General features: G+C 72.1%; 47 protein-coding genes and 1 pseudogene. 29 read left to right on the top strand and 19 right to left on the bottom strand.

Annotation, left to right across the window (positions count from 1 at the left end):
- From sucB to UW392_RS14810, 5 genes are all read left to right on the top strand, one after another.
- Nucleotides 1-1,089 (top strand): 2-oxoglutarate dehydrogenase, E2 component, dihydrolipoamide succinyltransferase (sucB, locus tag UW392_RS14830; RefSeq protein ID WP_320775445.1); only part of this gene is annotated, 1,089 nt, incomplete at its 5' end.
- Between the two features lie 207 nt (nucleotides 1,090-1,296).
- On the top strand, nucleotides 1,297-1,920 hold the full coding sequence (locus UW392_RS14825; protein ID WP_320775444.1) for a GntR family transcriptional regulator: 624 nt from the start codon (nucleotides 1,297-1,299) through the stop codon (nucleotides 1,918-1,920).
- 386 nt (nucleotides 1,921-2,306) lie between these two features.
- The gene (gene aceE / locus UW392_RS14820; protein WP_320775443.1) at nucleotides 2,307-5,009 is read left to right on the top strand and encodes a pyruvate dehydrogenase (acetyl-transferring), homodimeric type; all 2,703 of its coding nucleotides are present in this window, start codon (nucleotides 2,307-2,309) and stop codon (nucleotides 5,007-5,009) included.
- A 95-nt stretch (nucleotides 5,010-5,104) separates the two neighbouring features.
- Complete coding sequence (locus UW392_RS14815) at nucleotides 5,105-6,148, top strand: helix-turn-helix transcriptional regulator (RefSeq protein WP_320775442.1); 1,044 nt, start codon at nucleotides 5,105-5,107, stop codon at nucleotides 6,146-6,148.
- Between the two features lie 55 nt (nucleotides 6,149-6,203).
- Nucleotides 6,204-6,725 (top strand): DUF4240 domain-containing protein, encoded by a 522-nt coding sequence (locus tag UW392_RS14810; RefSeq protein ID WP_320775447.1) that lies wholly within the window; start codon nucleotides 6,204-6,206, stop codon nucleotides 6,723-6,725.
- Between the two features lie 12 nt (nucleotides 6,726-6,737).
- Here the strand turns inward: UW392_RS14810 and UW392_RS14805 are convergent, their stop codons facing one another.
- Together UW392_RS14805 and UW392_RS14800 are read right to left on the bottom strand one after the other, a co-directional pair.
- Nucleotides 6,738-6,998: a hypothetical protein gene (locus UW392_RS14805; protein ID WP_320775441.1), complete on the bottom strand. Its 261-nt coding sequence runs from the start codon at nucleotides 6,996-6,998 to the stop codon at nucleotides 6,738-6,740.
- Nucleotides 6,995-7,951: a peptidoglycan recognition protein gene (locus UW392_RS14800; protein ID WP_320775440.1), complete on the bottom strand. Its 957-nt coding sequence runs from the start codon at nucleotides 7,949-7,951 to the stop codon at nucleotides 6,995-6,997. The genes UW392_RS14805 and UW392_RS14800 overlap by 4 nt, the downstream gene beginning before the upstream one ends.
- Nucleotides 7,952-8,149: 198 nt before the next feature.
- Here UW392_RS14800 and UW392_RS14795 point away from each other — a divergent pair, with 198 nt between their 5' ends.
- Nucleotides 8,150-9,334, top strand: coding sequence for a MarP family serine protease (locus UW392_RS14795; protein WP_320775439.1), 1,185 nt, complete (start codon nucleotides 8,150-8,152; stop codon nucleotides 9,332-9,334).
- 10 nt (nucleotides 9,335-9,344) lie between these two features.
- Here UW392_RS14795 and UW392_RS14790 read toward each other — a convergent pair whose 3' ends face one another.
- On the bottom strand, nucleotides 9,345-9,833 hold the full coding sequence (locus UW392_RS14790; RefSeq protein ID WP_320775438.1) for a GNAT family N-acetyltransferase: 489 nt from the start codon (nucleotides 9,831-9,833) through the stop codon (nucleotides 9,345-9,347).
- Nucleotides 9,834-9,940: 107 nt separating this feature from the next.
- Between UW392_RS14790 and UW392_RS14785 the strand changes: the two genes are divergently transcribed.
- Nucleotides 9,941-10,837 carry a TIGR01777 family oxidoreductase gene (locus tag UW392_RS14785; protein ID WP_320775437.1) on the top strand — a complete coding sequence of 299 codons (897 nt, stop codon included), beginning with the start codon at nucleotides 9,941-9,943 and terminating at the stop codon, nucleotides 10,835-10,837.
- A 461-nt stretch (nucleotides 10,838-11,298) separates the two neighbouring features.
- Nucleotides 11,299-12,687 (top strand): NAD(P)/FAD-dependent oxidoreductase, encoded by a 1,389-nt coding sequence (locus UW392_RS14780; RefSeq protein ID WP_320775436.1) that lies wholly within the window; start codon nucleotides 11,299-11,301, stop codon nucleotides 12,685-12,687.
- A gap of 565 nt (nucleotides 12,688-13,252) precedes the next feature.
- Here the strand turns inward: UW392_RS14780 and UW392_RS14775 are convergent.
- On the bottom strand, nucleotides 13,253-14,716 hold the full coding sequence (locus tag UW392_RS14775; RefSeq protein WP_320775435.1) for a regulator: 1,464 nt from the start codon (nucleotides 14,714-14,716) through the stop codon (nucleotides 13,253-13,255).
- 254 nt (nucleotides 14,717-14,970) lie between these two features.
- On the opposite strand from UW392_RS14775, the gene lipB reads away from it, so the two are divergent.
- The 4 genes from lipB to UW392_RS14755 all read left to right on the top strand — a co-directional run bounded on the left by lipB (nucleotide 14,971) and on the right by UW392_RS14755 (nucleotide 18,200).
- The gene (gene lipB / locus UW392_RS14770) at nucleotides 14,971-15,795 is read left to right on the top strand and encodes a lipoyl(octanoyl) transferase LipB (RefSeq protein WP_320775434.1); all 825 of its coding nucleotides are present in this window, start codon (nucleotides 14,971-14,973) and stop codon (nucleotides 15,793-15,795) included.
- Between the two features lie 168 nt (nucleotides 15,796-15,963).
- Nucleotides 15,964-16,917, top strand: coding sequence for a lipoyl synthase (gene lipA, locus UW392_RS14765; protein WP_320775433.1), 954 nt, complete (start codon nucleotides 15,964-15,966; stop codon nucleotides 16,915-16,917).
- Nucleotides 16,918-17,175: 258 nt separating this feature from the next.
- Nucleotides 17,176-17,400: a hypothetical protein gene (locus UW392_RS14760; RefSeq protein ID WP_320775432.1), complete on the top strand. Its 225-nt coding sequence runs from the start codon at nucleotides 17,176-17,178 to the stop codon at nucleotides 17,398-17,400.
- A gap of 92 nt (nucleotides 17,401-17,492) precedes the next feature.
- Nucleotides 17,493-18,200, top strand: a complete 708-nt coding sequence (locus UW392_RS14755; RefSeq protein WP_320775431.1) for a DUF4191 domain-containing protein — start codon at nucleotides 17,493-17,495, stop codon at nucleotides 18,198-18,200.
- Nucleotides 18,201-18,332: 132 nt separating this feature from the next.
- Here UW392_RS14755 and UW392_RS14750 read toward each other — a convergent pair whose 3' ends face one another.
- A complete protein-coding gene (locus tag UW392_RS14750; RefSeq protein ID WP_320775430.1) occupies nucleotides 18,333-18,800 on the bottom strand; it encodes an RDD family protein in 468 nt (155 codons plus the stop codon).
- A gap of 209 nt (nucleotides 18,801-19,009) precedes the next feature.
- Between UW392_RS14750 and glnA the strand changes: the two genes are divergently transcribed.
- The 4 genes from glnA to pspAB all read left to right on the top strand — a co-directional run bounded on the left by glnA (nucleotide 19,010) and on the right by pspAB (nucleotide 22,516).
- On the top strand, nucleotides 19,010-20,419 hold the full coding sequence (gene glnA / locus UW392_RS14745) for a type I glutamate--ammonia ligase (RefSeq protein ID WP_320775429.1): 1,410 nt from the start codon (nucleotides 19,010-19,012) through the stop codon (nucleotides 20,417-20,419).
- Between the two features lie 131 nt (nucleotides 20,420-20,550).
- Complete coding sequence (locus UW392_RS14740) at nucleotides 20,551-20,808, top strand: hypothetical protein (protein WP_320775446.1); 258 nt, start codon at nucleotides 20,551-20,553, stop codon at nucleotides 20,806-20,808.
- A 201-nt stretch (nucleotides 20,809-21,009) separates the two neighbouring features.
- Nucleotides 21,010-21,930, top strand: coding sequence for a zinc metalloprotease HtpX (htpX, locus tag UW392_RS14735; RefSeq protein WP_320775428.1), 921 nt, complete (start codon nucleotides 21,010-21,012; stop codon nucleotides 21,928-21,930).
- A 1-nt stretch (nucleotide 21,931) separates the two neighbouring features.
- A complete protein-coding gene (gene pspAB, locus UW392_RS14730; RefSeq protein WP_320775427.1) occupies nucleotides 21,932-22,516 on the top strand; it encodes a PspA-associated protein PspAB in 585 nt (194 codons plus the stop codon).
- A 27-nt stretch (nucleotides 22,517-22,543) separates the two neighbouring features.
- On the opposite strand, the gene UW392_RS14725 is transcribed toward pspAB, so the two are convergent.
- On the bottom strand, nucleotides 22,544-22,825 hold the full coding sequence (locus UW392_RS14725; protein WP_320775426.1) for a hypothetical protein: 282 nt from the start codon (nucleotides 22,823-22,825) through the stop codon (nucleotides 22,544-22,546).
- Between the two features lie 312 nt (nucleotides 22,826-23,137).
- Entirely contained in the window at nucleotides 23,138-23,464 is a 327-nt protein-coding gene (locus UW392_RS14720; RefSeq protein ID WP_320775425.1) for a hypothetical protein, read from the bottom strand.
- A gap of 180 nt (nucleotides 23,465-23,644) precedes the next feature.
- Between UW392_RS14720 and UW392_RS14715 the strand changes: the two genes are divergently transcribed.
- From UW392_RS14715 to UW392_RS14690, 6 genes are all read left to right on the top strand, one after another.
- On the top strand, nucleotides 23,645-24,004 hold the full coding sequence (locus tag UW392_RS14715) for an arsenate reductase family protein (RefSeq protein ID WP_320775424.1): 360 nt from the start codon (nucleotides 23,645-23,647) through the stop codon (nucleotides 24,002-24,004).
- A gap of 255 nt (nucleotides 24,005-24,259) precedes the next feature.
- Nucleotides 24,260-25,291, top strand: a complete 1,032-nt coding sequence (gene glnII, locus UW392_RS14710) for a glutamine synthetase (RefSeq protein WP_320775423.1) — start codon at nucleotides 24,260-24,262, stop codon at nucleotides 25,289-25,291.
- 349 nt (nucleotides 25,292-25,640) lie between these two features.
- Complete coding sequence (locus UW392_RS14705) at nucleotides 25,641-26,249, top strand: winged helix-turn-helix domain-containing protein (protein WP_320775422.1); 609 nt, start codon at nucleotides 25,641-25,643, stop codon at nucleotides 26,247-26,249.
- A gap of 110 nt (nucleotides 26,250-26,359) precedes the next feature.
- Nucleotides 26,360-27,628, top strand: coding sequence for a sensor histidine kinase (locus UW392_RS14700; protein ID WP_320775421.1), 1,269 nt, complete (start codon nucleotides 26,360-26,362; stop codon nucleotides 27,626-27,628).
- Nucleotides 27,613-28,266 carry a response regulator transcription factor gene (locus tag UW392_RS14695; RefSeq protein ID WP_320775420.1) on the top strand — a complete coding sequence of 218 codons (654 nt, stop codon included), beginning with the start codon at nucleotides 27,613-27,615 and terminating at the stop codon, nucleotides 28,264-28,266. Before UW392_RS14700 ends, UW392_RS14695 begins: the two co-directional genes overlap by 16 nt.
- A gap of 131 nt (nucleotides 28,267-28,397) precedes the next feature.
- The gene (locus UW392_RS14690; RefSeq protein ID WP_320775419.1) at nucleotides 28,398-29,939 is read left to right on the top strand and encodes a DUF1996 domain-containing protein; all 1,542 of its coding nucleotides are present in this window, start codon (nucleotides 28,398-28,400) and stop codon (nucleotides 29,937-29,939) included.
- A gap of 71 nt (nucleotides 29,940-30,010) precedes the next feature.
- Here UW392_RS14690 and UW392_RS14685 read toward each other — a convergent pair whose 3' ends face one another.
- On the bottom strand, nucleotides 30,011-30,430 hold the full coding sequence (locus UW392_RS14685) for a hypothetical protein (protein ID WP_320775418.1): 420 nt from the start codon (nucleotides 30,428-30,430) through the stop codon (nucleotides 30,011-30,013).
- Between the two features lie 142 nt (nucleotides 30,431-30,572).
- Between UW392_RS14685 and UW392_RS14680 the strand changes: the two genes are divergently transcribed.
- From UW392_RS14680 to UW392_RS14665, 4 genes are all read left to right on the top strand, one after another.
- Complete coding sequence (locus tag UW392_RS14680) at nucleotides 30,573-31,097, top strand: tetratricopeptide repeat protein (protein WP_320775417.1); 525 nt, start codon at nucleotides 30,573-30,575, stop codon at nucleotides 31,095-31,097.
- Nucleotides 31,098-31,147: 50 nt separating this feature from the next.
- Nucleotides 31,148-33,217: a hypothetical protein gene (locus tag UW392_RS14675; protein ID WP_320775416.1), complete on the top strand. Its 2,070-nt coding sequence runs from the start codon at nucleotides 31,148-31,150 to the stop codon at nucleotides 33,215-33,217.
- 119 nt (nucleotides 33,218-33,336) lie between these two features.
- Entirely contained in the window at nucleotides 33,337-34,383 is a 1,047-nt protein-coding gene (locus tag UW392_RS14670; RefSeq protein ID WP_320775415.1) for a PDR/VanB family oxidoreductase, read from the top strand.
- 57 nt (nucleotides 34,384-34,440) lie between these two features.
- On the top strand, nucleotides 34,441-35,139 hold the full coding sequence (locus UW392_RS14665) for a TetR/AcrR family transcriptional regulator (protein WP_320775414.1): 699 nt from the start codon (nucleotides 34,441-34,443) through the stop codon (nucleotides 35,137-35,139).
- Here the strand turns inward: UW392_RS14665 and UW392_RS14660 are convergent.
- The 5 genes from UW392_RS14660 to UW392_RS14640 all read right to left on the bottom strand — a co-directional run bounded on the left by UW392_RS14660 (nucleotide 35,136) and on the right by UW392_RS14640 (nucleotide 44,177).
- Entirely contained in the window at nucleotides 35,136-35,492 is a 357-nt protein-coding gene (locus tag UW392_RS14660; protein ID WP_320775413.1) for a 5-carboxymethyl-2-hydroxymuconate Delta-isomerase, read from the bottom strand. The genes UW392_RS14665 and UW392_RS14660 overlap by 4 nt on opposite strands.
- Nucleotides 35,493-35,545: 53 nt before the next feature.
- Nucleotides 35,546-40,945, bottom strand: coding sequence for a pullulanase-type alpha-1,6-glucosidase (gene pulA, locus UW392_RS14655; RefSeq protein ID WP_320775412.1), 5,400 nt, complete (start codon nucleotides 40,943-40,945; stop codon nucleotides 35,546-35,548).
- 143 nt (nucleotides 40,946-41,088) lie between these two features.
- A complete protein-coding gene (locus UW392_RS14650; RefSeq protein ID WP_320775411.1) occupies nucleotides 41,089-42,474 on the bottom strand; it encodes an alpha-amylase family protein in 1,386 nt (461 codons plus the stop codon).
- Between the two features lie 243 nt (nucleotides 42,475-42,717).
- Nucleotides 42,718-43,734 carry an ACR3 family arsenite efflux transporter gene (gene arsB / locus UW392_RS14645; protein ID WP_414496139.1) on the bottom strand — a complete coding sequence of 339 codons (1,017 nt, stop codon included), beginning with the start codon at nucleotides 43,732-43,734 and terminating at the stop codon, nucleotides 42,718-42,720.
- A 71-nt stretch (nucleotides 43,735-43,805) separates the two neighbouring features.
- Nucleotides 43,806-44,177 (bottom strand): metalloregulator ArsR/SmtB family transcription factor, encoded by a 372-nt coding sequence (locus tag UW392_RS14640; RefSeq protein ID WP_320775409.1) that lies wholly within the window; start codon nucleotides 44,175-44,177, stop codon nucleotides 43,806-43,808.
- Nucleotides 44,178-44,252: 75 nt separating this feature from the next.
- Here UW392_RS14640 and arsM point away from each other — a divergent pair, with 75 nt between their 5' ends.
- Nucleotides 44,253-44,990, top strand: coding sequence for an arsenite methyltransferase (gene arsM, locus UW392_RS14635; RefSeq protein WP_320775408.1), 738 nt, complete (start codon nucleotides 44,253-44,255; stop codon nucleotides 44,988-44,990).
- Here arsM and UW392_RS14630 read toward each other — a convergent pair.
- The 5 genes from UW392_RS14630 to UW392_RS14610 all read right to left on the bottom strand — a co-directional run bounded on the left by UW392_RS14630 (nucleotide 44,977) and on the right by UW392_RS14610 (nucleotide 50,354).
- Nucleotides 44,977-45,084: a DUF397 domain-containing protein gene (locus UW392_RS14630; protein WP_320775407.1), complete on the bottom strand. Its 108-nt coding sequence runs from the start codon at nucleotides 45,082-45,084 to the stop codon at nucleotides 44,977-44,979. The two genes, arsM and UW392_RS14630, sit on opposite strands and share 14 nt — an antisense overlap.
- A 133-nt stretch (nucleotides 45,085-45,217) precedes the next feature.
- Nucleotides 45,218-46,912, bottom strand: a complete 1,695-nt coding sequence (locus UW392_RS14625; protein WP_320775406.1) for a glycoside hydrolase family 13 protein — start codon at nucleotides 46,910-46,912, stop codon at nucleotides 45,218-45,220.
- 124 nt (nucleotides 46,913-47,036) lie between these two features.
- Entirely contained in the window at nucleotides 47,037-47,951 is a 915-nt protein-coding gene (locus UW392_RS14620; RefSeq protein ID WP_320775405.1) for a sugar ABC transporter permease, read from the bottom strand.
- Between the two features lie 13 nt (nucleotides 47,952-47,964).
- Nucleotides 47,965-48,969, bottom strand: coding sequence for a sugar ABC transporter permease (locus UW392_RS14615; protein WP_320775404.1), 1,005 nt, complete (start codon nucleotides 48,967-48,969; stop codon nucleotides 47,965-47,967).
- Between the two features lie 116 nt (nucleotides 48,970-49,085).
- Nucleotides 49,086-50,354 (bottom strand): extracellular solute-binding protein, encoded by a 1,269-nt coding sequence (locus UW392_RS14610; protein WP_320775403.1) that lies wholly within the window; start codon nucleotides 50,352-50,354, stop codon nucleotides 49,086-49,088.
- 375 nt (nucleotides 50,355-50,729) lie between these two features.
- Between UW392_RS14610 and UW392_RS14605 the strand changes: the two genes are divergently transcribed.
- Both UW392_RS14605 and UW392_RS14600 read left to right on the top strand, forming a co-directional pair.
- Entirely contained in the window at nucleotides 50,730-51,764 is a 1,035-nt protein-coding gene (locus UW392_RS14605; RefSeq protein ID WP_320775402.1) for a LacI family DNA-binding transcriptional regulator, read from the top strand.
- 86 nt (nucleotides 51,765-51,850) lie between these two features.
- The gene (locus tag UW392_RS14600; RefSeq protein WP_320775401.1) at nucleotides 51,851-52,696 is read left to right on the top strand and encodes a phosphatase PAP2 family protein; all 846 of its coding nucleotides are present in this window, start codon (nucleotides 51,851-51,853) and stop codon (nucleotides 52,694-52,696) included.
- 240 nt (nucleotides 52,697-52,936) lie between these two features.
- Here UW392_RS14600 and UW392_RS14595 read toward each other — a convergent pair.
- Nucleotides 52,937-54,080 (bottom strand): annotated as a pseudogene (locus tag UW392_RS14595) (bifunctional glutamine-synthetase adenylyltransferase/deadenyltransferase); the annotation flags it as partial.

Below are 54,080 nucleotides of genomic sequence, written 5' to 3'. Positions count from 1 at the left end.
CAGGCCGCCCCGGCGCCGCAGGCGCCGACCACCCCGGCCCCGCAGCAGCAGGAGACCCCGGCTCCCGAGCCGGCCCCGGCCGCTCCGGTGCCCGCCCCGGCCCCGGCTCCCGCGCCGGCCGCCCAGGCTCCGGCCCCGGCCGCCGCCCAGGCGTCCGACGACGGTGCCTACGTCACCCCGCTGGTGCGCAAGCTCGCCGCCGAGAACGGCGTGGACCTGTCCACCGTCTCGGGCACCGGCGTCGGCGGCCGCATCCGCAAGCAGGACGTCATCGCCGCCGCCGAGGCCGCGAAGGCCCCGGCTCCGGCTCCGGCCGCCGCCCCCGCCGCTCCGGCCGCCAAGAAGGCGCCGAAGCTGGAGGCGTCGCCGCTGCGTGGCCAGACCGTCAAGATGCCGCGCATCCGCAAGGTCATCGGCGACAACATGGTCAAGGCGCTGCACGAGCAGGCGCAGCTCTCCTCCGTGGTCGAGGTCGACGTCACGCGGCTGATGAAGCTGCGCGCCCGTGCCAAGGACGCGTTCGCGTCGCGTGAGGGCGTCAAGCTCTCCCCGATGCCGTTCTTCGTCAAGGCCGCGGCCCAGGCGCTGAAGGCGCACGCGCCGATCAACGCCAAGATCAACGAGGCCGAGGGGACCATCACCTACTTCGACACCGAGAACATCGGTATCGCGGTGGACTCCGAGAAGGGCCTGATGACCCCGGTCATCAAGAACGCCGGTGACCTCAACATCGCCGGTATCGCCAAGGCCACCGCCGACCTGGCGGGCAAGGTGCGGGCCAGCAAGATCAGCCCGGACGAGCTGGCGGGGGCGACCTTCACCATCTCCAACACCGGTTCGCGCGGTGCGCTCTTCGACACGATCATCGTGCCGCCGGGCCAGGTCGCGATCCTCGGCATCGGCGCGACGGTCAAGCGTCCCGCCGTGATCGAGACGGAGGAGGGCACGGTCATCGGCGTCCGCGACATGACGTACCTGACCCTGTCCTACGACCACCGTCTGGTGGACGGCGCCGACGCCGCGCGTTACCTCACCGCGGTCAAGGCGATCCTGGAGGCGGGCGAGTTCGAGGTCGAGCTGGGCCTCTGACCTCCCGCTGACCTCTTTCGGTCCTACGGCGCCCCCGCCCGGAACACTCCGGGCGGGGGCGCCGTCGTTCCGCGTCACGTACGTGTAAGCCTTGTCTCACCTGCGTGAAAGCCCCCGTATGCGCCCTTCCGCGCGGGGCCGGCGGCCGTATTGTCTATTCGTCAACGCCCCAGGGGGCCGGAACGGGCCCCTCCCTAAGGAGCCCTCATGACCGCGCCCGTCGTCCACTCGCTGCGCGAACAGATCCGCGAGCACATCCTGGAAGGGATCATCAGCGGACGCTGGCAGCCGGGCGAGCGGATCGTGGAGCGGCGGATCGCCACCGAGCTGGAGGTCAGCCAGACGCCGGTGCGGGAGGCGCTGCGCGAGCTGGAGTCGCTGCGGCTGATCGAGTCGGCGCCCAACAAGGGCGTGCGGGTGCGGAACCTGACGGCCGCGGACCTGGAGGAGAGCTACCCGGTGCGGGCCGGCCTTGAGGCGATCGCGGCGGAGCTGGCGGCCGAGCGGCTCGCGTCGGACTGCTCGGCGCTCGAGCCGCACGTCGGGGCGCTCTACGAGGCGGACCGGACGGCGGACGGGACGGCGCAGGTCCGGCACACGGTCGGGTTCCACCGGGAGCTGGTGCGGGCGGCCGGGAACTCGGTGCTGCTGCACACGTGGGAGGGGCTCGGGATCGAGGTGTTCACCGCGCTGTCGATACGGTGGCTGGGCACGGTGCAGCAGTCTTATGCCGAGGAGCATGAGGAGTTGGTCGCGGCGTTCAAGCGGCGTGACCCGCGCATTCCCGACCTGGTCAAGTCCCACGTCCTGGGCTGCGCGCCGCGCCCTTGATTTTGCGGGCTGTGCCCCTGCTCCTGGGGGCTGCGCCCCCAGACCCCGCTGTTTCGCGCAGTTCCCCGCGCCCCTTGAGGGGCGCGAGCAACCCCGCCGCAGCCGCAGCCGCCGCTCACCACCCCCATCCACCCGAGCCCGACCGCGCTCACCTGCACGAACACCCCGCAGGGACAGTCACCCCGTGCCATCGGCGAAGGCACCGCGTGCCTACTTTCTCGTGATCAAGATGTTTTGCCCGTCAACCCTTTGATCGATCATCGATCAGGGAGTTACAGTCACCGATGGACTCCCACCGGAGCCCACGCCCTGTCCTGCCAAAGACCAAGGGCACCCCCGAACCCTTACCGATGAGGGAACCCCCTTCGACTGAGGAAGGCGGCGACATGACCGACCCCCACGCCATCCAGCCGAGCGAACTGGACCAGTTCCCGGACCGGGACCCGGAGGAGACCGCCGAATGGCGGGCCTCCCTGGACGCCGTCGCGAAGGCGGCCGGACCGCACCGTGCCGCGTACCTGATGCGGCGCACGCTGGAGCGTGCCGAGGGAGCCGGCGTCGCCCTGCCGAAGCTCCTCGAAACGGATTACGTCAACACCATCCCCACCTCCGCCGAGCCCGCCGTGGACGGCGACGAGGAGATGGAGCAGCGGATCACCGCCTGGAACCGCTGGAACGCGGCGGCGATGGTGACCCGCGGCAGCAAACACGGCGTCGGCGGCCACATCGCCACCTTCGCCTCCGCGGCCTGGCTCTACGAGACCGGCTTCAACCACTTCTTCCGCGGCAAGGAGGGGGACGGCTCCGGCGACCAGCTCTACGTCCAGGGCCACGCCTCCCCCGGCATCTACGCCCGCGCGTTCCTCGACGGCCGGCTGAACGAGGGCCACCTCGACAACTTCCGCCGCGAGTCCGGCGGCAACGGCCTGCCGTCTTACCCGCACCCGCGCCGCCTGCCCTGGCTGTGGGAGTTCCCGACCGTGTCGATGGGTCTCGGGCCCATCTCCGCGATCTACCAGGCCCGGTTCAACCGGTACCTGACCAGCCGCGGCATCAAGGACGTCTCCGAGTCGCACGTCTGGGCGTTCCTCGGCGACGGCGAGATGGACGAGCCGGAGTCGACCACCGCGCTGACGCTGGCCGCCCGCGAGGGCCTGGACAACCTGACCTTCGTCATCAACTGCAACCTGCAGCGCCTCGACGGTCCGGTCCGCGCCAACTTCAAGATCGTGCAGGAGCTGGAGGCCCTCTTCCGCGGCTCCGGCTGGAACGTCGTCAAGACGCTCTGGGGCACCGCCTGGGACGAGCTGTTCCGGCTCGACACCACCGGCGCGCTCGTCCGCCGGCTGCGCGAGGTACCGGACGCGCAGGTCCAGACGTACCAGACCCGCGACGCCGCCTACATCCGCCAGGACTTCTTCGGCAAGGACCCGGCGCTCGTCGAGATGGCGAAGCTGCTGAGCGACGACAAGATCCTGGAGTGTTTCCACTTCAGCCGCGGCGGCCACGAGGCCCGCAAGGTCTACGCCGCGTACAAGGCCGCGCTGGCCCACAAGGGACAGCCGACCGTGATCCTGGCCCAGACGGTCAAGGGCCACACCCTCGGCAAGGGCTTCGCCTCCAAGAACGCCAACCACCAGATGAAGAAGCTGACGGTGGACGAGTTCAAGGAGATGCGCGACCTCCTCGGCCTGCCGATCAAGGACAGCGACTTCGTCGACGGCGTGGTCCCCTACGGCCACCCCGGCGCCGACTCCCCCGAGGTCCGCTACCTCCAGGAGCGCCGCGCGGCGCTCGGCGGTCCGGCCCCGGCCCGCCGCACCCACGCCCTCGCGCCGCTGCCCGCGCCCGCCGAGAAGGCGTTCGCCGCCTTCGACAAGGGCTCCGGTTCGCAGTCCGTGGCGACGACGATGGCGTTCGTCCGGCTGGTCAAGGACCTGGTCCGCGACAAGGAGACCGGCAAGCGCTGGGTGCCGATCGTCCCCGACGAGGCGCGCACCTTCGGCATGGAGAGCCTCTTCCCGTCCCTGGGCATCTACTCCCCCAAGGGCCAGACGTACGAGCCGGTCGACCGCGACCAGCTGATGTACTACAAGGAGGCCGAGAACGGGCAGATCCTCAACGAGGGGATCACCGAGGCCGGCTCGATGGCCGACTTCATCGCCGCGTCCACCGCGTACGCCACGCACGGCGAGGCGATGATCCCGTTCTACATCTTCTACTCGATGTTCGGCTGGCAGCGCACGGCCGACCAGATGTGGCAGCTCGGCGACCAGCTCGGCCGCGGCTTCCTAATCGGCGCCACGGCCGGCCGCACCACCCTGACCGGTGAGGGCCTCCAGCACGCCGACGGCCACACCCCGGTCATCGCCGCCACCAACCCGGCGTCCCTCTCCTACGACCCGGCGTTCGCCTACGAGATCGCCGTCATCGTCCGCGAGGGCCTGCGCCGGATGTACGGCGAGGCGAAGCCCGGTGAGGACCAGAACGTCTTCTACTACCTCACCGTCTACAACGAGCCGATGCCGCAGCCCGCGAAGCCGCAGGGCCTGGGCATCGACGAGGCCATCGTCAAGGGCCTGTACCGCTTCAACACGGCGGAGTCGGCCGGTCTGACCCCGGTCGCCAACGCCCCGCGCGTCCAGCTCCTCGCCTCCGGTACGGCGATCCACTGGACGCTGAAGGCGCAGAAGCTGCTCGCCGAGGAGTGGGGCGTGGCCGCCGACGTGTGGTCCGCGACCTCCTGGACGGAGCTGCGCCGGGACGCGATGGACGCCGACGCGGCGCTGCTGCGCGGCGAGGACCGCACCCCGTACGTCCGTCAGGCGCTCCAGGGCGCCGAGGGCCCGGTACTGGCGGTCTCCGACTACATGCGCCAGGTCCCCGACCAGATCGCGCAGTGGGTCGAGCAGGACTGGTCCTCGCTGGGCGCCGACGGCTTCGGCCTGTCGGACACCCGTGAGGACGCCCGCCGGCACTTCGGCATCGACGCGGAGTCCGTCGTCGTCGCGGCGCTGGCCCAGCTGGCCCGGCGCGGCGAGGTCAAGGCGACGGCCGTGAAGGAGGCGCGCGAGCGCTACGGCCTGTAAGCCGGTCGTCCGTCGGTCGTCCGTCGGTCGTCCGTCGAGGAGGCCCCCGCCGTACGGCGGGGGCCTCCTGCGTGCTGTGGGCCATGATGTGGGCCATGCGTGCCGCCCGCCTCATCAAGATGGTCCTGCTGCTCCAGTCCCGGCCCTCGATGACCGCCGCCGAGCTGGCGGCGGAGCTGGAGGTGTCGGAGCGGACGGTGACGAGGGACGCGCAGGCGCTGTCCGAGGCGGGGGTGCCGGTCTACGCGGACCGGGGCCGGGCCGGCGGCTACCGGCTGATCGGCGGCTACCGCACCCGGCTGACCGGTCTGCACCGCGGCGAGGCGGAGGCGCTGTTCCTGTCCGGGGTGCCGGGGGCGCTGCGCGAGATGGGCTTGGCGGACGCGGCGTCGGCGGCCCGGCTGAAGGTGTCGGCGGCGCTGCTGCCGTCCCTGCGGGACGCGTCCCGTACGGCGGCGCAGCGGTTCCACCTGGACGCCCCGGGCTGGTTCTCGGAGCCGGAGCCGCCGGAGGTGCTGCCCGCGGTGGCGGAGGCGGTGTGGGACGACCGCCGGATCGCCGCCCGCTACCGGCGCGGCGAGCAGGGGGCCGGCCGGGAGGCGGAGCGGGAGGTCGAGCGGGAGCTGGAGCCGTACGGGCTGGTCCTGAAGGCGGGGGTCTGGTACCTGTGCGCGCGGGTGGCCGACGGGGACTCGTTCCGGGTCTACCGCATCGACCGGTTCGCCTCCGTCGAGGTTGCCGGCGGGGAGCGGTTCACCCGGGACGAGGGGTTCGACCTGCCCGGGTTCTGGGCGGAGCGGGCGGAGCGGTTCGCCCGCTCGATCCTGCGGACCGAGGTGGTGGTCCGGCTGTCCGGGCGGGGCGTACGGCGGCTCCCGCACGCCGTGGACCGGCAGGTGGCCCGGGAGGCCCTGGCCGCCGCCGGGCCGCCGGACGCCGACGGGTGGATCGAGCTGACCCTCCCGGTGGAGTCGGCGGACGTCGCCCACGCCCAGCTCGGCTCGCTGGGCCCGGAGGCGGAGGTACTGGCCCCGCCGGAGCTGCGCGAGCGCTTCCGGGACGACGCCCGGCGCCTCGCCGCCCTGTACGGCGGAGGACCGGCCGCCCGTACGGCGGTTGACCGGGGTCGTCCGAGGTAACGATCCGCCGTCCGGACGTGCGCCCCGCGCGTGCAGGGCCGATGCTGGACGCGTGATGGACGAGACCGAGTTCTGGGAGCTGATCGACGACGCCCGCCGGGGTGCCGAGGGCGACCCGGAGGACCAGGCCGAGCTGCTGGTGGAGCGGCTCTGCCGGCTGGACCCGGAGTCGGTCCTGGACTTCGCCCGTCACTTCGAGGCCCGCTACAACCGCGCCTGGACGTGGGAGCTGTGGGGCGCCGCGTGGATCCTGCTCGGCGGGGCGAGCGACGACGCCTTCGACTACTTCCGGTGCTGGCTGATCGGCCAGGGCCGGGAGGTGTACGAGGGTGCCGTGCACACCCCCGACGCGCTCGCCGGTCTGCTGGACGACTTCGACGAGGAGGTCGACGGCGACGGCGAGGACCTCGGTTACGCGGCCGACGAGGCGTACGAGCAGCTCACCGGCACCGTCGCCCCGGACCTGGGCATCGTGCCCGCCTCCGCCGAACCGCTCGGGACGCCGGTCGACCTGGAGGACGACCGGGCGCTGGCGGAGCGGTTCCCGCGGCTGTGGGAGCGGTTCGGCGACGACTGACGCGGGCCGGGGTCAGGCGGCTGTGCGGCGGCGGGTCTCCGCCGGCAGGTACGCCTGGGTCTGCTCGGCCTTCGGGCCGTTCGCGTGGTGCCGCGGTGCGGCGTTGGCCTGGTCGAGGGCGGAGGCGGTGACGGCGGCCGGACCGAGCACGACGGCCGCGGCGGCGGCCAGGGCCGTCCAGGGGCGGCGCAGCGCCGCGCCCCAGGGCTTGCGGTCGTGACGGTGATCGTGACGGTGGTCGTGACGGGTGTGACGGGCGTGACGGTCGTTCATGGTCCCCACCTCCGGTCGGTTCGTGGCACCGACCGTAGGGGGCCCGGATCTGCGGGGGCTGCGCGCCCGCTGTGACCGTCCTGTGCGGCGGGTCCGCGGCCCTGGAGGCGGGCCGCCCGGTCCCGGACGCGCGGCAGCTCGGCGCTGAGGGCGGCCCCCGGGCAACTGGTCTGGTATCCGTCGTCGTGCCCGGCGACGGCGGGCAGCGCGACGGCGGTCCCGGCGGCGTACCGGCTGAGGCCGTTGCTGGAGACCAGCCGGACCCGGCCGCGCGGATCGGTGCCGGAAGGGCCGAGCTTCCACGCGGTCACGGCGGCGATCGCGTCGGTCATGGGGCGGGGCACGGGCACCCCCTCGGTGAAGGTGCCGAGGGCGGCGACGCCGGCGGTGCGGTGGTTGAACCCCTGGGTGTGGGCGCCGGTCACGGCCCGTTCGACGCCCCCGGCCCGGCCTTCGTAGACGGTGCCGCAGCGGTCGACGACGAAGTTGTAGCCGAGGTCGTCCCAGTCGCGGCCGCCGGTCTGGCCGGAGTAGATGTCGCGCAGGATGCGGGGGGTGTCGGCGCAGTCGTAGCCGTTCGGGGTGTCGGTGTGGTGCACGAAGACGGCGACGACCTGGTCGTCGTAGCGCGGGGGCGGCTGGTCGCGGGCGGCGCCCGCCAGCCAGGACGCGCGGTCCACGATCTCCGGGCGCGGGGCGGAGTACGGGCTGTCGGGCCGGGCCTCGGAGCGGGCTCCGGCGGCGACGGTCCGCTCGACGCCGCTCGCGCAGAGCGCCAGCGCGGCCACGGCGGCGAGGCCGGGCAGGCAGGCGAGCAGGGCCCGGCCGGAGGCGCGGGCGGGCGTTCGGGCGGAGGAGCGGCCGGAGGTGCGGGCGGAGGTGCGGGCGGGCGCGGGTATGGGCACCGCGCGCCGCTCCGCCCGCTTCCGCGCCCTTCGCACCACCACACGCATGGACACCACTGTCCGCCGGTTCGGGACGGTCCGCGACGTGCGTTGTGCCACCCGGTGGAACCATCGTCCCGGTCCGCGACGTTTTCCCGGTTGACCGCACGGACGGCCGGATACCGGCAGGTCGTGCGGGACCGGCTGATCACCGGGCCCTCACGGCACGTACCGGGGGTGCCAGGGTCCGACAGGAAGGCGGCTCGCGTGGATCTGCTCGACATCGTGCTGGGACTGGTGGTCCTGGCGTTCGCGGTATCCGGGTACCGGCGCGGGCTGGTGGCCGGCTGCGTCTCGCTCGCCGGCTTCGTCGGCGGCGCGGTCGTCGGGGTGTGGGTCCTGCCGTGGGTGATGGACCTGGTGACGGCGGGGACGACGACGGCGACCGTGGTCGCGGTGGGGACGGTGCTGGTGCCTGCGGCGCTGGGGCACGAGCTGGCGGGGCGGCTCGCGCTGCGGCTGCGGCGGGAGCTGGACGACGGTCCGCTGCGGGTGGCCGACGGGGTCGGCGGGGCGGTCGCCAACTCGGTGGCGGCGCTGATCGTGGCGTGGGTGGCGGCGAGTGTGCTGGCCGCGTCGCCGACGCCGCTGCTCGCCTCCGCGATCCGGGACTCGGCGCTGCTCGGCGCGGTGCAGCGGACGATGCCGGACACCACCCCGGCGTGGTTCGCGCGGGCCACGTCGGCGCTGACGGAGGCCGGGTTCCCGCAGGTCTTCAACCCGTTCGAGAACGAGTCGACCGCGCGGGTCGCCGAGCCGTCCGGGGACAGTGTGACGGCGGCCGCGACCGACGCGGCGAAGCTGAGCACGGTGAAGATCGAGGGCGTGGCGGGCGGTCAGGGCCGCGAGGGCAGCGGGTTCGTGTACGCCGAGCGGCACGTGATGACCAACGCGCACGTGGTGGCGGGCATCGACGACCCGAGTGTGCGGGTGGGCGGCGTCGGGCGGACGTACGGGGCGCGGGTGGTGCTGTTCGACCCGGACAAGGACGTGGCCGTGCTGTACGTGCCGGAGCTGAGCGCGCCGGTCCTGCGGTTCGACGACGAGGCCGGCCGGGGCGCGGCGGCGGTGGTCGCCGGGTATCCGCAGGACGGCGACCTGGACCTGCGGGCGGCGACGGTCGCGAACCGCGTCGAGGCGCGGGGCCGGAACATCTACGGCGACGCCGAGGTGACCCGGGAGATCTACGCGATACGTTCCACGGTCCGGCCGGGGAACTCCGGCGGGCCGCTGCTGACCACGGACGGCCGGGTGTACGGGATGGTCTTCGCGCGCTCCACCTCCGACGCCTCGACCGGGTACGTGCTGACGGCGGACGAGGTGGCCGGGGAGGCGGAGCGCGCGGCGGACGCGACGCGGGCCGTGGACACCGGGGCGCCGGTCGCTTCCTGACCGGCACCGCTCAGAGCAGCGAGCGGCCCATCAGGATGTCGTCGACGTAGGTGCCGTCGAGGAGGAACTCCTCCGGCTGGACGCCTTCGACGACGAAGCCCTCGGACTCGTAGAGCCCCCGGGCGGTGGTGTTGGGGCCGAGGACGCGCAGGGTGAGGCGGCGGGCGCCGAGGCGGCGGGCCTCCTCGACGGCGCCGCGGACCAGGGCGCGGCCGATGCCGTGGCCGCGGGCCGCGTCGTCGACGGCCAGACCGTGGACGGCGCGTACGTGCCGGTTGGAGGCGAGGCCGGTGGGGTGTCCGAGGCGGAGGTAGCCGACGACCCGGCCGTCGAGTTCGGCGACGAGGTGGGCCTCGGGCCCGGAGTGGTCCCGGAAGAAGGGGGTGTCCGGGGCCGGCGGCGGCGAGACCGCGTGGAGCGGGGACCAGGTCTCCCGGTCGATCCGGCGCAGCGCCTCTTCGTCGTCCGGCCTGGCCTGTCGTATGAGCACGTCTCGCATGGCGGTCACTCTACGGCGCGGCCGCCGTCGCCCCGGGCCGCCCGGGGGCGTCGCCGCCCGGGGGCGTCGCCGTCGCAGGTGGTGGCGGGTGACGGCAGGATGGGCCCATGGAACCTTCCCGAATCGCGGTGGCCGGCGCGTCCGGTCTGATCGGCAGCGCGCTGGTGCGGTCCCTGACGACGGACGGGATCGAGGTGGTGCGGCTGGTGCGGCGGCCCCCTCGCGGGCCCGGTGAGGTCCGGTGGGACCCGGGAAGCGGCCGGGTGGACGCGGCGGGGCTGGCCGGCTGCGACGCCGTGGTGAACCTCGCCGGGGCCGGGGTCGGCGACCGGCGCTGGACGGCGGCGTACAAGGCGCGTATCCGCGACAGCCGCGTCCAGGGCACGACGGCGCTCGCCCGGACGATCGCCGCGATGGACCGGCCTCCCGCCGTCTTCGTCAACGGCAGCGCGATCGGCTTCTACGGCGGGACCGGCGAGTCGGCGGTGGACGAGAGCGCGCCGGCGGGCGAGGGGTTCCTGCCCGGGGTGTGCGTGGAGTGGGAGGCCGCGGCGGCGCCCGCCCGGGAGGCGGGCGTGCGGACGGTGTTCCCCCGGACCGGGCTGGTCGTCGCGCGCGGCGGCGGGGCCTGGGGGAAGCTGTTCCCGCTGTTCAAGGCGGGGCTCGGTGGGCGGCTGGGCGACGGGCGGCAGTACTGGTCGTTCGTGGCGCTGCACGACGAGGTCGCCGCGATCCGGCACCTGCTGCGCCGGGAGGACCTGTCCGGGCCGTTCAACCTGACCGCGCCGCAGCCGCGCACCAACGCGGAGATCACCGCGGCGATGGGCCGGGTCCTGCACCGGCCGACGCCGTTCCCGGTACCGGCGGCGGTGCTGCGCACGGTCCTGGGCGAGATGTCCGGCGACATCCTGGGCAGCGCCCGCGTCCTGCCGACCCGCCTCCAGGAGTCGGGCTTCCGCTTCGCGTTCCCGGAGATCGACGGGGCGATCCGGGCGGCGCTGTAAGGACAGCCGAAGGCGACTGCCCGAGGAGTGGGCGGGGCGTGTGCGCCGGCCGGCAACGGAGCGTGCGCGCCGGCCGTCTGCGGGGTGCGCGCCGGCCGGCCGCAGGGGTGTGCGCCGGGCGCCCCCGGCGAGACCCTGCGGCTCCGCTCCCGCCCGGCGACGGGCGGGCGATCGCGGGGACGCGGGCGGGGCGCGTGCGCGGGGCGTGCGGACTGAGGTGAGCGGGGGCCCGTTCAGGGCGGGGCGCGCCCAGGCGCGCGCGGGGCGTGCTCGGTTGTGGCACCCGGTGCCGGGCGGGCGCGGCCGGGGTCGGGGTATGCGACCGGCGTGCGACCGTGCCCTGGTCCCGTGCGACTGTCGCGGGCCGGGTACGGACCTACGCTCGGTCTGAACTCCGGTATTCCGGAAGCATGTTGGGGGCATGACGTCTCCAGCGGCCGCGCAACCGCGAGGAGGGGCACGTGCTTGAGCCCGCGTACCAGGCGGACGTCGTGATCGTGGGGGCCGGAGTCGCCGGCCTCGCGGCGGCGCACCGGCTGACCAGCCAGGGAGTGTCGACGGTCGTCCTGGAGGCCGCGCCCGTCGTGGGCGGCCGGATGGCGACCGAGAAGATCGACGGCTTCCGGCTCGACCGGATCGGCCAGCTGCTGTCGACGTCCTCCCCCGAGCTGCGGCTCGCGCCCGGCCTGGACGGGCTCGCCCTGCGACCGTTCGCGCCCGGGGTGCTCCTCCACAGCGAAGGGCTCCTGCACCGGGCGGGCGCCCCTACGGGCGCCGGGGGCGCAAGGGGCGCACTGCACGCCGTACGCGCCCTCACCGGTGCCCAGCGGCCCCTCCCCGGCACGGGACGGCCAGGAGCCGCCTCCTGGGCCCCCGCGGCCCGCAGGGGCCGGGCCGGGGCCCCGCTCGGGTCCGCCGTCGACCAGGCCCGGCTGGGCGCCGCGCTGGCCCGGCTCGCGGCCACCCCGGCCGACCGGCTCCTCGCCCGTCCGGAGCTGTCCGCGCGGCAGGCGCTCGCCGTGCGCGGGCTGCCCGCCCGTACGATCGACGGCTTCCTGCGGCCGCTGCTCGCCGCGCTGCTCTGCGACCCGGACCTCTCCACCTCCAGCCGCTGCGCCGACCTCGCGCTGCGCACCTTCGCGGGCGGGCGGCTGTGCCTGCCGGAGGGCGGCGCGGAGGTCCTGCCGGAGCTGCTGGCCGCGAAGCTTCCGCCGGGCACCGTGCGGACCGGCGTGCGGGTCACCGCGGTCGCCACGAACGCGGTGACCACCGCCGGGCACGGGGTGCTGCGCTGCCGCGCGGTGCTGCTGGCCACCGACGCGCGCGCCGCCGCCGGGCTGCTGCCCGGACTGCGCGTGCCGGACTTCCATCCGGTGACGGTGGTGCACCACACGGCCGACGAGCCGCCCGCGACCGGAGCGGCCCTGCTGCTGGACTCCGACCGCGGCGGTCCGGTCGCGCACACGGCCGTGGTCAGCGAGGTCGACCCGACCCGGGCCCCGGCCGGGCGCGCGCTGGTGTCGTCGACCGTGCTCGGCCCGCCGCCGCCCGACGCGGACACCGCCGTACGCGTCCACCTCGCCCGGCTGTACGGCACCTCGACGGCGCGCTGGGAGACGCTGGCCGTGCACCACACGGCGGAGGCGGTGCCGGCGATGCGGCCGCCGCACGATCCGCGCCGGCCCGTACGGCTGCTGGCGGGGCTGTACGTCTGCGGTGACCACCGGGGGATGAGCACGGTGCAGGGGGCGCTGCACTCGGCGCGGCGGGCCGCGACGGCCATCCTGACGGACCTCGGCACGACCGGCTCTCTCCACCGGGCGGAGCCCCACCGCGCGGCGGCGGCCTGACGGGGCCCGTCCCGGCCACGGCCCCCTGACAAGCAGCACCCTCCGACCGCGGGCCCGCCACGACCGATCGCGCAGTTCCCCGCGCCCCCTGAGGGGCGCACTTCGACTGCGGGCCCGTCGTGGCTGGTCGCGCAGTTCCCCGCGCCCCTTGGGGGGCGCACTTCGACTGCGAGTCCGTCGTGGCTCGTCGCGCAGTTCCTCGCGCCCCTTGAGGGGCGGTGTTCGGTTGCGGGGTCGTCGTGGCCGATCGGGCGGCGCGGTGGGCGCCCCGAAAGGGGCGCGGGGAACTGCGCGACCAGCCACAGCGCACCCGCACCCGCCCCACAGGCACCGTCGTGGCCGACCGGACGTCCCCGCCGCGCGGTGGGCGCCCCGTAAGGGGCGCGGGGAACTGCGCGACCAGCCACAGCACACCCGCGCCCGCCCCACAGGCACCGTCGTGGCCGACCGGACATCCCCGCCGCGCGGTGGGCGCCCCGAAAGGGGCGCGGGGAACTGCGCGACCAGCCACAGCGCACCCGCACCCGCACTCGCACCCGCCCCACGGGCGCCCCCAGCCGGGGGGCTACCCGAGTGCCGCGACCTTGTCGCGGTAACCCCGCACGGGCGCGGCATCCTTGTACGGCTCCAGCCGACGCTCGAAGTCGCGTACGTACTCCACCGCCCGCACCGACCGCATCTCCGCCGCCTGCCCGGCCGCCTCGGCCCCCAACTGGCACGCCTGGTCCAGCTCCCCCAGCCCGAGGCGCGCGGTGGCGAGCACGACCCGGCAGAAGAGACGGCTGCGCGCGTAGGAGTGCGCGCGCAACTGCAGCGAGCGCTCCGCGTGCTGCGCCGCCGCCCGGAACTGCTGCAGATCCCGGTGGCAGTGCCCGAGTTCGTCGGCGAGCTGCGCCTCGTCGAAGAACCGCGCCCAGTGCGGCACCTCGTCCCCGGGCCGCGCGGCCTCCATCGCCCGCTCGGCCCGCACCAGCGCGGACGTGCAGGCCCGCACCTCCCCGAGGACGCCGTGCCCGCGCGCCTCGGACGCGTGCAGCAGCGCCTGCACGACGGGCGGCGCGGCGGCCCCCACGCCCTGCTGGGCGACGCGGGCGAGCTGCACCGCCTCCCGGCCGTGGCCGAGGTAGACCGCCTGCCGGCTCATGGTGACCAGCACGTAGGACCCGTAGGCCCGGTCCCCGGCCGCCTGGGACAGCCGCAGCGCCTGCACGAAGTACCGCTGCGCGAGCCCGTGCGCGGCGATGTCGTACGAGGTCCAGCCGGCGAGCCGGGTCAGGTCGGCCGCGGCGGCGAACAGGCGCCGGCCGGTCTGCTCGGCGTAGCTGCCGCGGAGCATGGGCTCCAGTTCGTGTTCGAGGTAGCGGACGAGGGCCTGCCGGGCGTGGCCGCCGCCGTAGCGGTCGTCGAGGGTGCGGAACAGCTCGCCGACCGACCGCAGCGCCGCGAGGTCACCGGCGCCGACCCGCAGTCCGGGGCTGCGGTCGCCGGGTGCGCGCCGCCGGCCCGGACCGAGCTGGGCCGGGATGCCGGGCACCGCCGGGCGGCCCTGGGCGGGGACCCGTACCGGCACCTCCGCGCGGGCCACCTTGTCGTCGGCGCGGCCGATCAGCCAGTCCCGGCTCGGCACCACCAGGCCCGCCGGGGTGAACGCGATCTTGCGCAGTTCGGCGTGGCTGCCGGAGTCCTTGCGCCACAGGCCGCTGACGATGTCGACGGCCTCCTCGGGGGTGGCGGCGAACTCCAGCCCCGCGTAGACCGGGGCGCAGGCGTCCAGGCCGAGGTCCTGGGCGGTGAGCCGGCGGCCGAGGCGCCGGGTGAAGACCTCGGCGATCAGGGCGGGGGTGGTGCCGCGGGGCTGCTGGCCGCGCAGCCACCGGGTGACGGACGTCTTGTCGTATCTCAGGTCCAGCCCGTGTTCGAGGCCGAGCTGGTCGACGCGACGCGCGAGACCCGCGTTGGAGAAGCCGGCTTCGGCGATGAGCGCGGCGAGCTGGCGGTTGGGGGTGCGCTGCGCGGGTCGTTCCGTCATGGTGCGGTGCGGTCTCCTGCCTTCCAGGCGTTCGAAGTGCCCGGATTGCCTGTGAGCAGCCCTTATGGCCTCGTGGACGGCGAGAATGTAGCGGAGAGTAAGCGCCGGATCGCACACTTCCCCATCCATTCATCCGATCGTGTGAGGATTGCCCGTTCTGCTGACGACGGCGGCGCCGGCCGGTGCCCCTAGGGGCGGACGTACAGTGGCGTGGGCACGATTCGTGCCTTACGTCATCCAGGGAGGCGCTTGCCGTGAACGGGTTGCGGTTCGTCCGTATGGGGTTCGGTGCGGAGTCCGTCGATTACCAGGAGGCGTGGGACGAGCAGCGCCGGGTGCACGCGGCGCGGTTCGCCGACGAGATCCCGGACACCGTGCTGCTGCTGGAGCACCCGCCGGTGTACACCGCGGGCCGGCGCACGGACGACAGCGAGCGCCCCCTCGACGGCACCCCGGTCATCGACGTGGACCGCGGCGGCAAGATCACCTGGCACGGCCCCGGGCAGCTCGTGGGCTACCCGATCCAGAAGCTCCCGCGCCCGGTGGACGTGGTCGCGCACGTCCGGCGTCTGGAGGAGGCCCTGATCCGGGCCTGCGCGGAGTTCGGCCTGGAGGCGACCCGGGTGGAGGGCCGCAGCGGCGTCTGGGTCCTCGGCGACCCGGTGGAGCAGCGCCCGGCCCTCGGGGGCCTCTCCCTGGACTTCGACCCGCGCCTGACCGACGACGAGTTCGACCCCCGGCTCGACGGCCCGGAGTACGCGCCCTCCAACGCCGGCCAGCGCCGCGAGGACCGCAAGATCGCCGCGATCGGCATCCGCGTCGCCAAGGGCGTCACCATGCACGGCTTCTCGTTCAACGTGAACCCCGACAACAAGTGGTTCGACAAGATCATCCCTTGTGGCATCCGCGACGCGGGCGTCGCCTCCCTCGCCGCCGAACTGGGCCGCGACATCACCATCGAGGAGGTCCTGCCGGTCGTCGAACGCCACCTGCGGGACGTCCTGGAGAACGCGGACTTGAAACCCCGGGTGATCGAAAAACCCCGGGCGACCGAACCCCTCAGCCCGTCCGGCGTCTGAGGACGAGGCCTTACGGGCCCGTACGGGCTGTACGGGCTGTACGGGCTGTACGGGCCGAACCGGGGGTCCGGGGGGGGCGGGGCCCGCAAGGCCAGCGCCCTCGCCGGGCAACAAATCAGCAGGCGTACCCTGAAGAACGCCGAAGAATCAATCGCTAGGGAGCCGGTCGTGTCCGCAGTCGCACCCGACGGACGCAAGATGCTGCGCCTGGAGGTCCGCAACAGCCAGACCCCCATCGAGCGCAAGCCCGAGTGGATCAAGACCCGGGCGAAAATGGGCCCCGAGTACACCAAGATGCAGAACCTGGTGAAGAGCGAGGGCCTGCACACGGTCTGCCAGGAAGCCGGCTGCCCGAACATCTACGAGTGCTGGGAGGACCGCGAGGCGACCTTCCTCATCGGCGGCGACCAGTGCACCCGGCGCTGCGACTTCTGCCAGATCGACACCGGCAAGCCCGAGGCGCTCGACCGTGACGAGCCGCGCCGCGTCGGCGAGTCCGTGGTCACCATGGACCTGAACTACGCCACCATCACCGGCGTCGCCCGCGACGACCTGGCGGACGGCGGCGCCTGGCTGTACGCCGAGACCGTGCGCCAGATCCACCAGCAGACCGCCGACCGCGCGGACGGCCGCACCAAGGTCGAGCTGCTGGCCCCGGACTTCAACGCGGTCCCTGAGCAGCTCGCCGAGGTCTTCTCCTCGCGCCCCGAGGTCTTCGCGCACAACGTCGAGACGGTGCCGCGGATCTTCAAGCGCATCCGCCCCGGTTTCCGCTACGAGCGCTCCCTGAAGGTCATCACCGAGGCCCGCGACTTCGGCCTGGTCACCAAGTCCAACCTGATCCTCGGCATGGGCGAGACCCGCGAGGAGGTCAGCGAGGCGCTGCGGCAGCTGCACGAGGCGGGCTGCGAGCTGGTCACCATCACGCAGTACCTGCGGCCCTCGGTGCGCCACCACCCCGTCGAGCGCTGGGTCAAGCCGCACGAGTTCGTGGAGCTGAAGGAGGAGGCCGAGCAGATCGGCTTCTCCGGCGTCATGTCCGGCCCGCTGGTGCGCTCCTCGTACCGCGCCGGCCGCCTCTTCCAGATGGCCGAGGAACAGCGCCGTTCCGTCGCCGTATGACCCACCGCGCGACGACTCTGTGAATTCGCGCACAAGAGGCTACCGATCGGTAGTGACCGATTCACCGCGGTCCTGACCGTCCTCGCAGTTGAGGACACCCGTCAGGGCCGCGGCGCAGTTCCGGCGCCCGGCGCCGGGGCTTCACGGGTGTTTGACCCCTCGGTCACGCCCTGGTAACACCAAGCAGTGACCCTGGAGTCACACCCCGTGCATCCCGTTCGCCCATACCCTGAGCAGTCCCGAGGGGGGACCTCCACGATGCAGGCCGCGCCCGTCAACGAAGTAATGACGACCGTCACACGCGCCACCGCCATCCCGTCGTTCACCGAAGCCCTGCGCGCAGTCGAGTCGCTGCTCATGAGCGGCGGCCAGCGCACCGCCCGCCGCAACGCCTGGACGTCCGTGCTGGAGGACCGCCGCCGCGCCAAGGACCGCGTCGAGGCCGAGCGCGTGCTCCAGCAGGCCCTGTCCGGCCGCCCCTGACCCATCCCCGCCGCTCCGCCGCACCCCTCCTCCCCCCGCCACCCGGGACACTGCCTTCGTCGGCGCTCCCGGGGCCACGTAGACTTCACGTCATGGCGAGGAAGGACAACGCGGCGGACGCCGCGAACCCCGGGCGACTGAAGCAGATCGCTCTGACCTACAAGATGACCCGCAGGGCCGACAAGAAGATCGGCCTTGTACTCGCGGCTGTCGGAATCATCGTCTTCGGTGTTCTCCTCGCGATCGGTTTCCTGATCGGTCACCCCATCTATCTCGGCATCCTGGGCCTGCTGCTCGCCTTCCTCGCGACGGCGATCGTGTTCGGGCGCAGGGCCGAGCGGGCGGCCTTCGGGCAGATGGAGGGCCAGCCGGGCGCGGCCGCGGCGGTGCTGGACAACGTCGGCCGGGGCTGGACCACCACCCCGGCGGTGGCGATGAACCGCAGCCAGGACGTGGTGCACCGCGCGGTCGGCAAGGCCGGCATCGTGCTCGTCGCGGAGGGCAACCCGAACCGGGTGAAGTCCCTGCTGGCCGCCGAGAAGAAGAAGATGAACCGGATCGTCGCCGACGTCCCCGTGCACGACCTGATCGTGGGCGACGGCGAGGGCCAGGTGCCGCTGAAGAAGGTGCGCACCACCATGCTGAAGCTGCCGCGCGTGCTGACCGGCCCGCAGGTCACCGTGACCAACGACCGGCTGCGCGCGCTGGGCGACCTGATGACCAACATGCCGCTGCCGAAGGGCCCGATGCCCAAGGGCATGCGGATGCCGAAGGGCAGCGGGGGCCAGCGCCCGCGCTAGCCGCCACCGCAGCGCGTACACGTCGAGCGCGTACACGTCGAGGGGGCGCCCGGATCATCCCGGGCGCCCCCTCTTCACGTACCGGGGACCGGGTCACGTACCGGGACCCGGGTCACGTACCGGAAACCGGGATCAGATCCGCACCTCGACCGTGCGGGCCAGCTTGTCGTGCAGGCCGCGGCCGTCGCGGTCCCAGATCAGCGCCGGGACCGCCACGCACAGCAGCACCGAGCGGAGCAGGGCGCGCAGCGGGTTGACCCGGCCGGTGCCCAGCTCGACGACGCGCATCCCGAAGAGGCGCTTGCCGGGGGTGAAGCCGACCGAGCCGACGGTCAGGACGCTCAGGACGAGGAAGATGAGCAGCGCCCAGTTCGAGGTCGCCTGGCCGTAGCCGTCGGTGATCAGGCCGTATGCGATCAGGAGGCACAGGGCCCAGTCGACGGCCAGGGCGCCCAGCCTGCGGCCGGTGCCGGCCAGCGCGCCCGGCCCCTCCTCGGGGAGGCCCAGCTCCTTGCCGCGGTAACCGAAGTCGGCGCCCGCCTCCTCCATGGCCGCGCGGGGTCCGGACAGCCACGATCCGATTGCTTGCCTCTTGTCCACCCGTACACGGTACTGCGCCCGTTTCCGACCGGTACCGGGCGGGGTGGCGCCGGACCAGGCTGGAACAGAGCCGGTTAACTTCTGCGAAACAAACGGGTCACGCCCGAGAAACCACCCGTCCCTAGGGTCGTGGACAGCGTGTGCCACCCGCACTGGCCGCACGAACGATCTACCACCCCGGCGGGACGGTCGGGAGTAGGAGGAGCTGGATGTTCCAGAACGCCGACGAGGCCAAGAAGTTCATCGCGGACGAGGACGTCAAGTTCGTCGACGTCCGCTTCTGCGACCTGCCGGGTGTGATGCAGCACTTCACGATCCCGGCCTCGGCCTTCGACCCGGCCGAGGAGCTGGCCTTCGACGGCTCCTCGATCCGCGGCTTCCAGGCCATCCACGAGTCCGACATGGCGCTCCGCGCCGACCTGTCCACCGCGCGCGTCGACCCCTTCCGCCGCGACAAGACGGTCAACATCAACTTCTTCATCCACGACCCGATCACGGGCGAGCAGTACTCCCGCGACCCGCGGAACGTGGCGAAGAAGGCCGAGGCGTACCTCGCCTCCACCGGCATCGCCGACACCGCGTACTTCGGCCCCGAGGCCGAGTTCTACGTCTTCGACTCCGTCCGCTTCGCCACCGGCGCGAACGAGTCCTTCTACCACATCGACTCCGAGGCCGGCGCCTGGAACACCGGTGCGGTGGAGAACAACCGCGGCTACAAGGTCCGCTACAAGGGCGGCTACTTCCCGGTCCCGCCGGTCGACCACTTCGCCGACCTGCGCGCCGAGATCTCCCTGGAGCTGGAGCGTTCCGGCCTGCAGCTGGAGCGCCAGCACCACGAGGTCGGCACCGCCGGCCAGGCCGAGATCAACTACAAGTTCAACACGCTGCTCGCCGCCGCCGACGACCTCCAGCTCTTCAAGTACATCGTGAAGAACGTGGCGTGGAAGAACGGCAAGACCGCGACCTTCATGCCGAAGCCGATCTTCGGTGACAACGGCTCGGGCATGCACGTCCACCAGTCGCTGTGGAGCAACGGCGACCCGCTCTTCTACGACGAGCAGGGCTACGCCGGCCTGTCGGACACCGCCCGCTACTACATCGGCGGCATCCTCAAGCACGCCCCGTCGCTGCTGGCCTTCACCAACCCGACGGTGAACTCCTACCACCGCCTGGTGCCGGGCTTCGAGGCCCCGATCAACCTGGTGTACTCGCAGCGCAACCGCTCCGCCGCGATGCGCATCCCGATCACCGGCTCGAACCCGAAGGCCAAGCGCGTCGAGTTCCGCGCGCCCGACTCCTCCGGCAACCCGTACCTGGCCTTCTCCGCGCTGCTGCTCGCGGGCCTGGACGGCATCAAGAACAAGATCGAGCCGGCCGAGCCGATCGACAAGGACCTCTACGAGCTGGCTCCCGACGAGCACGCGAGCGTGGCCCAGGTCCCGACCTCCCTCGGCGCGGTCCTCGACCGCCTGGAGGCCGACCACGAGTTCCTCCTCCAGGGCGACGTCTTCACGTCCGACCTGATCGAGACGTGGATCGACCTCAAGCGCACCAACGAGATCGCCCCGCTCCAGCTGCGTCCGCACCCGCACGAGTTCGAGCTGTACTTCGACGTGTGACCGGACCGCACCCGCGTGCGGGTGTGAGCCTTCCCGGCGCCCCCGTCCTGCTTTCCGCAGGGCGGGGGCGCCGTCGTATGGTGGCTACATGTGAATGCACGGCTGTTCGACAGGGGGAAGAGAACATGAGCGTGCCCGAACGGGATGATCAGGAACGGGAGTTCGATCTTCGCTGGGCGGACGGAGCCGAGTTCAAGGAGCCGTCCGCGCGGGCGCGGATGCTCGCCGCGCGCTGGAAGGAGAACCCGCCCGGACCTGTCCCCTTCCGGGGCGAGGCCGACCGGCGGGCGCCGCGGCGCTCCTCCTGGGTGTCGACGGCCGTGGTGCTCGGCTGCGTCGCCGCGGTGATCGTGCTGCTGGGGTACGCGAACTTCCGGGCGCCCTACTAGCCACCGCGCCGGGCGCCGCCCCCGTTGCCGTTCCCGGCGGACCCGTTGCCGTCACCGGCGGACCCTTTGCCGTCACCGGCACACCTTTTGCCGTTCCCGGCACACCCTTTGCCGCTTCCTGGGCTGATCAGGACCCGTTCGCGGGGAGGGCCGGGTGCACACTGGACAGCGGGACCAGTACCCGACCGCGGGGTGATGCAGATGCCCAGCCGCTTCCGGAGCGACCGCCGCCTGACCGTGCGCATGGGACTCACGCTGTTCCTGCTCGGCCTCCTCTACGTGGCCTTCGTGGCCGCGCTGATCGCGCTGCTGCGCTCCTGGGTGCTGGTCGTGGTCGTCGCGGCGCTGGCGCTCGGGGCGCAGTACTGGTTCTCCGACCGGATCGCCCTGTTCGCGATGCGCGGCCGGGTGGTGGAGCGGGAGGAGTATCCCGAGCTGCACGGGGTCGTCGACCGGCTCAGCGCGATGGCGGACATGCCGAAGCCGGTCGTCGCCGTATCCGCTATGGACATGCCCAACGCGTTCGCGACGGGGCGGTCGGCGGACCACGCGGTGGTGTGCGCGACCACCGGACTGCTGGAGCGGCTGGAGCCGGACGAGCTGGAGGGCGTGCTCGCGCACGAGCTGTCGCACGTCGCGCACAAGGACGTCGCGGTGATGACGGTCGCCTCGTTCCTCGGGGTGATCGCCGGGCTGATCGTGCGGTTCGCGTTCTACTCGCAGCTCTTCGGCGGCCGGCGGGACCAGAACACGGCCGCCGTGCTGGCCGGGGTGATCGGGGTCTCGGCGGCGGTGTACGCGCTGAGCTTCCTGCTGATCCGGGCGCTGTCGCGGTACCGGGAGCTGGCGGCGGACCGGGCGGCGGCCCTGCTGACCGGCCGGCCCTCGGCGCTGGCGGCGGCGCTGACCAAGGTCACGGGTGACGTCGCCCGCATCCCGAGCAAGGATCTGCGCACCGTGCAGGCATTCAACGCGTTCTACTTCACCCCGGCGCTCGGCTCGAAGCCGGGGCTGTCGCGGTTCTTCTCCACGCACCCGACCCTTCAGGAGCGCCTTGAGCAGCTCGGCCGGATCTCCGCGGAACTGGGCGAGCCGGCGCCGCCCGGGACCGGAGGGGCGTGACATGGGGCTGCTGGACATCCTGCTCGGCCGTACGAAACCGGCCGCGCCCGACCTGGACCGGCTCTTCGCCCTGCCGTCGGCGGCCGTCACCCTGGAGGCGGCCACCGGATTCGTGCCGACCGGGCAGGGGGCGGTGTGCTTCGCCACCGTCGAGGGCGCGGTCTTCGAGCAGACCCACCGCGAGGTGCAGGCGCTGCTGGACGCCGACGCCGGGCGCGACGGCCCCCCGGTGGACCTGCGCCGGGACGCGTACGGCTACTCGTGGCTGGTTTCGCACCGCTCCCCCGGGCAGCTCCCGGAGCTGGTCAACGACCTGCACGCGGTGAACAGCTCGATGGAGGTCAACGGCTTCGGCCCGCAGCTGCTCTGCTCGCTCGCGGGTTTCCGGCACCCGGACGGGCGGGCGGTGGCGCTGGTCTACCTCTACAAGCGCGGCACCTTCTACCCCTTCGCGCCGCTGCCCGGCGGCGGGCAGCGCCGTGACAACCCGCTGGAGCTGCGGGTCCGGGCGGCCCTCGGCGACGACCTTCCCGTCGAGAAGGAGCTCGGCCGGTGGTTCCCGGTGTGGGGCGCGCCCGGCCTCTGAGCACCGGCCCCGTCCCGCACCGGGGGGTCACTTGCTCTTCTGCTGCTCCTGGCTGCCGTGCTCCCGGCGGTAGCGGCGGTCCCAGCGGTCCTGCTGCTCGCGGCGGTCGCGGTAGTCCTTGTAGGACTTGGGTGCGCCACCACCGCCGCCGCCGCCACTGCCACCGCCGCCCGGGGGCGTCGCGCTCTTCCGGTCGGCCGCCAGACGCGCGTACAGGAACAGCAGCGCGACAGCGGCCAGCCACCAGACCGGGTTGTCGAACCCCAGAACCACCAGGACGGCTGTCCCGGCCAGAACGAGTGTCACCATCACCTGCCTCCATGGGGTGAGTAGGAAAGCGCCGTGTCCGCGACGCGCGTCCAGACTAGGGATCCGGCCACACGGTGTGCATTCGCATTTCGGGGCCGTGTGACAAGCCGCCCGTCACCCACGGGGAACGGGCGGGCGCAGGGGCACGAGGGACGACCGGGCCGCTCCGGGCCCGGAGCGTCTCCGCGCTGATGAGCGGGCACGGCAGCGCTCCGGCGGCGGTGTCGCCCCGGCAGTGGCCGGGCAGTGGTTGCGCGACGGCCCGGCGCGCGCCCCGGCTGTACGGGGCGAGCGCCGGAGCCACCGCTCAGCTCACCGCGCGTACCGCATGAGCGCCCGCACCATGTGGCAGGTGGTGTCCGACGGCGGGTGGACGCCGATGGTCTGCGCGGTGGTGCGTATCGTCGCGTTGCGGGCCTGGCCCGGCAGGTAGACACCGGAGTCCAGGAGGGCGATGGCCAGGCGCATCGCCTTCAGCCGGCGGTTGTGCGTGATGTACCAGTCGCGGGGGCGGCCCGCGGGCAGCGGCCGCTTCAGCACGGGCTCGTAGGGCAGGTCGAGCTGGACGGGCCGCTTGGCGGTGGACTGGGTGGGCAGCGGCTTGGGGTTCGGCATCGGCTTGGCTGCGGCAGCGGGCACGGGCATCCTCCTGTCGCGGACAGGGCGCGCCGAGGGTCCTGAACCCCCCGGCGACACCCTCGAACACTGCTTCAATTCTACTGCCCACCACTGACAAAGCCCCTGGCCAGAACGGCTTTTGGGGTGTCAGTGGCGGGTGGGGAGAACGAGTTCGGCGGGCTCCCGGCTACCGTGTCCGGCATGGAGATCTGGATCAACCCGGCCTGCTCGAAGTGCCGCAGCGCGATCGGCCTGCTCGACGCCGAGGGGGCGGACTACACCGTCCGCCGCTATCTGGAGGACGTACCGGCCGCGGACGAGATCCGTGCCGTCCTCGCCCGCCTCGGGCTGGAACCGTGGGACATCACCCGCACCCAGGAGACCGCCGCGAAGGAGCTGGGCCTGAGCGAGTGGCCCCGGGACGCGGCCGCCCGGGACCGGTGGATCGAGGCGCTCGCCGCGCACCCGAAGCTGATCCAACGGCCGATCATCACGGCGGACGACGGGACGGCCGTCGTCGCCCGCACGGAGGAGGCGGTCCGGGACGCGCTGTCCCGGTGAACGGTGGCCGCCGGCCGCCGTTCACCGGAACTGTGGCCGCCGACCGCCGTCGCATACAAGCGGCCCGGCGCCCCCTGCGGCCTCACACCGTGAGCCGGGCCACACCAACCCCAGGTAACACGGGGTTCACAGACGGGCAATGGCCGGGAAACCGCCTGTTGACAAGCTGCCGGGCAGTTACCGGCGGCGCTCCGGTGCCGCAGCGCCGCAGCACCCGCAAGTGCGCCCAGACCCACCCCCGAAGGATGTGGCCCCGTGACCTTCAAGGCTGAGTACATCTGGATCGACGGCACCGCGCCGACGGCCAAGCTCCGTTCGAAGACGAAGATCATCACGGGTGCTCCGGCCGGTCTCGACTCCCTGCCGATCTGGGGCTTCGACGGCTCCTCCACCAACCAGGCCGAGGGCCACTCCTCGGACCGCGTGCTCAAGCCGGTCTTCACCTGCCCGGACCCGATCCGCGGCGGCGACGACGTCCTGGTGCTGTGCGAGGTCCTCGACATCGACATGACGCCGCACGTGTCCAACACCCGTGCCGCGCTGGCCGAGGTCGCCGAGCGGTACGCCGCGCAGGAGCCGATCTTCGGCATCGAGCAGGAGTACACGTTCTTCAAGGACGGATACCCCCTCGGCTTCCCCAAGGGCGGCTTCCCGGCCCCCCAGGGCGGCTACTACTGCGGTGTCGGCGCCGACGAGATCTTCGGCCGTGACGTCGTCGAGGCGCACCTGGAGAACTGCCTGAAGGCGGGTCTCGCCATCTCCGGCATCAACGCCGAGGTCATGCCCGGCCAGTGGGAGTTCCAGGTCGGCCCGGTCTCGCCGCTGGAGGTCTCCGACCACCTGTGGGTGGCCCGCTGGCTGCTGTACCGCACCGCCGAGGACTTCGACGTCGCCGCCACCCTCGACCCCAAGCCGGTCAAGGGCGACTGGAACGGCGCGGGCGCGCACACCAACTTCTCCACCAAGGCCATGCGCGAGGGTTACGAGGCGATCATCACCGCCGCCGAGTCGCTCGGCGAGGGCTCCAAGCCGCTGGACCACGTCAAGAACTACGGCGCCGGCATCGACGACCGCCTCACCGGTCTGCACGAGACCGCCCCGTGGAACGAGTACAGCTACGGCGTCTCCGACCGCGGTGCCTCGGTCCGCATCCCGTGGCAGGTCGAGAAGGACGGCAAGGGCTACATCGAGGACCGCCGTCCCAACGCCAACGTCGACCCGTACGTGGTGACCCGCCTGCTCGTCGACACGTGCTGCGCGGCCCTGGAGAAGGCCGGCCAGGTCTGATCCGTTCGTACGGAACGCATTCCGTACGAACGGAACGCATGGAGGGGCGCACACCGTCATGGTGGGCGCCCCTCGTGCGTCGGCCGGGCGCTGTCCGAGCAGTGAGAGGGGACTGCTGTCCGCCGCCGCTTCTGCTTCAATGGGGTGCATGGCCAGCTTCCGGAACCACCGCGCGACAGGTCGCCATGACCTTGAGCCGTTCTGGCCTTCCCGTCAGCACCACGACTTCGACCGGGTGTGTTGCCGCGCGACGAACGCGCCGGCCCACTGACGCTGCCCGCGGCATCCGGCCTGCGCGACACGGCGTACGTCCCTCGACGAACCCCTCGCGCGAAAGAGCTGACCTCTCATGGCGACCACCCGTTCCCTGTCCCCCGTCCCCGCTCTGACCCCGCCCGCGCCGCACGGCCCCCGGTACCGGCTGCGGGCCGTCGACCGGGACGAGACGATCGACGTCGCGGATCTCCTGCCGCCCGGCGCCACCTGGCTGCCCGCGCCCCAGCACACCCTGCCCGCCCTGCCGGGCCGGCCGCCGATGGTCGGCTACCTGGTGCTGGTCCCCGCCGACCAGCGCCCGGGGTTCGCGGCGACGCCGGTCCCCGGCCGGGCCGGTGCCGTGCCGGAGGCCGGCAGCGTGGACGCGGCAGCCGCCGCGGAGACGGCCGACACCCTCGTACGGATCGACCCCGCGCGCCGCACCGCCTCCGTGGACGGCCGCCGACTGGACCTGACTTACCTGGAGTTCGAGCTGCTCGCCCACCTCGTGGCCCATCCCCACCGGGTGCACACCCGGGACCAGCTGGTCTCCACGGTGTGGGGGTACGGGCACGTGGGCGACGGCCGTACCGTCGACGTGCACGTGGCCCGGCTGCGCCGCAAGCTGGGCGCGGAGCACCGCGGCGCCATCCAGACGGTGCGCCGGGTCGGCTACAAGTACACCCCGCCGGTGGCGGACTGAGGAGCGGGACCCGGGGTCCGAGGCCGGGGCCGGGGGGTGTACCTGGCACCACCACGGACCCGGGGGCCCGGCCCCGTGACCGGTGGAGCCGGTTCGACCAGACTGCCCGCATGACCATCGATCCCGCGCACGACGACCGGCGAGGCAGCAGGGCACACGGCAGCGGACGGGCCGCGCTGCGGGGACTGGCGCTGGCCCTCGCCGGCCTCCCCCTCTCGGTGCTGTGCCTCGTTCTGACCGCCGTGTCCCTCGCCCTGATCCCCGTCGGCGTCGGCCTCGTCACGACGCCGTACGTCCTGGCGGGGGTGCGGACGTACGCGAACTGGCGGCGGCTGCTCGCCGCGTCGTGGGGCGGGGTGCGCATACCGCCCGCCTACCGGCCGCTGCCGCCCGACGGCAACCCGTGGACCCGTACCTTCGCGCTGCTCGGCGACCCGGCGACCTGGCGGGACCTGGGGTGGCTGCCGGTGGACATGACGGCGGGCTTCGTCACCGCGCTCCTCCCGGCCGTGCTGCTCCTCTATCCGCTGGAGGGGTTCGCGATCGCGGCGGGGCTGTGGCGGGTCCTGCCCGACGGCTACTGGTACGGGTTCGTGCGGGTCGACGGGCAGGCGTCCGCGTTCGGCGCGGCGCTCCTCGCCCTCGGGCTGCTGGTGCTCGCCCACTTCTTCACCACGCGCCTGCTGCACGCCCACTTCCGGCTCACCCGGGCCGTCCTCGGCTCCGACGAGGAGACGCTGGCCGAACGGGTACGGGTGCTGACCGAGACCCGGCGCGACGCTGTGGACACCTCGGCGGCCGAACTGCGCCGCATCGAACGGGACCTGCACGACGGGGCGCAGGCCCGGCTGGTCGCCATGGGCATGAATCTGGGCACCGTCGAGGCGCTGCTCGACAAGGACCCCGAGCAGGCCAGGGAGGTGCTGGCCCAGGCCCGCCGGTCGTCCGCCGAGGCCCTGGACGAGCTGCGGGACCTGGTGCGCGGCATCCACCCGCCGGTCCTCGCCGAGCGCGGCCTGGGCGACGCCGTACGGGCCCTGGCACTCAGGCTGCCGGTCGCCACGGAGGTCACCGTGGAGCTGCGCGGGCGGGCGGAGGCGCCCGTGGAGTCGGCCGCGTACTTCGCCGTGAGCGAGCTGCTCGCCAACGCGGTGAAGCACTCCGGCGCCGACCGGATCTGGGTCGACCTGCACCATGCCGACGGGTCCCTGCGGATGACGGTCACCGACAACGGCAAGGGCGGTGCGCGGGCCGGGGCGGGGTCCGGCCTGAGCGGGGTGGAGCGGCGGCTCGGTACATTCGACGGCGTCCTGGCCGTCAGCTCCCCGGCGGGCGGCCCCACCCTGGTCACCATGGAGCTGCCTTGCGCGTTGTCCTAGCCGAAGACCTGTTCCTGCTCCGCGACGGACTGGTCCGGCTCCTCCAGGCCCACGGCTTCGAGATCGCGGCGGCCGTGGAGAGCGGCCCGGAGCTGACCCGGGCGCTGGCCGAGCTGGAGCCGGACGTCGCGGTGGTCGACGTACGGCTGCCGCCCACCCACACCGACGAGGGACTGCAGTGCGCGCTCGCCGCCCGCCGGGCGCGGCCCGGACTGCCGGTGCTGGTCCTCTCGCAGCACGTGGAGCAGCTCTACGCGCGGGAGCTGCTCGCCGACGGCACGGGCGGGGTCGGGTACCTGCTGAAGGACCGGGTGTTCGACGCGGCGCAGTTCACGGACGCCGTACGGCGGGTGGCGGCGGGCGGCACGGCGATGGACCCGCAGGTCATCCAGCAGCTGCTGAGCCGGCGGGAGGCCGGTGACCGGCCGCTGGCGCGGCTGACGCCCCGGGAGCGGGAGGTGCTGGAGCTGATGGCGCAGGGCCGCTCCAACGCGGCGATCGCCGCCAAGCTGGTCGTCACCGAGCGGGCCGTCGCCAAGCACACCGCCAACATCTTCGCCAAGCTCGGCCTGGAGGTCTCGGACGACGACAACCGGCGTGTGCTGGCGGTTCTGGCCTACCTGGACCACGGCCGCTGACCCCGACTCTCGCTTCTGAAACATGAATTCACCGACGACGTGAACACCTCAGGCACCGCGTGCGTATGGATGGGCGCCGCTTCACTCCTGTCGGGCGCCTCGATGCCCCGCAAGGAAGCCAGAGGAGTTCCATGGGACGCAATACAAGAAAACGCCGTATGCCGCTGGCCACGAAGGTCATGGCCGGGACGGCGGCCCTAGCGCTCGGTGGGGGCGGGCTGGTCTGGGCCAACTTCTACGCATCGGCGCACGAGAAGAACCACTCGCAGAACCGGACGCGGGCGGCGGGCGCGCAGATCGCCACGATCAAGTGCCCGGACGTCGGCCAGAAACTGCGGAACGTGCCGCGGGGGGCCCGCGCCGGTGTCGACAAGGAGCTGGCCAGGCTGGACCAGCAGATCACCGAGGCGTACGCCCGGCTGGCGTCCACGCGCCAGGCCCAGGAGGGCGACTCGGGGTACGTCCAGAACGCGATCCTCAGCCCGTTGCAGTCCAAGCGGACCGCGGCCCTGGACCGGATCGGCATCAACATCAACCGGGTGGGCGGCAAGGCCCCCGGCAATCTGAGCAAGTTCGCCAAGTGCCGCGGCATGGGCGCCGACCAGCCGAACGACGGCGGGAACGGCAACGGAGGCGGCGGCAACGGCGGCGGTCAGGACGACGGCGGCGACGACCAGAACAACGGCGGGCAGAACGGCGGCGACGGCGGGGGCGAGGAGCAGAACCCCGGCGACAACGGCAACGGTGCCGCCGGTCCGGTCGCGGACGACTTCGTCGACATCAACGACGTCGAGCCGAACTCCCGCGACCTCCAGAACGGCCTCGCCGCCAACGGCGACTCCGGGTCCACCGGCACCTTCACCGCCCAGTGCGGGGTCAACGACAACGACCTCCACAACAGCGACAACCTGATCGTCGCGCCCGGTGTCGACAACGGCGCCCACCACACCCACGACTACGTGGGCAACCAGGGCAACGACGCCTTCGCCAGCGACGACGACCTCGCGGCCGCCGAGACCTCCTGCCAGAACCAGCAGGACCGGTCGACGTACTACTGGCCGGTGCTGCGGCTCCAGGACGGCACGGCGGAGTTCGACGCCGGTGATCTGGGCGGTGGCGCCGAGGGCAACGTCGGCAAGATCCTCAAGGCGCAGCAGGCCGAGATCAAGTTCGTCGGCAACAAGCAGGGCGACGTCGTCGCGATGCCGAAGTTCCTGCGGATCATCACCGGCGACGCCAAGGCGTTCACCAACGGCGTCGCCAACGCCAATACCTCGTTCAGCTGCACCGGGTTCGAGGACCGGCAGGTGACCGACAAGTACGTGCTCTGCCCGGAGGGCAGCCAGGTGGTGCGCACGTCCAACTTCCAGAGCTGCTGGGACGGGCAGAACATCGACAGCGCCAACCACCGCGACCACGTCGCCTTCGTCCAGGCGGACGGCACGTGCGCGAACGGCTTCCAGGCCATCCCGCAGCTCCAGGTCCGGCTGGTGTACGACGTGCCCGCGCCGACCGTGGAGAACGGGCAGGTGCAGAACCCGTACGCGGTGGACGGCTTCCCGGAGCAGCTGCACAAGCCGATCACGGACCACAACGACTTCATCAACGTCATGGACGAGGAGCTGATGGACCGGGTGGTCGAGTGCGTCAACAGCGGTGAGGACTGCGAGTAGGTCCCACCTCTGGAGAAGGGCCGGTGGCGGGGAGCTTCCCGTCACCGGCCCTTTTCGTTGTTCCCGCTGTGTCAGCCCGCGTGGTGGCCGGCGTGGCCGGCGCTGTGGTCCGTGCCCTGTTCCAGGGTGCCGCCGAGGGTCGTGCGCAGATCGGCCACGACATCCTCGTGGCCGACGGCGATCCACTTGCGGCCGACGAGGTAGTAACCGCCGTAGTCCTTGGCGGTGTCGATCCACTCGCGCTGGCCGCGGTCGGTGGCGAAGGTGGCGAGGATCCACCGTTCGTCGCCCTTCTCGCAGATGGCCTGGCGGATCTCGTCGGCGTCGGTCTGGAGGTCGGGTTCGCAGGCCGCCTCGGCGGCCAGGTGCTCAAGGCTCCCCGTCGCCGTGGGCGGCACGTCCTGTTCGGCGTCCGTGCCGGACGCGCAGCCCGCCAGGGCCAGTACCGCCGCCACGCCCAGCGGCGCGAGCATCGGTCGGGTCAGCCTCATGTGTGTCTTCCTCCGGTCCGTTGCGGCGACATGCCGCGGAGCCCGCGCACCGGGGCTCTCCCCTTCCGTACGGCCGTGGGGCGCGAAGTGCTCAGGGAAATCCGGGAGCCGGGTCGGGACGGACCGTGCGAGAGTGGGCCGCGTGATCGGGGACAAGGACGACGAGGACTGGGCAGAGCGGGTCGCCGCCGCGTGGGCCGGGTTCGAGGCGGACCCGGAGCAGGACGGGGCGGCGTTCCGGGCCGTGATCGACGCGCTCGCCGGCGAACTGCCCGAGGACAGCCCGCAGGCCCTGTTCGAGCGGGCCTGCGCCTGGGACTCCACCGGCCACTCGGAGCGGGCCGTGCCGCTGTACCGGCGGGCGCTGGCCGGCGGCCTGAGCGGGGTCAGCGGCTACCAGGGCCGCCGGGCCAGGATCCAGCTCGCCAGTTCGCTGCGGAACACCGGCCGGGCGGAGGAGGGCGTCGCCCTGCTGACGCCGGAACTGGACGCGCCGTCCGACGAGTTGGACGACGCCGTGCGCGCCACGCTCGCGCTGTGCCTGGCCTCCCTCGGCCGCGAGCGCGAGGGCCTCGCCCTGGTTCTCGGGGCGCTCGCGCCGCATCTGCCGCGCTACCGGCGCTCGATGGCCGCGTACGCGCGGGGGCTGGTCGAACCCGGCGGCTGACCTCCGCCGACCCGGGGTGACCATCGGCCTTTTCACTCGTTCTGCCGTTCGTGCAGCCACAGGATGTCGCCCCGCCCCCCGCACCGGCCGACGAGGGTCGCGTCATCGGCCTCGACCAGGCCGAGGCCGCGCTCGTCGAGCACTATCCCCGGCTGGCCCGGCTCGCCTACCTGGTGCTGCCGCCCGGCATGGGCCGCACCCGGCGCGTCCTGACCGCGCACGCCCTCGTCCAGCGCGCGCTGCCCCGGGGCCGCAGCACCCCGACGCCCGCGACACTCGCGGCCCCTGCGGCACCCACAACACTCGCGGCACCCACGGTCCCGGTGCGGACCAGCGGCTCCGCCGGTCAATCTGGCCTCACCGGCACCACCAGCCCCACCGGTCTGTCCGGACCTGGCAGCCCAGCCGGTCCACCCGGACCCAGCACCCCCTCCGGCCGTCCGGGCGGGGCCGGGTACGCCCTCGTCCGTCTGCGGGTGGTCCGGGCGGCGCTGGAGGCGGGGCTGCCGCTGCTGCGCCGGGCGTGGCCGAAGCGCGCCCAGTTCCCGCCGCCGCTCCCTCGGGTCTGGGGCGTACGGGTCTTCCCGCGGCCCGGCGGCGCCGACGAACTCAGCCTGGACCGGGCGTTGGCGACGCTCTCCGGTCCGGCCCGCGCGGTGTACGCGCTGCGCGGCCTGGAAGGGCTGTCCGAGGACGAGGTCCGGCAGCTCCTCGCCGCCTCGGGCGTCGCGGACGTGGCGGCGGCGCTCGCCGAGGCCGGTTCCGTGCCCGCCCGGTACGCGCTGCTGGCCTCCCCGGAGTTCGACCCGTGCTCGCTCCAGGTGCGGCCCACGGATCTGGTGCGGCGGCGGCAGCGGCTGCGGGTCGCGCTGGCGGCCGGGGCGACCCTCGCGGTGTGCGGGACGCTGCTCGTCCTGCCCGGCGGCGCCGACCCGGAGCCGTACGGCGCCGCCGCGCCGCCGTACGCGGAGAACGCCTCCGCGCGGGCGGCCCTCGACCCCGCCCGGCTGACGAAGGTTCCCCCCGCCGCCTGGCGGACCGCCGCGCGCACCGACTTCTCCGTGTGGCCGGCCCGCGGCCCCCTCACCGGCGACCGGGAGCTGCTGCGCCGTGCCCTCGCCGTGTGGGCCCGTCCCGGCGGGACCGTGCGGGTGTCGGCGACCCCGGGCACCCAGACCGGCGGCCCGCCCGGACCGCCGCAGCTTCTCTACGCGGGCACGGTCGACGCCGCGCGCGTGGTGATCCTCACCGACGGTCTGCGCGTCGTCCGGTACGCCGAGCCGGAGGACGGCACGGCCGGGGCGGCCCTGGACTTCGCGCGGGCCGACGGCGCGGGCCGGACCGACGCGAGCGCGGTCGTCCTCGGCCGCACGGACGGCAACGTGCGGTATCTGACCGCCCCTTGGGTGACCGAGGCCGCCGTACGCGACCTCGCGGACCCGGAGTCCGCGGCGCGGAAGCTGGAGCTGGCCGACGGGGTGACCGCGCCGCTGCCCAGCCCGGTCGCGCGTCCGGGGAACTGCGCCGGATGGACCACGCTGGAGCTGGCCGACGGCTCCGCCACCCGGCTCCTGAGCGACCTCGGCGAACTGATCCCGGCCCGCCTCACCACCGGGCGGCCCGGCGCGGCCGGTGAGGTGTCCGGTGCCGGACAACGGCGGGACTGGGCCCCGTACGCCTGCTCGCTGGAAGCGGTGCGCGGGCAGGGCGTGCGGTCGGTGAACGCCTGGCGGTTCGCCGGGCAGCCGCTGCCCGGCGGTGGCGGCGAGGCGGCGTGGGTGTGCACGCGGGCGGAGACCTGGCGGGGCACGGGGACGCGGGTGCTGGCGCAGTTCCGCGCGCCGGGCGTGCCGTACGGGTCGGTGGCGGGGAAGGCCGTGGACGTGGCGGCGTGCGGTGAGCGCGATCCGGCGGTGCTGGCCGCGGTGTTGTGGAAGTCCGCGAAGGACGGCTGGTACCTGCTGGCCGCGGGCGCCGAGGGGACGGAGTCGATCCGGGCGGCGGGCGGCATCGACGCCGAGGCCGACGGCCCCACCCTCGCGACGAAGGCCGGGCAGGAAGCGCGGGCGGAGCTGACGGCGAAGCTGAAGGACGGACGGACGGTGCGCGGGCTGCACTGAGTGCCCCGCACCGCACCCGTTTACTCAACGCCCCGCACCGCACCGGCTTGCTGACACTCACGTCAACAAGTGCCGTCACAGGGGTTCCCCGTGTGGCTACCCGTCAGTACATTGACGCCATGTCCAACAAGCGGATGACGTTGACGGTCGTGGCCGCTGCCGGCGCGGCCCTGCTCGCCGGGCGGGCGCTGCGCCGCCGGACCCGGAGTACGCCCGGCACGCGGCCGGTGCGCGGGACGGCCCCCACCGGCGAGCTGTCCCTGCTGGTCACCGCGCACGAGCGGATCGCCGACGGCGTGGTCCTGCTGCGCCTGGAGGGGCACGGCCTGCCGCGCTGGGAGCCGGGCGCCCACCTCGACCTGGTGCTCCCCTCGGGCCTGGTCCGGCAGTACTCGCTCTGCGGCGACCCCGAGGACACCTCCTCGTACACGGTCGCGGCCCGGCTGGTCGAGGACGGCCGCGGTGGCTCGCGCGAGGTGCACGAACAGGTGCTGGAGGGCACGGAGGTCAGGGTCCGCGGCCCCCGCAACCGTTTCCCGCTGGCCGACGCCCCGTCGTACGTCTTCGTCGCGGGCGGGATCGGCATCACCCCGCTGCTGCCGATGGTGCGGGCGTTGCCCGAGGGGACCGAGTGGCGGCTGCTGTACGGCGGGCGGTCGCGCGGCTCGATGCCGTTCCTGGAGGAACTGGCGAAGCTGGACCCGGACGGCACCCGGGTCACCGTGGTCGCGGAGGACGAGCAGGGCCTGCCCGACCTCGACACCTTCCTCGGCACCTCGTCCGCGGACACGGCCGTCTACTGCTGCGGCCCCGAACCGATGATGGCGGCGGTGGCGGAGCGGATGCCGGAGGGTGCCGCTCCGCACCTGGAGCGGTTCGCGCCGCGTGTGTCGCCGGGCGGCGACGGGGAGTTCGAGGTCGAGCTGCGGCGCAGCGGCCACGTCCTCACCGTCGGTCCGGACACCTCGGTCCTGGCCGCCGTCCGCGAGGAGCTGCCGCGCACCCCGTACTCCTGTGAGCAGGGCTGGTGCGGGACCTGCCAGCAGCGGGTGCTGGAGGGCGCGATCGACCACCGGGACGAGCTGCTGACCGACGCGGAGCGCGGCGACTCGATGCTGATCTGCGTCTCGCGGGCGCGAGGGGAACGGCTGGTCCTGGACATGTGAACACCTGTGCCCGGTCCGGTTCGTTCGAGGGCCGGATCCGATCGGTAAGGTGTTCGTATGACTACCGGGGTACGCCGCAGGATGGGCGTCGAGGAGCGGCGGCAGCAGCTGATCGGGGTCGCCCTCGAACTCTTCAGCAGCCGCTCGCCCGACGAGGTGTCCATCGACGAGATAGCGACGGCGGCGGGCATCTCCCGTCCGCTCGTCTACCACTACTTTCCCGGCAAACACAGCTTGTACGAGGCCGCGTTGCAGCGTGCGGCGGGGGATCTCGCGGACCGGTTCGACGAGCCGCGCGAGGGTCCGCTGGGGGCGCGGCTGCTGCGGGTGATGGGCCGCTTCCTCGACTTCGTCGACGAGCACGGGCCGGGTTTCTCGGCGCTGATGCGCGGGGGCCCGGCGGTCGGCTCATCGAAGACCAACGCGCTCATCGACTCGGTGCGGCAGGCCGCGTACGTCCAGATCCTGGCGCACCTCGAGGTGTCCGAGCCGCCCGCGCGGCTCGAACTGGTCGTCCGTTCCTGGATCTCGCTCGCCGAGTCGACGGCACTGCTCTGGCTGGACGGCCGCCGCGTTCCGCGCGCCGAACTGGAGGCGCAGCTCGTCCACGACTTCGCGGCGCTGCTCGTCGTCAGCGCGGCCTACGACGAGGAGATGGGCGCGCTGCTGCGCCGGGTCCTCGCGGGCGAGCCGGCCGACGGCCCCTTCGGGGACCTGGTCGGCCGGCTCGTGGCGCTCGTGGAGACGGCCGGCTAGGCGTCGTACTTGCGGTACGAGGGGTCCAGGTCGCGTACCTCGGCGGAGGCGTGCACGGCGAGGCCGTCGCCCGGCTTCACGTACCGGCGCAGCAGGTCGAGGACGGCCTCGGTGAGCGTGGCCTTGGTCTCCTCGGTGCGGCCGGCGAGCAGGCCCAGCGTGACGTGCACGACGGCGTGCCCCGTGCCGTCCGGGCCGACCGTGGTGTCCTCGGTGCGGCGGAACTGCGTCTTGCAGGCCGGGGGCTTGGCCGCCGCGATCTCGACGACGGCGGTGTGCAGGGCCTTGGCGAACCCCGGCCGGTCGAAGTCCTCCGCGAGCTGCTCGGAGTAGTCGACGGTGATCTGCGGCATGGGTGCTCCTGTTCTGGGGTCCCGGGACAGGAGCACCCTAGCCGCAGGGTCCGTCAGCCCGCGCGGGTGAAGACGGCCACCGTGCGGGCGGGCACGGTGAAGGTGCCCGACCCCTCGGCGTAGGCCGCGTCCTTCACGACCGCGTCGGAGCCCGCGGCCTGCACGGGGTGCAGCCGGTAGCCGGTGCCCGCGGCGCCGGACACCGTCTGCTTCTTCTCCCCGGGGGTGGCGTTGAAGACGACGACGAGGTCACCGGCGCGCATGGTGATCACGCCGGGTGTCTCGTCCTTGCCGGAGAGCGGGAACGACACCGCCGCCCGCACCCGGTCCGCGGTGGCGAGGGAGAACGCGTCCTCGCCGGTACGGATCCTCAGCAGGTCCTGGTAGGCGGCCGACGCCCCGGTGATCTGCGGGCAGCCGACCTGTACGGAGTTCAGCAGCGGTGCGGCATACGGCCACTTGTCCTCGTTGTCGGCGGCCATCGGCAGGCCGCGCCCGAAGCCGTTGCCGTCCTCGCAGGCCCAGTGGACGGCGTTGAACCAGTCGCCGCTGTCGTAGGAGTTGCGGTCCAGCGACTTGGAGCGCAGCAGGTCGGTGCCGGCCTGGGAGAGCGCCGGTCCCTGGGAGAGGGCGGCGGTCGCCATGGCGAGGACCTGCATACGGGCCCGGTCGTCGGCGGAGGTGTCCGCGGGCAGCTTGTACGTCAGCGCGTCGAACAGCGACTCGTTGTCGTGGGCGTCGGCGTAGGCGAGGGCGTCGCCGGGTGCGGCGGCGTATCCGGCGGGTGCGCCGTTGTAGTCGACCTCCGACCCCTTGACCTCCTTGCCGCTGGAGTCGGTGAAGGTGTAGTCGGCGAGGTTGCCGGTGAGCCCGACCTTGATCAGATCCTGGTAGTGCAGCAGCCGGGCCTTCTGTTCGGCGGCCGTCCCGTTGTTCTCGGAGCCGTTGGGGTCGGTGTAGAGACCGGAGGCGAAGCCCTGCACGCCGGGGTCCTCGTCGAAGGGGCCGCCACCGCGCACGGCGTCACGGGCCCGGTCGGAGAAGGTGGCGATGCCGGTGCCGGCCATGTTGGCCTGCGTGGCCTGCTCGAAGCGGGCGTCGTCGGCGACCTCGCCGAAGTTCCAGCCCTCCCCGTACAGGATGACCGACTTGCCGTCGACGCCGTCCTTCTCGACGGTCAGGGCGTCCAGGGCCTTCCTGACCGCGAGGATGTTCTCCTTCGGGTGGTGGCCCATGAGGTCGAAGCGGAAGCCGTCGACCTTGTACTCCTTGGCCCAGGTGACGATCGAGTCGACGACGAGCTTGCCCATCATGGCGTTCTCGGTGGCGGTGTTGGCGCAGCAGGTGCTGTTGGCCACCGAGCCGTCGGCGAGGAGCCGCTGGTAGTAACCGGGCACGATCCGGTCGAGGACGCTGGTCTCCGCCTGGCCGCTCGCGGCGGTGTGGTTGTAGACGACGTCCATGACGACCCGGAGGCCGTCGTCGTTGAGCGCCTTGACCATCTTCCGGAACTCGACGGTGCGGGCGGTGCCGTCCGGGTCGGTGGCGTAGGAGCCCTCGGGGACCGTGTAGTGGTACGGGTCGTACCCCCAGTTGTAGGCGTCCTTCGCGGCGGTCTCGGCCACGCACTTCTGCTGCTCGGCGGAGTCGGCGGGGTAGGAGGCGAGGTCGCAGCCGACGCCGGCCTGTTCGGACTTCTTCTCGGGGATGGTGGCGATGTCGAACGCGGGCAGCAGGTGCACGTACGACGTACCGGCTTCCGCGAGTTCCCGCAGGTGCTTCGACCCGTCGCTGTCCTTGTCGGTGAAGGCGAGGTAGGTGCCGGGGTGGTCGGCCGTCCTGTCCTCGACGGAGAAGTCGCGGACGTGCAGTTCCTGGATCTGGGCGTCGCGCAGCGGCACGGCGTCGGGTTTGGTGTAGGCGGACCAGCCGCTCGGCGCGAGGGACTTGTCACCGAGGTCGACGACGAGGCTGCGCTCGGAGTCGGTGGTGAGGGCGACGGAGTAGGGGTCGGTGACCTTGTTGGTGACGACCTCACCGGCGTCGGGCGCCCACACCTTCACGCTGTAGCGGTAGGGCTGGTTCTTCCAGGACTTGGAGCCGGTGACCGACCACACCCCGGTCGCGTCGTCGCGGCGCATGGCCTTGGTCTTCCCGTCCAGCTCCAGGGCGACGTTCTGCGCGGTGGGCGCCCAGACGGAGAGGGTCGGCCGGCCCTTGCGGTCGAAGACCGGGCCGAGGTCGGCGTCGGTGGCCTCGGGGTAGAGGTCGTCGAGGGCTCCGGCGATCTGGACGCCGGTGGCGGCGAGCACGGCACCACTGGACGCCAGCTGCGAGGCGACCAGCTGCCCCCGCAGCGCCTCCCGCACCCGGTCGCGGTCGCGCGGGTCGACGGAGTAGGCGGTGTACTCCTTCAGGTGCGGGTACTTCGCCTTCTGCGCGTCGGTGAGGGACGTCTTCGTCAGTCGCAGCCACCGCTCGTCGGTGCTGCTGAGCACCCCGTCCTCGGCCTTGATGGAGCCGGTGGCGGAGTAGCGCAGCTGGGTGGAGGCGGCGGCGTCGGAGCCGTTGAAGGCGACGGTGTTCCGGTCGATCCAGACGGCCTCGGACTTGGTGAGGTCGACGGCGGCGGCCGATCCGGCGGGCTGCGGCAGCAGGTGCTTCTCCTCGCCGCTCACCAGCCACACCTCGTGGCCGTCCGCCACCGTGAGGTCGAGGGCCTGGTCGGTGGGGAGGTCCTTCTCGTCGCCCCTGTGCAGGATGTAGCTGAGGGAGGTGGCCCCGTCGGTGAGCGGTACCTCGAAGGTGACGCCATAGGCGTCAGTCTCCACCGGCTCCAGGGGCTTCGACCAGTCGGTGGGCTCGGCGGCACCCGACCAGACGTGCAGTCCCCAGCCGTCGTAGGCGCCGTCGGCGCGGTGGTAGTGCAGGACGGCCTTCGTGGTGTCCTGGGCGGGGTACTCGGGCCGCTCGGTGGTGACCGTCTCCTCACCCTGCTCGATCCACACCTCGCCCGTCTCCGTGACGTCGATGGCGCGGTCGGCGGAGACGTCCTTGTTCCCGTCCTTGTCCACGACGAGGAAGGAGACCTGTGACGCGCCGGGCTTCAGCTTGACCCAGGCGAAGGCGCCGTAGGCGTCCCGGCCGGTGAAGGCGTGGCCGGCCGGCCAGGTGGTCGCCTCGCCGTCGGCGAGGTCGCCCCAGGCGTAGAGGGACCAGTCGTCGTAGTCGCCGTCATCCCGCTTGTAGTGGACGATCGCGTAGTCGCGGGAGGTGGCGGTGGGGGTCTCCGGGACCGGCGGGGTACCGGTCGTGGAGGCGGCGGTGGCACTCCCGGTACGGCCCTTGGAGTCGACGACGACGGCCTTGTACCGCAGGGCGGTGCCGGCGGGGGTGTCCTCGTCGATGGTGTCGGTGACCTTGTACGGGGCGTGGTCGGCGGAGCCGAGGGTGCGCCACTTGCCGTTGCCGGTCTGGGCGGCGAAGACGACGCGGTTGAGCTGTCCGCCGTCGACGTCGGCGGTCAGCGTGACGGTGCCGGTGGCGCCCGGGTCGGGCGCGGTGAGGGTGACGGACGGCTTCGTGGCGGGCGCGGCGAGCCTGCCGGTGGCCTTCAGGACGACGGACGCCCCGGCCGGCACGGTGACGGTGATCTTCGCGTCGGCGCCGGAACGTGCGGTGGCGTCGGTGCCGTACAGGCCCTTGAACGTCATGTTCCGCGAGCCGGTGGCGAAGGTGGCGGTCTGGGCCTTGTCGGCGTTGTTGAAGGCGACGACGTACTCGGTGCCGGTGGTGGCATCGGTGCGGGAGACGGCGTAGACGCCGGGGCCGTCGGCGGCGTACCGCTCGGTCTGGACGCCGTCGGCGAGGGCGAGGTGGGCCTTGCGGAGCTTGGCGAGGGCGCTGATCTGCCGGTACAGGGGCGCGCTCGTGTCGTAGGCGTCCTCGGCGTGGGTGCGGTCGGTGCCGAGCTGGTCGTCGTCGAGGTAGTCGGCGGTCTTCGAGGCGAACATCGACTGGCGGGCGTCCTTGTCGCCGCCGGCGCCGGTGAAGCCCTGTTCGTCGCCGTAGTAGACGACGGGGTTGCCCCGGTTGAGGAACATCAGCTCGTTGGCGAGCTTCGCCTTCTTCACCAGTTCGGCGTCGGTGGCGTCGGGGTCGTCCTGCTTCAGGAAGGACCCGATGCGGCCCATGTCGTGGTTGCCGAGGAAGGTGACCTGTTCGTAGGCGTTGGCCTTGTCGGTCGTGTACTTGTAGTCGTCGGCGAAGACGGCGGAGAGCTTCTCGGCGCTGCCGCCCTGGGAGGCGTAGGCGCGGGCCGCGTCCTGGAAGGGGAAGTCGAGGGTGGAGTCGAGGCGGCCCTCGGTGACGTAGGGCGCGGTGATGTCGGTGTCGGCGGAGTACACCTCACCGAACATGAAGAAGTCGTCGCGGCCCTGCTTGGCGGCGTAGGCGTCCAGCGCGGTCGCCCACTGGGTCCAGAACGCCATGTCGACGTGTTTCACGGTGTCGATCCGGAAGCCGTCGATGTCGAAGTCCCGCACCCACCGCTGGTAGATCTTCTCCATCCCCTCGACGACCTCGGGACGCTCGGTCCACAGGTCGTCCAGGCCGTTGAAGTCGCCGTAGGTGGCGGATTCGCCGGCCCAGGTGGAGTCGCCCCGGTTGTGGTACAGGGTGGGGTCGTTGAGCCAGGCGGGGACCTTGGCGTCGCTGCTGGTGACCTGGGGGGTGTACGGGAAGGAGTCGGTGTCGACGGCGGCTTCGGCATCGACGGTGTCGTCGAAGGGCTCGCCGTCCTCCGTCAGGTACGGGAACGCGCCCTTGGAGAGATACCCGTAGGACTTCTCCTCGTAGTCGACGACGTCGGCGGTGTGGTTGGTGATGACGTCGAAGAAGACCTTCATGCCCTTGGCGTGGGCCTTGGAGATGAGGGTCTCCAGGTCCTTGTTGGTGCCGAAGTGCGGGTCGACCTGGGTGAAGTCGGTGATCCAGTACCCGTGGTAGCCGGCGGAGGCGTTCTCCCCCGTCCCCTGCACGGGGCGGTTCTTGAAGATGGGCGCCATCCAGATGGAGGTGGTGCCCAGCTCCTTGATGTAGTCGAGCTTCTTCGTCAGGCCCTTGAGGTCGCCGCCCTGGTAGAAGCCCTTGTCGGTGGGGTCGTACCCGGTGCTGAGGCGGGAGCCGGTCAGGCCGCCCTTGTCGTTGCCGGTGTCACCGCCTGCGAAACGGTCCGGCAGGACGAAGTAGAACTGTTCGCGGGTGAGGTCGTGGCGGGTCTCCGCCTTCGCCAGCTCGGCGTCCGACGGTGGCGGGGGCGGGCTCGCGGCCTGCGCGGCGAGGGGCTGGACCAGCGCCGCCGCGAGGGCGGCGACGGTGACGGCCGCGACCCTCGGGGCGCTTCGCGCACGGCTGGTTCGGCGCCTCACGGGCACCGGGCGTCTCGGTATCACCGGTGGGAACTCCTTGCGATGAGCGGCTCATTGGGTCCGACCCCGGCGAGACGGTAACGCCGACGCAAGAGTTACAGCAAGGGTCGTGAAAGTAACGGAAAGGCTTTTCACGACCCTTGCCGCGCCGGTCAGGTCAGGTCAGGTCAGCAGCTGGACTTCCCGGCGTACAGCGCGAGCGCGGTGTTGGCGCCGAGGGTGGCCGTGAACTGGCCGGAGCCGTTGACGGTCACCGTGGTGTTGTTCTGGACGTTGCAGTACGTGCCCGCCGCGAGGGACGTCTGATAGGTGCGGGACAGTGATCCGGTCTCGTGGTTGATGGCGACGAATCCCTTGCTCCCCCGCCCGAACGCGATGGCGTCGCCCCCGTTGTCCCACCAGTTGGTGACGGACTCGCCGCGGACGGCGTTGCGGAAGGCGACCATCGACTTGATCTCGGGCCAGGCGTGCTGGCACTTCCAGCCGTCCTGCCAGCAGGCGTTGACGGTCCCGCCGTTGGGCGGCCCGGCGTCGGTGCTGGACCACTCGTACCCGGAGTTGACGTCGGGGGCGCCGTAGGGCCAGGCCAGCATGAAGACGTTGGCGAGGGTGTAGTTGGCGTTGTCCTTGTAGCTGAGGGTGGAGCCGTTGCGCTCGGTGTCGTGGTTGTCGACGAAGACGCCGGAGACGCCGCTGCTCATGTACCCCCAGCCCTCCCCGTAGTTCTTCAGGTAGGCGAGGTTCTCGTTGTTGAACACCCGCTTGAGGTCGTAGGCGTACCGGAACTCCTGCACGTCCCCGTTGCCGGTGTACTCGGTGGGCTGGACGGCCTCACCGGCCCCGTAGATGACCTCCTGCTTCCAGTACACCGACGGGTTGCTGAGCCGCGACTTGATGTTGGCGAGGTCGGCGGCGGGCATGTGCTTGGCGGCGTCGATCCGGAAACCGTCGACACCCAGCGACAGCAGGTCGTTGAGGTACCCGGCGATGGCGCCGCGCACGTAGCTCTCACCGGTGTCGAGGTCGGCGAGGCCGACGAGTTCGCAGTTCTGCACGTTGGCGCGGTCGCCGTAGTTGCTGATCTGCGCGGTGCAGTCGTCGAAGTCGTACGAGGAGTACAGCCCCGGGTAGTTGTACTTGGTGTAGCTGGACCCGCCGGTGCCGGTGCCGCTCCCCGCCGACATGTGGTTGACGACCGCGTCGGCGACGACCTTCACACCTGCGGCGTGACAGGTGTTGACCATGTTCTGGAAGGCGGCGCGGTCACCGAGCCGTCCGGCGATCTTGTAGCTGACGGGCTGGTACGAGGTCCACCACTGGGAGCCCTGTATGTGCTCGGCGGGCGGGGAGACCTGGACGTAGCCGTAGCCGGCGGGGCCGAGGGTGTTGGTGCACTCCTTGGCGACGGAGGCGAAGCTCCACTCGAAGAGGACGGCGGTGACGTCCTTGGTGCCGGGGGGCGCGGCCTGCACCGATGTCGGGGTCATGACAGCCAAGGAGGCGGCGGCGAGGGCGCCGGAAAGAAGGAGACGGGTGCGGGTTCTGCGTGCCATGTGGGGGCCCTTCTACGCTGAAGGCTCTTGCTGCAAGCTTTCTGAAAACTTGCGGTGACGCAGATGTTAAAGGTTCGATCATCGTCTGGGGAGACGTCGGCGCGGGTTCTTTCTCCGAGGTCTCCTTCGGCAGGTCTTTCGGCCAGGACAGCAGGTCCGCCAGGAGGGCGCGGACGCGGCGCTCGATCTCGTCCCTGATCGGGCGGACGGACGAAGAGGACGGACGGCTTCTCCGGCCGGAGGTCAGACACGGGAGGCACCTTCCAGGACCGCGCCCCGCGGGAAGTACCGGCGGGCGGCGAGGGCGACGTGGACCAGGCCGATGAGGACGGGGACCTCGATGAGGGGGCCGACGACACCGGCGAGGGCCTGACCGGAGGCCGCCCCGAAGGTGGCGATCGCGACGGCGATGGCGAGTTCGAAGTTGTTGCCCGCCGCCGTGAAGGCGAGGGTCGTCGCCCTCGGGTGGTCGAGGCCGACCGCGCGGCCGACAGCCATCGACCCGGCCCACATCAGCGCGAAGTAGACCAGCAGCGGCAGGGCGATCCGGGCGACGTCGAGAGGGCGGGAGGTGACGGCGTCGCCCTGGAGGGCGAACAGCACCACGATCGTGAAGAGCAGCCCGTACAGGGCGAACGGGCCGATACGCGGGACGAGTTCGGTCTCGTACCAGGTACGCCCCTTGACCCGCTCGCCCAGGCGGCGGGTGAGGTACCCGGCCAGCAGCGGGATGCCGAGGAAGACCAGCACGGAGCGGGCGATCTCCCACACGGAGACGTCCAGCGCGGTCCGCTCCAGGCCGAGCAGGCCGGGCAGCGTGTCCAGGTAGAACCAGCCGAGCGCGGCGAACGCGACGACCTGGAAGACGGAGTTGAGCGCCACCAGGACGGCGGCGGCCTCACGGTCGCCGCAGGCCAGATCGTTCCAGATGACGACCATGGCGATGCAGCGGGCGAGCCCGACGATGATCAGACCGGTGCGGTACTCGGGCAGGTCCGGCAGGAAGAGCCAGGCGAGTGCGGACATCAGGGCCGGGCCGACGACCCAGTTGAGCACCAGCGACGGGACGAGCAGGCGCCGGTCACGGGAGACGGTGCCGAGACGGTCGTATCGGACCTTGGCGAGGACCGGGTACATCATCACCAGCAGGCCGAGGGCGATCGGCAGCGAGACGCCGGTGACGGTGACCCGCGCGAGCGCGTCGCCCAGACCCGGCACGAGACGGCCGAGGCCCAGCCCCGCGGCCATCGCGGCGAGCATCCACACGGCGAGGAAGCGGTCGAGGAACGACAGCCGCGCCGACACCCCTCCCTCGGCGGTCGCCGTCCCCCTCACGGCGCGGCCGGGGCGCCGGGGCGGGTGAGGAGGGCCGCGAGCCGGTCGGTCGTGGCGGGCAGCAGCCGGTAGTACACCCAGGTCCCCCGCCGCTCGGACTCGATCAGCCCGGCCTGCCTGAGCAGCTTCAGATGGTGGGAGATGGTCGGCTGCGACAGGTCGAAGGCCGGGGTGAGGTCGCAGACGCAGATCTCCCCGCCGTCGCGGGAGGCGATCATCGACAGCAGCCTGATCCGCACCGGGTCGCCGAGGGCCTTGAAGACCTTGGCGAGTTCGACGGCGTGGTCCTCGTCCATCGGCGCGCTCAGCAGCGTGGGGCAGCAGCCGTCGCCGTCCTGACCGAGCACTTCCAGTTCCTGTTTCGACACCCTTCTATATTGACACCCTTCGATTCAGCGCGCAAGCTTGAATCGAAGAGCATCAATACAACGAGGAGTCGGGCCATGACCCAAGAGTCCACCGACCTGCGCGAGACCGTCCGCCGGCGCTACGCCGCAGCCGCGACACAGGTCACCGAGGGCGGCAGCGCGTGCTGCGGAGAGACCGACGCGTGCTTCGGCGCCGCCCACTACCAGGACGGCGAACGCGACGAACTGCCCGTCGAGGCCGTCGCCGCCTCGCTCGGCTGCGGCAACCCCACCGCCGTCGCCGACCTGCGCGAGGGCGACCGCGTCCTCGACCTCGGCTCCGGCGGCGGCATCGACGTCCTGCTCTCCGCCCGCCGGGTCGGCCCCACCGGCAAGGCGTACGGCCTCGACATGACCGACGAGATGCTGGCCCTCGCCCTGGCCAACCAGCGCACGGCCGGCGTCACGAACGCCGAGTTCCTCAAGGGCACGATCGAGGCGGTCCCGCTGCCCGCCGGGACGATCGACGTCGTCATCTCCAACTGCGTGATCAACCTGTCCACCGACAAGCGGGCCGTCTTCGCGGAGGCGTTCCGTGTCCTCCGTCCCGGTGGCCGCCTCGGCGTCTCCGACGTGGTCGCGGACGACGCCCTCACCCCGGCCGACCGGGCGGAGCGCGGGGACCACGTCGGCTGCGTCGCCGGGGCGCTGTCCTTCGCGGAGTACCGCGAGGGTCTCCGCGCAGCGGGGTTCACGGACGTGTCGGTCACCCCCGCCCACTCGGTGGCCGACGGGATGCACTCGGCGGTGGTACGGGCGGTCAAACCCCGGTGAACCGACCGCTCACGCGCCGCACGAACGCGGACCAGGCGGCGGGGCCGAGCAGCAGCACCGGCCCGTCGGCCCGCTTGCTCTCCCGGAGGCGCATGTGCCGAACTCCTCCATCGCGGTGCGGATCAGGGCCAGGGACTCGTCGGGCGGCAGCGCCTCGGCCTGCTCAACTGGCGGAGGGCCCGCCGCCCCCGGCACGGGAGCGGCGGGCCCTCGGGGCTCCGGGACGGTCAGGCCGTCGTCCACCACACCGTCGTGTCGCCCGGCACCTTCGCCTCGCCGTCGGCCTCGGTCACCTCGCCGCTGGCGAGCAGCACCCGCCCGTGCACGGGGACCGTCACCGACTCGCTCGTCGTGTTCGCGACGCAGACGAACTCACCGCGGCGGAAGGCCAGAACACCTTCCGGCGCCCGGAGCCACTCCACCGCGTCGCCCGCGCCGAGGTCGGGCTGTTCGCGGCGGAGGGAGAGGGCCGTGCGGTACAGCTCCAGGGTGGAGCCGGGCACGCCGGTCTGCGCCTCGACGCTCAGCTCGCCCCAGTTCTCCGGCTGCGGCAGCCAGCTGCCGCCGTCGCCGAAGCCGTACGAGGAGCCCGTGCGGGTCCACGGGATCGGCACCCGGCAGCCGTCGCGGAAGCCGTCCTGGCCGGCGCCGCGGAAGTACGCCGGGTCCTGGCGTACCTCGTCGGGGAGGTCCACCACGTCCGGGAGGCCCAGTTCCTCGCCCTGGTAGACGTAGGCCGAGCCGGGGAGGGCCAGCATGAGGAGGGTGGCCGCGCGGGCGCGCTTCAGGCCCAGTTCACGGTCGCCGGCCAGGCGGATCTGCGTACCGAGGCCGGGCGGGTTGGCGAAGCGGGTGGTGTGGCGGGTCACGTCGTGGTTGGAGAGGACCCAGGTGGAGGGGGCGCCGACGGGGCGCATCGCCTCCAGGGTGCGGTCGATGACGCCGCGCAGTTCCTCGGCGTCCCAGTGGGTGCCCAGGTACTGGAAGTTGAACGCCTGGTGGAGTTCGTCGGGGCGGACGTAGTTCGCGGTGCGCTCGACGGTCGGGGTCCACGCCTCGGCGACGAAAATCCGCTCGCCGCTGTACTCGTCGAGGATCAGCCGCCACTGGCGGTAGATGTCGTGCACGCCGTCCTGGTCGAAGAACGGCATGACATCGTTGCCCAGGAGCTTGAGCTGATCATGGTCTCCCAGGTCCGGGAGGCCCGCCGCCTTCACCATGCCGTGGGCGACGTCGATGCGGAAGCCGTCGACGCCCATGTCCAGCCAGAAGCGGAGGATCGAGCGGAACTCGTCGCCGACCGCCGGGTGCTCCCAGTTGAAGTCCGGCTGCTCGGGCGCGAAGAGGTGCAGGTACCACTCGCCGGGGGTGCCGTCGGGCTCGGTGACCCGCGTCCACGCCGGGCCGCCGAAGATGGACTCCCAGTCGTTGGGCGGGAGTTCGCCGTTCTCGCCCTTGCCGGGACGGAAGTGGTAGCGGTCCCGGGCCGGGGAGCCGGGGCCCTCGGCGAGGGCGCGCTTGAACCACTCGTACTGGTCGCTGGAGTGGTTGGGGACCAGGTCGACGATGATGCGCAGGCCCAGGCCGTGGGCGTCGCGGATCAGCGCGTCGGCGTCGAGGAGCGTGCCGAACATCGGGTCGACGGCGCGGTAGTCGGCGACGTCGTAGCCCGCGTCGGCCTGCGGGGAGGCGTAGAAAGGGCTGAGCCACACCGCGTCCACGCCGAGGTCGCGGAGGTAGGGCAGACGGGTGCGGATGCCTTCGAGGTCGCCCATGCCGTCGCCGTTGCTGTCGGCGAAGCTGCGCGGGTACACCTGGTAGATGACCGCGTCCCGCCACCAGTCGCGGCGCCGGGTGACGGTGGCGACGGCCGAGGCGGTGCGGGTCGTCGGGGTCTGGGCTGCGGAGTGCTGCTGGCTCATGTCGTCCTTGAGGCGTGACGGATACGGGGAGGCGTGGGTCGGGGGGCGAAGGAGGCGGTCACGGTGGAGCGGGGTCGGATGGCCACCGCGACCGCCACCCGTAGCGGGAGCCCGCGGGGCGGGCTCAGCCCTTCGTGCCGCCGGCGGTGAGTCCGGTCACCAGGTTCTTCTGCACAAGGTAGAAGAAAGCGGACACCGGGATGGCGATCAGCACGGCGGTGGCGGCCATCAGGTTGCGCTGCGCGTCGTGCTCGCTGACGAAGCTCTGCAGACCGACGGCGAAGGTGTACTTCGTGTCGGACAGCATGAACGTCGACGCGAAGGCGACCTCGCCGAAGGCCGTGATGAAGCTGTAGAAGCCGGCGACCGCGAGGCCCGGCCGGGCCAGCGGCAGGATCAGCCGGAAGAACGTGCCGAACGGGGAGAGTCCGTCGACCCGTCCCGCCTCGTCGATCTCGAACGGGATGGTGTCGAAGTACCCCTTCAGCAGCCACGCGCAGTACGGGACGGCCGTGGAGCAGTAGACGAGGATCAGGCCGAGGTAGCTGTCGATCAGCTGAAGGCTGGACAGGATCTGGTACATCGGCACGATGAGGACGGCGATGGGGAACATCTGCGTCAGCAGCAGCACCCACATGAACTTCCGGAAGCCGGGGAAGCGCATCCGGGAGACGGCGTACCCGGTGGTGGCCGCGACGAGGACGCCGATGACGGTCGTACCGAGCGAGACGATCAGCGAACTCTGCAGCCACTGCCAGAAGTTGGTCTCCGACAGGACGAACGAGTAGTTCTCGAACGTCATCTTCCCCCAGATCTCACCGGGGTGCAGATAGTCGTCCTTGTCCGGGCCGAGGGAGAGGAAGACCAGCCAGGCGACGGGGAACAGGGCGATCAGGCTCGCGACGGTCAGGACGGCGTGCCGGGCGAGGACGGCGCCGGGGCCGCTCTGCCCGCGCCCCCGGACCTTGCGGGGCGCGGCGGTCACGGAGGGCTCCCCGTCCGCCGGGGCGGTCGCCTGGGTGGCGGTGGTTGTGCTCATGGGGGCTCCTGCCTCAGATCGCCGGCTGCTGCTCATCGCGGTTCAGCCAGCGGCGGTAGAACGAGGTGAAGACGATCAGGACGGCCAGCAGCAGGATGCCGTAGGCGGCGGACTGCGCGAACTCGCGCGGCTGCTGTCCGAAGCCGAGCTGGTAGGCCCAGGTGACCAGGATCTGCGCGTCCGGCGCGGTGTTGCCGAACAGCAGGAAGATGACGGCGAACTGGTTGAACGTCCAGATGATGCCGAGCAGCACGACGGTGGAGCTGACCGACCGCAGACCGGGCAGGGTCACGTACCGGAAGCGCTGCCAGGCGTTCGCGCCGTCCATCTCGGCGGCCTCGTAGAGCGAGGTGTCGATGGACTGGAGTCCGCCGAGGAGCGAGATCATCATGAACGGCACACCGCACCAGGTGTTCACCATGATCGCGGCGAACCGCTGCCAGAAGGTGTCCTCCAGCCACAGCGGCGTCGGCAGGTGCAGCGCTTCGAGCGCGGAGTTGATGATGCCGGAGTCGGCGAGCATGAACCGCCAGCCGAAGACGGTGACGAAGGTCGGCACGGCCCACGGCAGGATCAGGATCAGCCGGTAGAAGGTGCGGCCGCGCATCTTCTGGTTGAGCAGCAGCGCGAGGCCCAGGCCGATGGTGTAGTGCAGGGTGACGCAGGCGGCCGTCCAGACGATCGTCCAGATGAAGTGCGACCAGAACCGGTCGTAGGCCGTGTCACCCCACAGGATGTCGGCGTAGTTGTCGAGACCGACGAACTTGTACGTCGCCTCGATCTCGTTGACACCGATGGTCCGCGCCGAGTTGAGGCTGTCGGCGTCGGTGAGCGTGAGGTAGAAGCCGTAGGCCAGCGGATACAGGACCAGGACGCCGAGCACGACGACGACCGGGGCGATCATGGCGTAGGCGTACCAGTGCCTCTGGAAGCTCTGCTTCAGCCGCGTGCCCGGACCGGGCCGCGGGGCGCGGTCACCGCGGCGCTTGCCGGTGGCGCGGTCGATGGTGACTGTCATGGTTCGACAACCTTCTCGGAATCCTGTGGATCATCCTGTGGAGCAAGGGTTTCGGCGCACGGGCCGCCGGCCGCCGGGCCCGCTCCCCCCGGGGCGGGTCCGGCGGCCGCGCGGGCTCACTTGCTGAAGTCGGGCACCAGCTTGGCGAACGACGTCTCGGCGTCGCTCAGCCCCTCGTCCAGGGACTTCTTGCCGCTGGCCATCAGCGGCAGCTCGTCGTCGAGCGGCGTCCACAGGGAGCTGTACTCGGGCAGCTCGGGTCGCGGCTGGGCGGCGGAGAGAACCGTCTGGTAGCCGGCGATGCCCGGGTCGGCCTTGACCTCGTCGGTGTAGGCGTCCTCGCGGGTGGGCAGCGTGGAGTTCTTCAGGGCGACGGCCTCCTGCGACTTCGCGGAGGTCATGAAGTTCACCAGCTTCAGCGCGGCCTTCTGGTGCGCCTCGTCCGAGCCCGCGTAGACCGACAGGTTGTGGCCGCCGGTGGGAGCCCCCGCCTCACCGGTCGACCCGGCCGGAACGGTGACGATCCCCAGGTTCTCCTTGTCCTTGAAGGCCGAACCCTTGTAGAAGTTCGTGATCTCCCAGGGGCCCTCGATGATCGAGGCGACCTTGCCGTTGACGAAGGCGTCCTGCTTGTGGGCGTAGGCGTCGGCGGTGGTGTCGGCCTTGCCGAGCCCCTTGCCGTCGAACAGCCCGAGCCAGGTGCTGTAGGCCTTCTTGGCCTCCGCGGAGGCGATGGTGATCTTCTTCCCCTCGGCGTCGACCGTGTCGGTGCCCTCACCGAAGAGGAACGGCATGCTGTAGTAGCCGGCGGTGGAGCCGAGGTAGCCGTCGACGCCGGTCTTCGCCTTGATCGTGGCGGCGGCCTTCTTCAGGTCGTCCCAGGTCTTGGGCGCCTCGACGCCGGCCTTCTCGAACAGCTCCTTGTTGTAGACGAGAGCAAGAGTGTCGGTGACCAGCGGAACGCCGTAGGTCTTGCCCTCGTACTTCGCCTGCTCGATCAGGTTGCTCTCGAACTTGTCCTCGTCGGCGAGGGCCTCGGTGCCGTCCAGCGGCAGGAAGAAGCCCTTCTTGGCGAAGGCGGGCGTCCAGCCGACCTCGGCGCGCAGCACGTCGGGGGCGCCCTTGCTGCCGGCGGCGGTGTCGAACTTGTTCTGCGCCTGGTCGAAGGGGACGTTGACGAAGTTGACCTTGATGTCCTTGTTGGCCGCCTCGAACTCCTTGACCAGGGCCTTGTACGCCGGCGCCTCATTGGTCGCGTTGGAGGTGTCCCAGTAGGTGATGGTCACCGGCCCGTCGGCCGAGTCGCCGCTGTCGCTCCCGCCGCAGGCCGTCGCCGCGAGGGCGAGGGACGCCACCAGCGCGGTGGCCGCTATGCCACGCCGCATGAGTTCTCCTTGAGGGTGAAAGCCCGTAAGCGCAGGGGCGGTCCCGTCCGCCGCTCCTGTCGACTTGCCGACTGCGCCATCGCGGCCGCCGGGCGACGAGAACGTAACAGCGATGAAAGCGTTTCGAAAGACCTTGCAGAAAAAAAGTGCAAGACGCGCGGACAGTTACCGCCCCGTGACCGGCTCTCCACCACCGTGAGACCACTATCGACCGGGACTTTCCGGCTCCACACCAGCTCTTCGACCACTTGTGCAAGACTCTGCAAGTACTTGCCGAACGTTTCAGCGTCGACCACGACACGGGGGACCACCATGACGCAGCAGCCCGCAACGGGCCGTTCCAGGGCCCGGATCAGGCGGGTACAGTCCACCCCTGTGACCACACGCCTTGCCGACATCGCTGCCCAGGCGGGCGTGAGCGAAGCAACCGTCAGCCGCGTCCTGAACGGGAAGCCGGGCGTCGCGGCCACCACCCGCCAGTCCGTACTGGCCGCGCTGGACGTCCTCGGCTACGAGCGTCCGGTACGCCTACGCCAGCGCAGCGAGGGCCTGGTGGGCCTGATCACCCCGGAGCTGGAGAACCCGATCTTTCCGGCGCTCGCCCAGGTCATCGGGCAGGCGCTGACCCGCCAGGGGTACACCCCGGTCCTCGCCACCCAGACCCCCGGCGGCTCCACCGAGGACGAACTCACCGAGATGCTGGTCGACCGCGGTGTCGCCGGCATCATCTACGTCTCGGGGCTGCACGCCGACACCACGGCCGACATGCAGCGCTATGAGCGACTGCGCGCCCAGGGCGTCCCCTTCGTCCTGGTCGACGGCTTCTCCCCCAAGGTCCAGGCACCCTTCATCTCCCCCGACGACCGCGCCGCGATGAGCCTGGCCGTCACCCACCTCGCCTCCCTCGGCCACAGCCGCATCGGCCTGGCCGTCGGCCCGAAGCGCTTCGTGCCGGTGCAGCGCAAGATCGAGGGGTTCGCCAAGGCCGTACAGGAGCAACTGGGGCTCCCGGCCGCCACCGCCGAGTCCGACCTGGTCCAGCACTCCCTCTACACCCTGGAGGGCGGCCAGGCCGCGGCCCTCGCGCTCATCGAGCGGAAGTGCACGGCGGTGGTCTGCGCCAGCGACATGATGGCGCTCGGCGCGATACGCGCGGCCCGCCAGCGCGGCCTCGACGTCCCGAAGGACATCTCCGTCGTCGGCTTCGACGACTCCCCGCTGATCGCTTTCACCGACCCGCCCCTCACCACGATCCGCAAACCGGTCCCGGCGATGGGCCAGGCCGCGGTGCGCACGCTCCTGGAGGAGATCGGCGGCACCCCTGCCCCGCACAGCGAGTTCGTCTTCATGCCGGAGCTGGTCGTACGCGGCTCGACGGCCTCCGCACCCGGAGACCGCAAGCGCCCCTGAGTCCTCCTCAAGGCTTAGAACGTGCGTCCAGAACCCGACGGGGGGATGACCGGGCGACAAGGGCTTTTCTGGCAGACTCTTGTCCTATGGGTGACACGACCGTGACGACGACGGAGGGCCGCGAGGACGCCGCTCCGCACCTCGTCACGGCACCGCCCCGGCCGGGTCTCCTGCGCCGTCTGCGCACCCCCCGCCGCCCCCGGCTGTGGTTCGAGATCCTCCTCATCGCGGTCAGTTACTGGACGTACTCGCTGGTCCGCAACGCGGTACCGGAGCAGCGCGGGCAGGCACTGCGCAACGCGGACTGGATCTGGCAGTTGGAGCAGGATCTCGGCGTCGCCGTCGAGAAGTCGGTCAACCACGCGGTGGATTCCGTGACTTGGCTGATCGTCGGCATGAACTACTACTACGCCACGCTGCACTTCGTGGTGACGCTGGGCGTCCTCGTCTGGCTCTACCGCAGCCATCCCGGCCGCTACGCGGCGACCCGTCTCGTCCTCTTCGCCACCACGGGCGTGGCCCTGGCCGGCTACTACCTGTACCCCCTCGCACCGCCCCGCCTGATGACGAACGGCGGCTTCATCGACACGGTGATGGTCCACGAGACGTGGGGCTCGATGGCGTCCGGCGACCTGAAGAACATGTCCAACCAGTACGCGGCGATGCCGTCGATGCACATCGGGTGGTCGGTGTGGTGCGGGGTGACGATCTGGGCGCTGGCCTCCGTGCCGTGGGCACGTCTACTGGGGTTGCTTTATCCAGCCGCCACGCTGGTGGTCATCGTGGCGACGGCCAACCACTTCTGGCTGGACGCGGTGGGCGGCGTGCTGTGCCTGGCGTTCGGCTACGTGGTCGCGTCCGTCTGGCACGGGAGGACACCGTACGCGCTGCCGCGTGAGCCGGTCGTGCCCGACCGTACCGTCGGAGGGTGACGCAGTTCGTCCGCGGGTGCGTCGTGGCTGGTCGCGCAGTTCCCCGCGCCCCTTCGGGGCACTGTCCCGCGGGCGCTCGACGGCGGAAGGGGGTGCGGGGGTGTGGCGCAGGTCGTCGCTTAGCTGGTCGCAACGGGGGGCGCCCCACAGGCCGACGATGCCCGCCCGACCCGCGACGACCTCGCCACACCCCCGCGCCCCCGACCCACCCACTCACCCACCGTGCGTGCGAACCCGGCGTCAGTCGCCGTAGAACCGGTCCTCCACCACCCCGCGCGCCCGCCGCGCGGTCCGCCGGTACGCGTCCAGCATGTCGCCCGCGTGCCCGTCGCCGAAGCCCAGGTAGCGGCCCACCGCCGCCAGCTCCCGGCTCTCGCTCGGGAACGTGTCGCCGGCCCGCCCCCGCACCAGCATCACCGCGTTCCGCACACGCGTCGCCAGCACCCACGCCTCGTCCAGGATCGCGGCCTCCTCCTCGGAGACCAGCTCCGCCCCGAGCGCCGCCGCCAGCGCCTCCCGCGTCCGCGTGGTCCGCAGACCCGCGACCTCGTGCCCGTGCCGCAACTGCGCCAACTGCACGGTCCACTCCACGTCCGACAGCCCGCCCGGCCCGAGTTTCACATGGAGCTTCGGGTCGGCCCCGCGAGGCAGCCGCTCCGACTCCATCCGCGCCTTCAGCCGCCGGATCTCCCGCACCGCGTCGTCCCCCAGCCCGGCCGCCGGGTACCGCAGCGGATCGACCAGTTCCAGGAACCGCCGCCCCAGCTCCTCGTCCCCCGCCACGAACTCCGCCCGCAGCAGAGCCTGCGACTCCCACCCGAGCGACCACCGCCGGTAGTACGCCTCGTACGACTTGAACGTCCGTACCAGCGGCCCGGACTTCCCTTCCGGCCGCAGATCCGCGTCCACGAGAAGCGGCGGATCGGCGCTCGGCACCTGAAGCAGCCGCCGCATCTCGGCGACGACCCGGTTCGCGGCCTCCCCGGCCTCCCGCTCCCCGACCCCGTCCCGCGCCTCGTGCACGAAGAGAACATCGGCATCGGAGCCGTAACCCAGCTCGTGCCCCCCGAACCGCCCCATCCCGATGACGGCGAACCGGGTGGGCAGCTCATCGCCCCACCCCTCCCGCACCACGGCCCTGAGCGTCCCCGCCAGCGTCGCCGCCGTCAGGTCGGACACCGCCGCGCCCACCCGCTCCACCAGCGCTCCGGGATCGGCGACGACCGGCTGCGTCTCCGTGCCGTAGGACGCGACGATGTCGGCGGCCGCCGTACGGAACAGCTCCCGCCGCCGCACCCCGCGCGCCGCCGTCACCCCCTGCACGGCGCCGTCGGCCCGCCCGACCGCGGCGAGCACCTCCGCCTCCAGCTGCGCCCGCCCGCGC

Source organism: Streptomyces sp. CRN 30, from assembly GCF_034105845.1.
This window is presented reverse-complemented; position numbering and strand designations above follow the sequence as displayed.

Coding starts and splice junctions, on each gene's coding strand:
- UW392_RS14825 (WP_320775444.1), top strand. CDS start 1,297: ATGACCGCGCCCGTCGTCCACTCGCTGCGCGAACAGATCCGCGAGCAC.
- aceE (WP_320775443.1), top strand. CDS start 2,307: ATGACCGACCCCCACGCCATCCAGCCGAGCGAACTGGACCAGTTCCCG.
- UW392_RS14815 (WP_320775442.1), top strand. CDS start 5,105: ATGCGTGCCGCCCGCCTCATCAAGATGGTCCTGCTGCTCCAGTCCCGG.
- UW392_RS14810 (WP_320775447.1), top strand. CDS start 6,204: ATGGACGAGACCGAGTTCTGGGAGCTGATCGACGACGCCCGCCGGGGT.
- UW392_RS14805 (WP_320775441.1), bottom strand. CDS start 6,998: ATGAACGACCGTCACGCCCGTCACACCCGTCACGACCACCGTCACGAT.
- UW392_RS14800 (WP_320775440.1), bottom strand. CDS start 7,951: ATGCGTGTGGTGGTGCGAAGGGCGCGGAAGCGGGCGGAGCGGCGCGCG.
- UW392_RS14790 (WP_320775438.1), bottom strand. CDS start 9,833: ATGCGAGACGTGCTCATACGACAGGCCAGGCCGGACGACGAAGAGGCG.
- UW392_RS14785 (WP_320775437.1), top strand. CDS start 9,941: ATGGAACCTTCCCGAATCGCGGTGGCCGGCGCGTCCGGTCTGATCGGC.
- UW392_RS14775 (WP_320775435.1), bottom strand. CDS start 14,716: ATGACGGAACGACCCGCGCAGCGCACCCCCAACCGCCAGCTCGCCGCG.
- UW392_RS14760 (WP_320775432.1), top strand. CDS start 17,176: ATGCAGGCCGCGCCCGTCAACGAAGTAATGACGACCGTCACACGCGCC.
- UW392_RS14755 (WP_320775431.1), top strand. CDS start 17,493: ATGGCGAGGAAGGACAACGCGGCGGACGCCGCGAACCCCGGGCGACTG.
- glnA (WP_320775429.1), top strand. CDS start 19,010: ATGTTCCAGAACGCCGACGAGGCCAAGAAGTTCATCGCGGACGAGGAC.
- htpX (WP_320775428.1), top strand. CDS start 21,010: ATGCCCAGCCGCTTCCGGAGCGACCGCCGCCTGACCGTGCGCATGGGA.
- pspAB (WP_320775427.1), top strand. CDS start 21,932: ATGGGGCTGCTGGACATCCTGCTCGGCCGTACGAAACCGGCCGCGCCC.
- UW392_RS14725 (WP_320775426.1), bottom strand. CDS start 22,825: ATGGTGACACTCGTTCTGGCCGGGACAGCCGTCCTGGTGGTTCTGGGG.
- UW392_RS14715 (WP_320775424.1), top strand. CDS start 23,645: ATGGAGATCTGGATCAACCCGGCCTGCTCGAAGTGCCGCAGCGCGATC.
- UW392_RS14705 (WP_320775422.1), top strand. CDS start 25,641: ATGGCGACCACCCGTTCCCTGTCCCCCGTCCCCGCTCTGACCCCGCCC.
- UW392_RS14700 (WP_320775421.1), top strand. CDS start 26,360: ATGACCATCGATCCCGCGCACGACGACCGGCGAGGCAGCAGGGCACAC.
- UW392_RS14690 (WP_320775419.1), top strand. CDS start 28,398: ATGGGACGCAATACAAGAAAACGCCGTATGCCGCTGGCCACGAAGGTC.
- UW392_RS14685 (WP_320775418.1), bottom strand. CDS start 30,430: ATGAGGCTGACCCGACCGATGCTCGCGCCGCTGGGCGTGGCGGCGGTA.
- UW392_RS14670 (WP_320775415.1), top strand. CDS start 33,337: ATGTCCAACAAGCGGATGACGTTGACGGTCGTGGCCGCTGCCGGCGCG.
- UW392_RS14665 (WP_320775414.1), top strand. CDS start 34,441: ATGACTACCGGGGTACGCCGCAGGATGGGCGTCGAGGAGCGGCGGCAG.
- UW392_RS14660 (WP_320775413.1), bottom strand. CDS start 35,492: ATGCCGCAGATCACCGTCGACTACTCCGAGCAGCTCGCGGAGGACTTC.
- UW392_RS14650 (WP_320775411.1), bottom strand. CDS start 42,474: ATGGCACGCAGAACCCGCACCCGTCTCCTTCTTTCCGGCGCCCTCGCC.
- arsB (WP_414496139.1), bottom strand. CDS start 43,734: ATGCTCGCCGCGATGGCCGCGGGGCTGGGCCTCGGCCGTCTCGTGCCG.
- arsM (WP_320775408.1), top strand. CDS start 44,253: ATGACCCAAGAGTCCACCGACCTGCGCGAGACCGTCCGCCGGCGCTAC.
- UW392_RS14630 (WP_320775407.1), bottom strand. CDS start 45,084: ATGCGCCTCCGGGAGAGCAAGCGGGCCGACGGGCCGGTGCTGCTGCTC.
- UW392_RS14625 (WP_320775406.1), bottom strand. CDS start 46,912: ATGAGCCAGCAGCACTCCGCAGCCCAGACCCCGACGACCCGCACCGCC.
- UW392_RS14620 (WP_320775405.1), bottom strand. CDS start 47,951: ATGAGCACAACCACCGCCACCCAGGCGACCGCCCCGGCGGACGGGGAG.
- UW392_RS14615 (WP_320775404.1), bottom strand. CDS start 48,969: ATGACAGTCACCATCGACCGCGCCACCGGCAAGCGCCGCGGTGACCGC.
- UW392_RS14610 (WP_320775403.1), bottom strand. CDS start 50,354: ATGCGGCGTGGCATAGCGGCCACCGCGCTGGTGGCGTCCCTCGCCCTC.
- UW392_RS14600 (WP_320775401.1), top strand. CDS start 51,851: ATGGGTGACACGACCGTGACGACGACGGAGGGCCGCGAGGACGCCGCT.